The sequence below is a fragment of the Pectobacterium sp. S5 genome, assembly GCF_051707265.1.
Classification (GTDB): Bacteria; Pseudomonadota; Gammaproteobacteria; order Enterobacterales; family Enterobacteriaceae; genus Pectobacterium; species Pectobacterium polare.
The window spans coordinates 346,028-402,849 of sequence record NZ_JAULSZ010000002.1; the positions used below are offsets into that span (position 1 = coordinate 346,028).

Sequence of the window (56,822 nt, forward strand, 5' to 3'; positions counted from 1 at the left end):
TCCCGCGCATCATCACTTCGTGGTTACCACGCCGTGAACCGTAAGAGTTGAACTCCGCAGTTTCGACGCCGCGCTCCAGCAAATATTTCCCTGCCGGGCTGTCGCGCTTGATGTTGCCTGCCGGAGAGATATGGTCGGTTGTCACCGAATCGCCCAGCATCGCCAGAATGCGCGCGTTGTGGATATCCTGAACCGGCTCAGGCTCTTTCCCCATCTCCAGGAAGAAAGGCGTCTGGCGGATATAGGTCGATTCTTCCGGCCATTGATAGGTAGGATTGTTGTCGACCTCAATATCTTGCCACTCCTGCGTACCTTCAAACACCGCCGCATACTGTTTGTGGAACATGCCCGCGCTGACATTCAATACCGCATCCGCCACCGCTTTCGTCGACGGCCAGATGTCTTTCAGGTAGACAGCTTTTCCGTCACGATCTTCACCCAGCGGTTCTTGCGTCAGATCGACGTTCATATTCCCCGCCAGCGCGTACGCAACCACCAGCGGCGGCGATGCCAGCCAGTTCGTCTTCACCAGCGGATGGATGCGGCCTTCAAAGTTACGGTTGCCTGACAGCACCGCGCCAACTGTCAGATCCCCTGCTTTTATCGCCGCTTCAATCGCATCCGGCAGCGGGCCGGAGTTACCGATACAAGTGGTACAACCGTAGCCCACCAGATTGAATCCCAGCTCGTCGAGGAACGGTGTCAGTCCTGCTTTAGCATAGTAATCCGTTACAACCCTCGAACCGGGTGCCAGCGAGGTCTTGACCCACGGCTTGGTTTTCAGACCGCGCTCTACGGCATTTTTTGCCAACAGCCCGGCCGTCATCAGCACACTCGGGTTAGAGGTGTTGGTACAGGAGGTGATCGCGGCGATCACGACGGCCCCCTGCTGTAAACGGTGCGTTTCGCCTTCCAGCGTGAATTCTTCATAGTCAGAACGGTTCTTCACCGCGCTGACTTCCAGTTCCCGACTGGCCTTAAAAGCTTCCGGCACGCCCGCTAAAGGCACGCGATCCTGTGGGCGTTTCGGCCCTGCCAGACTGGTTTCCACCGTCGACAAATCCAGCGCGAGCTGGCTCGTAAATACCGGCTCATCACCCGTATTGCGCCACAGCCCCTGCTGCTTACTGTAGGCTTCCACCAGCGCGATCTGTTCTTCCGCACGGTTGGTCAACCGCATGTAATCCAGCGTGATTTGATCGATAGGGAAAAAGCCGCAGGTCGCACCATATTCCGGTGCCATGTTGGCGATGGTCGCGCGATCCGCCAATGGCAGCGAATCCAGTCCATCGCCGTAAAATTCCACAAACTTACCGACCACGCCGTGTTTACGCAGCATCTGTGTGACTGTCAGGACCAGATCGGTTGCCGTGATCCCTTCGCGCATCTTGCCGCTTAGCTTGACGCCGACCACGTCAGGGATCAGCATCGAAACAGGTTGCCCCAGCATCGCTGCCTCGGCCTCTATCCCGCCGACGCCCCAGCCGAGCACACCTAAACCGTTAATCATCGTGGTATGCGAATCGGTTCCCACCAGCGTATCGGGGTAGGCAAACTGTTTGTCGCCCTGCTTTTCGAACCAGATGGCCTTGGCGAGATACTCCAGGTTCACCTGATGGCAAATTCCGGTTCCCGGCGGAACGACGCTGAAGTAACTAAAGGCATTCTGCCCCCAGCGCAAAAACTCATAACGCTCACGGTTACGCGCCATTTCCAACTGCGTGTTATCCGTAAGCGCCTGACGATCGCCGAAGTGGTCAACCGTCACCGAGTGGTCAATAACCAGATCGACCGGCGATAGCGGGTTAACCTTATTCACATCACCGCCCAGCCGTTTCACCGCCGCTCGCATCGCCGCCAGATCGACCACGGCGGGCACGCCGGTAAAATCCTGCATCAGTACGCGTGCGGGACGATAGGCAATTTCCCGGTCAACATGGCCGGTCTTCAGCCAGTCTACGACCGCCTGAAGATCGGCCTGCTCTACCGTATCGCCATCCTGATGACGCAATAAGTTCTCCAACAGCACTTTGAGCGACTTCGGTAATTTATCAATGTTGCCAAGCGTTTTCGCCGCCTTTGGCAGGCTGTAGTAATGGTAAATCTGCTTCTGTACCGTCAGTGTGTCCAGACAAGTGTCGCGAAGGTGTGATGACATGCTTCCTCCCAAATGAACTTGCTATTCGTTATTCTGCATCGGGCGATTAATCAATAACCAGCCTGAGCTTGCGGTCTTATTTAAAGATAACACAAACAAAAAATAACGTTTTTGCAACAATACGATATGAACGCAGCGATAGCCGTTAGCTATTGAAAAGAAGCAAATCAGAATAAACGCCAATGGGAACGTGAAGGGGATGAAAAACAGTCACGGCAGCGTACGGAGGCGAGTGAAGAAAAAAGAGAAAAACGGCCCGAAGGCCGTCTGTCTCAGTGCATTAACCTGACGTTAATTTAGACATTTCCCGTTGCCATCACGGGTGCTTCTTCGTCGGCATGGTCTTGCTCTTCCAGGTCATGGTTTCGTTCCAGTTTGGCAACAACCGCGGTCGCCATACCGTTACCAATCACATTGGTCGCCGTGCGGCCCATGTCCAGGAACTGATCGATACCAATAATCAGCAAAATGCCCGCTTCGGGTAAGCTGAACATCGGTAAGGTAGCGGCTACCACCACAACCGCGGCACGCGCCACGCCAGCCATACCTTTACTGGTGATCATCAGCGTCAGCAGAATCAGGGTCTGCTCCGTCAAGCTTAAGTGGATATTGTAAGCCTGTGCGATAAACAGAATGGCAAAAGCCTGATAGATCATGGAACCGACAAGGTTAAAGGAATACCCCAACGGGAGTACAAAGCTGGTGATTTTTTTGGGAACGCCAAATTCGCTAAGCGCTTCCATCGTTTTTGGATAAGCCGCTTCGCTGCTGGCGGTCGCAAATGCCAGCATACTGGGTTCACGCAGCAGTTTGATTAGGCCCCAGGTTGCTTTCTTACCGAGGAACAGTGCACCAGCACCAAACATGAGCCCCCATAGCAGCGCCAGACCCAGGTAGAACTCACCAATGACTTTGCCAAAGTCGAGGAGAAGCCCCAGCCCTTCGGTCGTAATAGACGACGCCAGCGAGGAAAATACGGCCAGAGGCGCTAACCGCATGACATAGTCCGTCACCCGGAACATCACTTTCGCCAGTTCCTCTATCATCGACTCCATCGTGACAGCATGTTTATTCTGGCCTTTCACAAAAGCCAGCGCGGAACCGAAGAACATGGAAAACACCAGAATCTGCAATATTTCGTTATTCGCCATCGCTTCGACGATGCTGCGTGGAAATATATGGGCAATGAAGCTTTTCAGTGTAAATCCACCGGTATTCACGCCGGTATCTACCGCTATTGGCGTACTTGGAATAGCGAGATTCATTCCAACGCCTGGCTCGAAGATATTTGCTAACATCATGCCAATAAAAAGAGAAACCACGGAAGAACAAATAAACCACACCATCGCCTTCAGCCCTATTCGGCCAACGGAAGAAGAATTCCCCATGCTAGCAAGACCAGAAACCAAGGTGGCGAATACCAATGGCGCAATAATCATTTTTATCAGGCGCAGAAAAACATCGGTCACTAAATTAAAGTAGGATACGACCTCTTTGGCCTCCTGCTCCGTTAATAAAGAATGACAGGCGCCGCCGACAACAATCCCGAGAAGAATAGCCAAGGCTATAAAAAATAATAACCTGTTCTTTTTCATAGTAACCTCATGATAATGAATAGAATCAGACAATACGCACTATTAGCCAACATGAGCCGCCTAACGCCTAGGCGTAAGCAGCCTACGGCTTATCCGATTTTTATCGGCGTATTCTCTGTGTCTTGATGTGGTGATAATAGTTACTCGGGAAGCGTATTTATTTTTCCATTACTGATAGAAAAAATGTCGACGAGATGTAACGTATAATTGGAAACGTCGCTGCTCATTAATATTGCACGCGCGTTACGAAAACCGTTGGACATAACTACCCCTCTTTTATTACATGCGATAAATAAAGGGGTAATTTAACTAACTTCACTTTGCAATAGTTCCCCTTCATACCTTTTCCTATTGTTATTTTTGAATATCCATTAGACGCTCACCATGGGGAAATAACTTAAATCGACGGTATCATGAAAAATACGAAACTTGTCACTAATGAAATTTTTCTTATCAACAGATTTAGCAATGATTAATTAACCGCTATAAGTCATGCGCCGAAAAACGCCTCCCAGACCTATCCTTTCTCTCCTCTGCCTCTCACGATCTTGCCGACCCAGAAGTCGCCCTCACCATCCGTAATGTTGCGGTTTCTGCCTCAGCCAAAAGCGGCATCTGTCACACACGATATGGCTTTACCGATCGCCGCCGTTAGAACCCATAAGGTCGCCCTGGAATAACGTATGAAAATTTGATTTTGCGCCGCCAAAATCGCCCAAATTTCACGCAAAAATCATACATAAGGAGTATTTTGCAAGAGGCCTCACACTCTCCCGTTACGTTTTGTTGTAAAAAAACGACATGTCGTTATTCAACAATCATCAGCGCATGTGTTGATGGAAAAATAATAATAGGAAGGGGTTTCCATGAAACTGTTTTACAAAGCTGAAAGCAGTTCTCTTTTTACGCACATTGTTTTGATCGAATCCAAATTGGAATTCAAGTTGGAGAAGGTCAATCTGCGCACGAAAAAGACAGAGCGTGGAACCGACTATACGTTCATCAACCCGAAAGGGATGGTGCCAGCGTTAGAGCTGGATGACGGGTCTATCCTGACTGAAGGTGTCGCTATTGCCGAGTACATTGCCGATCTGGTTCCGCACTGTAACCTTATCGCTCCCACCGGGAGTATTGCTCGCTACCATACGGTCGAATGGCTGAATTACATTTCTGCTGAGCTGCACAAAACGTTTACGCCGCTCTTCCGTCCTGGCACGCCGGAAACGTATAAAGAGCTGCTGATGGAGTATTTGCAGGTCAAATTCCGCTATATCAATCTGGTGTTGAGTGAACAGAACTATCTGGTCGCCAACCGCTTTAGTATCGCAGATGCGTACCTGTTTACCGTGATGCGCTGGGCGCAGTCGCTAAAACTGGATATGTTCCGCTACCCTGCACTGGCGGCTTACCTCGACCATATTGCCGAGCGCCCTTCCGTCGTTACCGCGCTTAAGGTTGAAAGGTTGAAAGGTTGAAAGGTTGAAAGGTTAACATGCAATAACGCCCCGGTAGTCGGGGCGTTATACGTTTTACGACAGGCGAATCGCCTGGAAGTGATGACGCGGATTGGCAATCCCATCCTGAGCCGCAACCAGCTGTAGCTCATACTCATTCATCTCTTTCGTCACCAGCATGACTTCATAGACCGCCGCCGTCGTGTGCTCCAGCGCTTTATCCAACGCCACGCCCTTTAGCAAGTTCACCAGCAGTAATCCACTGGTTAAATCGCCCACGCCGACAGGTTGACGTTCAAACTCTACCAGCGGGCGGCTGATGTGCCAGGCATCCGTCGGCGTCACCAGCAGCATTTCAAAGCTGTCTTCACGCGTGGCTGCACGACTCAGGTGTTTTACCAGAACGATTTTGGGCCCTTTTTCACACAGGGCACGCGCGGTCTCTACGGCTTCCGCCACGTTATGCACAGTACGGCCACCCAGCAGCTCCAGTTCAGGCAGATTCGGCGCGATAATGTCGGCTGCGAGCAGCGACTGCTGGCAGTGGAAATCAGACACACCGGGCGCGACGATACAGCCTTTCTCCGGCGTACCCATCACCGGATCGCAGAAGTACAGCGCATCAGGGTTAGCCGCTTTCACCTGGCGAACAATACCCAGAATATGTTCCCCTTGCTCGGCGGATCCGATATAGCCGCTCAACACCGCATTACAGGTCTTCAGTTTATCGATGTTCGCAATTCCCTGCACTACCTCGGTCAGGTGGCTGGCGGGCATCACACACCCCGTCCAGTGACCGTATTGGGTATGGTTAGAGAACTGCACCGTATTCAACGGCCAAACGTTTGCGCCCATCCGACGCATCGGAAACTCTGCCGCGCTGTTACCGGCATGACCAAAAACGACATGTGATTGGATGGAAAGTATATTTTTCATTAGCTATGACTCAGATCCTTGCCAGCGCCTGTGCGCCTCAACTTACAAGAAGAAAGGGAGCTAACGCTCCCTTATCGGTAATGCTTATGCTTTCCAGCAGATCAGGCAGTAATGCTTTTTGCCGCGACGCAGCAAGGTGTAGCGATCAAACAGACGGTCAGCATCGCTGAAGGTGTATTCAGGGTCAGCCTGTTTTTCGCCGTTAATGGTGACCGCATTCGAAGAGATCATCGTACGAGCCTGACCGCGTGACGGCACTAGCTCCGCGCTGACCAACGCCTGTTGCAAATCCGCACCGTTTTCCAGTTCGATAATCGGCATACCATCTTGCGCCAGCTGCGCAAAGTCGTCCTGCGTCATATCCTGCAATGCGCCAGAGAACAGGCTTTGTGTAATGCGACGAGCCGCTTCCAGACCTGCTTCGCCGTGAACCATACGGGTCACGTCTTCCGCCAGCACGTACTGCGCGCGTGGAGCCTTGCCGCTATTTTTATCTTCTTCTTCCAGTGCATCGATATCTTCGAGGCTCATGAACGTGAAGAATTTCAGGAAGCGGTACACATCGGCATCCGCCGTGTTGATCCAGAACTGGTAGAATTTGTAAGGGCTGGTCTTGCTGGCATCCAGCCAGATTGCGCCGCCTTCCGTTTTGCCGAATTTCGTCCCATCAGATTTGGTGATCAGCGGCACAGTCAAACCGTAAACCTGTTTCTGGTTCATGCGGCGCGTCAAATCGATACCGGACGTGATGTTGCCCCACTGGTCAGAACCACCGATTTGCAGCTCGACATCATGCTGCTTGTTCAGCGAGGCAAAGTCGTATCCCTGCAACAGGTTGTAGGAAAACTCGGTGAACGAAATGCCGACGTCATCACGGTTTAAACGCTGTTTGACGGCTTCTTTGCTAATCATCTGATTAACGGAGAAGTGTTTGCCGATATCACGCAGGAAATCCAGCACGTTCATATTGCCGAACCAATCGTAGTTATTCGCCGCGATCGCGCTGTTGTTACCGCAGTCAAAATCCAGGAATGGGGAAACCTGACGACGAATTTTCTCTACCCACTCACCCACGGTTTCAGCCGTGTTCAGCTTACGTTCTGTAGCTTTAAAGCTTGGGTCACCGATCAGCCCCGTGGCACCGCCAACCAGCGCAACCGGCTTGTGGCCAGACAGCTGGAAGCGTTTCAGGCAGAGCAGCGGCACCAGATGCCCCAAATGCAAGCTGTCAGCGGTGGGATCAAAACCGCAATACAGTGCAATTGGCCCTTGCGCCAGCCGCTCTGCTAACGCTTCCTCATCCGTCACCTGGGCAATCAAGCCCCGCTCTTGCAATTGTTTAATCAGGTTACTACTCGCCATCGATAACTCCATTTTTATAAAAATAGGCCGTTACGTTCCCGTTGGGTTTACGCACAACGCCGTGAGAGATGCGCAGCATACCTGTCTGCTGTCGCATGATGATTTCGCTGCTGCATGACTTTATGCAACAGGCTATGAACGCCATATCGCCGCGCAATGCCCAGTCAACGCGAAACTTCATAGGATAAAGTGCTGATGATAGGAGCGCCAGCGTTTAACACGGATATTTCGCGATTAAGGCGCTAAACGATCGATCTGCCAGCCTTCGTCCTGCCGCTGGTAGAAAAAGCGGTCATGCAAGCGGTGTTCTCCGCCCTGCCAAAACTCGACAGAATCGATAACGACGCGGAAGCCCCCCCAAAAACTCGGCAAAGGCACCTCGCCATTCTGGAATTTTTGCTTCAATTCCAAAAATTTGCTTTCCAGCACGCCACGCGCTGAAATCCGGCTGGACTGCTTTGATACCCACGCGCCAATCTGGCTGTCTTTCGGACGGCTGTGGAAATACTTCAGCACCTCAAGCGCTGGCAGCTTCTCTACGCGACCCAGCACCATGACCTGCCGCTCTAACATATGCCAAGGGAACAGCAGGCTGATGCGCGGATTGTTTTCCAGATGATGGGCTTTGCGGCTGCCCATATTGGTATAAAACACCATGCCTTTCTCATCATAGTGTTTCAGCAGAACGATACGCTGGTAAGGCTGCCCGTGCTCATCCACGGTCGCGACAGACATCGCGGTAGGATCGGCCAGTTTTGCATCGCAGGCCTGCTTCAGCCAGCGTTCAAATAAATCCAGCGGGTTCGCGGGAAGATCGCTACGACGAAGCCCGCCACGCGTGTATTCACGGCGAATGTCGGCAATATCGGCGGGTTGAATAAGAGGAGAACCGTCAGAAGGGGAGCGTTCCTGAGTCATAATATCCTGCTGTCGCAATGTCGGGCCAGAAGCGGGCGAAAATCCCATTTTGCTCCCGTACCCGAAAAATCGCAATCAGCAGCGACACCACTAGCGTGCGGCGTCAGTTACATCGGAGCCAACACGCAGTCGTCGATGATAACTCGTTCACCCCGTTGGATAAATGCACGATCGCCTTTGCTCCAGAATGTGTAAGTGTCATTGCTGTATCTGACGCCAGAAGCAGATACTACTTGAGGGAGCGTGAGACGTTCACCGTCCAGCAGGAAACTCACCTGTGGAGTCGCTTCACCGCCCTGCTGTAGCGTCACGGTTAGCGGCATTGTGCCGCATTGATAATGCAGCGTTTCCACCGTCTGTTTATGACCAAAATAGCTGCATCCGCTCAGCAGAATAAGCGCTGTCCCTGTCAGTAATCGTTTCATTTTTTTCCCCTGTCATTCTTGTCGATGGCGGCAACTGGCGCTGCCGCTCATTTAAGTTTAACAAGAGGATAACGATGAACCTCTCGGCAAAATCTGATTAATCCGCGTTGGCCGGATAAATCGCGCCTAACACCGTTTCCTGACTCGCCCCCGTGACGGACGGCAGATTGCCCGGCAGCCCTGATAGCGTGCGAGAGGCCAGCCAGGCAAACGCCAGCGCTTCCATATCATCGCCACTCACGCCGTATTCATCCGTCGTGCTGACTTCGATACCCGGCAGCAGCGCCGAGAGACGCGCCATAATGAGCGGATTACGTGCGCCACCACCGCAAACCAGTAAGCGTTCGCATCCACCGACCAACAGCGCCTGTTCAGCAATGCTCACAACCGTTAACTCAGCCAGCGTCGCCTGAACATCCTGCGGCGCGATCGGCGGCAGGCCAGCCAGCATTCTTTCCAGCCAGCCCAGATTGAAATACTCACGCCCAGTGCTTTTCGGTGCCCGTAACGCAAAATAAGGATCGCTCAGCATGCGACGTAGCAATAGCGGATTCACCTGACCGCTCATCGCCCACACGGCATCTTTATCATACGGCTGCGCGCAGTGTCGCCAGATCCAAGCATCCAGCAGCATATTTCCGGGCCCCGTGTCGTAACCGCGCACGGGCGCACCCGGCACCAGCAGCGACAGATTGGCGATGCCACCGATGTTGAGCACGATACGTCGTTCGACAGGATGCAATAACAACGCATGGTGGAACGATGGCACCAGCGGCGCGCCCTGCCCGCCATAAGCCAAATCTCGGCGGCGAAAATCCCCTACGGTCGTGATGCCAGTTAAGGCAGCAACGCGGTTATTATCGCCGATCTGCAACGTACAAGGCGCATCGCCCGTGGGCTCATGCCAGACCGTCTGCCCGTGGCAGCCAATCGCGGTAATATCCTGAGCCCTCAGTTCCGTTTCTTTAAGCAGCGTCAGCACCGCTTCGGCAAACAAGATGCCCAGACGTGTATCCAACTGCCCCAGCGCCGACAGCGTCACCGCCTGCCCCTGACACATCCCCAGGATGGCCATCTTGATATCCTGCGGGATCGGGTGACAGTAGCTGGCCTGCTGAGCAACCGTATGTTCGTCAATCGCGGCTAGCACAACATCCACACCATCAAGGCTGGTGCCGGACATTACGCCAATATATCTGCCTGATCTCATTATATAGCCTTTGCCCCTGTGGGATAAAAAGAGAACGCCTATAACAACCGTTACGTTGAGAATAAAAGTAGCACGTTAACACGCTGAATTATTAAATTTTTTACGTTTTTGCCACACGGGTTAGGTTTTAACCAAATGTCGGTTTTTGATAATATTTGCTACAAAAAAAGCCCTTTCTCGTACTATTTACTTCTCTGTTTATACGTAATTTAAGCGCACTATTATATTCTGAAAAAAAGAGTAAAAAGAGTGGCATGCTACACTGAGCCAGACCATAATTTATTGGTATAACACTGCGTCGGCCGAGGCTGAGCCAGCCCGACATATTCGCTATTAAGGAGTTTGTATTATGATGAAGCGTTTACTTGTGGTTACCCTTGCTGGTATCACGCTGGCTGGTTGTGCTAATACCAGCACGCTTTCAGGTGATGTTTACAGCGCATCCGAAGCTAAACAAGTGCAGACCGTGACCTACGGTACGATTGTTTCTATGCGTCCGGTTCAAATTCAGGCGGGAGAAGATTCTAACGTGATCGGCGCGCTGGGCGGTGCGGTGCTGGGTGGTTTCCTGGGCAACACTATCGGTGGTGGTTCCGGTCGTAGCCTGGCGACAGCCGCTGGCGCAGTAGCCGGTGGTGTAGCGGGTCAAAGCGCCACAGGTGCGCTGAACCGCACACAGGGCGTAGAATTGGAAATTCGTCGTGATGATGGCAGTACCATTATGGTGGTACAGAAACAAGGCGATACGAAATTCAGCGCAGGTCAACGCGTTGCCATGGCCAGCAATGGCCGCAGTATTACCGTTTCCCCACGCTAATGCTGTGTGACGATCGCCACTCTCTGCGGCGATCGTCACAACGAATAATCAACTCCCGGAATAAATAACCAATAATCAATACTGGTAATATTGCCGGGATTTAATTCTCCCTCTGCGTAACCCAAATTTAGCTACGCTTGATTCTCATGTAATGCCAATATATTTTTCTCAAGACGCGAAACCAGCAACGCTAATTCATCCACCTGTTCCGGCGTAATACCAAATAATACTTCACTACGTGTATGGCTAATTACACCATTGACTGCCTGTATGATTGGCTCTGCTGATTCGGTCAGCATAATACGTTTTGCCCGACGATCGTGCGCACAAACGTGGCGAGTGATTAACCCTTTCTCCTCAAGCTGATCCAATGTTCGGACTAATGAGGGTTGCTCAATACCTATCGCTTTGGCGAGCTGAATCTGCGACTGCCCAGGGGGTAGATGGTATATGTTATGCAACGTGACCCAATGCGTCTGAGTCAGTTCAAGTGGTTTTAATCGATGATCGACCAGCGCACGCCATACGCGCACCAGACGGGCTAAATCAGATCCTAATGGCAATTCCATCACCTCTCCTTATTGTTAGCACGCTAAGTTATATCCCTGGATTGCAATCAACTCTGATTTATAAGAATAAAAAAATGACTTTATTGTTGTAAAAATAGCTCCATCATGAAATGGATTCTATCAAATAAAAGTCTTTTAAAAATGATCTCAGGCTTATTTTATTCAATCGAACGCTCCTGCGTTGCTTAAACAAAATTTCACGTAAATAGATCATCTAAGACAAGATAACTTAGAACAACGATGGCTGACGGGACTCTGCTGGTGTATCGGATTTCTCTGAACGCTGTGAACGTTTCATTCTCTGCCGACACAAACGCAGCACATCCTGTTTCTGCGCATCACTCATTTGGCCCCAACTAAAGCGCTCATTACGACTGCGAAAGCAACCGCGACAATATCCGCCTTCATCCGTCTGACAAATACCACGGCATGGATTAGGGACAACAAAGAGTTCAAGTTGCTCTGGCACAACACCTCCTGCTACAACTCTATTTATTGAAGCCCTGTTCTTTACCGCTGGCAAGCCCAAACGGACAGTCACAATGAAAATAATTAGGTAACCATTGTAATAACTGACGATTTTTTTACACGTCAGGCAGACTAAAATTGCCCCAACGCGCTATTTACCCCTCCTGAGAGTACGTTTTAACACAAACCCCACTATTGTGTCGCATTTTTAGCATCATCCCAACAGCTTGGACTCGGTAGAGCCGCAACGCTATACTTCCCTCTTTGTTGCACTTTTTAACGAGGACACTATGCGCTTACTTCATACCATGCTGCGTGTTGGCGATTTACAACGTTCTATCGATTTCTATACCCAGATCCTGGGTATGCGCGTGCTGCGCACCAGCGAGAATACCGAATACAAATACACGTTGGCTTTCGTCGGTTATACCGAAGAGAGCGAAGGTGCGGTTATCGAACTGACCTACAACTGGGGCATCGACAGTTATGATCTGGGCAATGCCTATGGTCATATCGCGCTGGGCGTTGACGATGTTGCCGCAACCTGTGAGCGTATCCGCAAAGCGGGTGGCAATGTAACGCGCGAAGCGGGCCCGGTCAAAGGCGGCACAACAGTGATCGCGTTCATCGAAGATCCAGACGGTTATAAAATCGAATTGATCGAGAACGCCCACGCCGGTAACGGCATCGGTCACTAATCCCCCGCATTCTACAGGTGCTGCATCGGCACCTGTTCTCTCCCCTTCTTCTGCTATCTCCGTGGTTTGAAACCACAACGGCATGCTGCATCTCCGGCCAAAATTTGCAATAATGCGCGCTGCGTTTTGCTAACAATTAAGAGAAAAATGGCTGATAAAAGTGATCTGAACGCCCTGAGCGGCCGTTTTCGTGGGTTTTACCCGGTAGTGATCGATGTTGAAACCGCCGGATTTAATGCGAAAACCGATGCCTTGCTGGAAGTTGCGGCGGTAACATTAAAAATGGATCAAGACGGTTGGTTACAGCCAGATGAAACGCTACATTTTCATGTCGAGCCATTTGAGGGGGCGATTCTGGAACCCGCCGCACTGGCGTTTAATGGCATTGACCCCACCAACCCACTGCGTGGCGCGGTGAGCGAATATGATGCGCTGCATGAAATTTTCAAAGTCGTGCGTAAAGGGATCAAAGATCAAGGCTGCAACCGTGCGATTATCGTGGCGCATAATGCCACATTCGATCATAGCTTTATGGCCGCGGCAGCCGAGCGCTGTAGCCTGAAACGTAATCCGTTCCATCCTTTCGCCACTTTCGATACCGCAGCACTTAGCGGACTGGTGTTAGGCCAAACGGTTCTTGCTAAAGCTTGTATTACCGCAGGAATAGCGTTTGATTCCAGCCAGGCGCACTCTGCGCTGTATGACACCAACCAGACCGCATTGCTGTTCTGTGAGTTGGTTAACCGCTGGAAACGTCTGGGCGGATGGCCGATTGCACTGGAAGAAAATTCGCTGGAAGACGCGTCAGCCGAAGACTGAAAAGGCTGAGATCAAAAAACGGGTGCCATAGAGGCACCCGTTGGAAGAATTTACGCTCGCCTCGTAACAACATTTGACATCGTCATTACGCCAGACGAAAGCATTACTCTTGATCGGCCTGCTGCGCTTTATATTTGTCTGCCGTTTCTTTGATCAGCGGTTGCAGTTCACCGCGCTGAAACATTTCTACCACGATATCACAACCGCCAACCAGCTCACCGTCAACCCACAGCTGCGGGAATGTCGGCCAGTTCGCGTATTTCGGCAGTTCAGCACGAATGTCTGGGTTCTGCAAAATATCAACATACGCAAAACGTTCGCCACAGGCAGATAACGCCTGAACAGTCTGTGCGGAAAAGCCGCAGCTTGGCAATTTCGGGGAGCCTTTCATGTACAGCAGAATCGGGTTTTCAGCAATTTGGCGCTGAATTTTTTCAATTGTCGGTGTCGTCATCTTCTTGCTTCCTTAATTCTATAGGATGGCTAACGTCCAAAACGCTAGCCATGAGCCGCCGTCAGAGGTGCTACGACAGCGACATTGACTCAGTGATATTGTACCGATGCCACTAGCCACAAAAAAACGCCATTTTTTGTAGGGTTATTTTTTCCTGAAGACCTTCGTCATTGATGAAATCAACGCCAGAAAACGCTGATAAATCAATCGAAAAAATAACTATTAACGTTTTTTCACTATTCTGTATGAATAAAGCGACCGTGCCCACTTTTTTATGACGCCGTTTTCAGGAATACTGTGAGGATTGAGCGAGTTAAGGATTATGTTCGGTCACTGTTATTATGCGCTTATTTATTACTCTTTTTATATTATTTTTCAGTAATCTATCCCTGAACATGGTTCAGGCTGCGCCGCATACCCCGCATTCTGCGCCGAAGAAAAGCGCCGTGGCAGAAACGAATAAGAAAAGCCGCCAAACAAAGGGTAATGCTAAATCCCCGACGCCGATCAAAAGCAAAAAACCAGAGCCTACCGCCGTCAGCAATAAAACCCAATCCCGCACCGCGAGCAAAGTGACAGAGAAAAAGCCGTCACGAACGCAAAGCAGCACGCCCGCGCTAGTGAAAAAAAACCTTAAAAAGCTGAAGTCTGAAGAAGAGAAACAAACAACCGCCCAAGCCAGAGTCAAAACCGGACTGAAGAAGACCGCACTCAAGGGGAAAGCGGATAAAAATCCAGCGCCGACAGAAAAAGGAATGGCGCTAAGCGCCGCACATAAAAAACGCTATCAGCATGCCAAAACGACCGCAATGAATAAGTTGATGAGTCAGATAGGCAAACCTTACCACTGGGGCGGTTCCTCTCCTTTTACTGGATTCGACTGTAGCGGACTGGTTTATTACGCCTACAAAGATGTCGTTAAGATCCAAATTCCACGCACCGCAAACGAAATGTATCACCTGCGTGATGCTGCTCCGATTAAAAAGAGCGAGCTGGAAAGTGGCGATCTGGTCTTCTTCCGTATCAATAATCGTGGTGCAGCCGATCACGTCGGGGTTTATCTGGGTGAAGGGAAATTTATCCAGTCGCCGCGTACAGGCTCAGATATACGTATCAGCAAGCTGAGTGAAGATTATTGGCAGGAGCACTACGTTGGCGCACGTCGCGTAGTCACACCGCAGACGATTCGTTAAGAGACAGGTTGTACGTAGTAAAGAAAGGCGATGTGAAGAGAAGCGATTCAGACACGTTTATGGCATCATCAACGTGTCTGAATACCTAACGCCGTTCGGTTAGTTCATCACCGCAATAAAACTAAACGCGATGATCACAGCCAACGAGCCAACGGTTGTCAGCAAAGACATCTTCAGATCTGTATCCATAAATTACTCCTTATTAACGAACAAATTTTATCTGAAAGCTTCATCTGAAAAGACACCACCATTCACAGCCGAACCCGTTTAGGTAGTTAAAGCTACAAATAATAGGGTTATTACGATTCTTTCATAATTGTAGCGAAAAATCTCGGACGAATGCATCACTAATAGTATAAATTAGCCCTTTCACTTTCATGATAAATCGGACACAATCCGCTGTTTATGAAAGCGCTGCGTATCAGTCGAAAAACGTCAACCCAGATCCCTTCGGTATAACATTCGGCATTCTCCTTCTGAAATCCTGTTTTTTAGCTTAGAAGAAGAACATTAAACGTAGGCAAACGATTAACAATATACTTACGTCTGTAACAGGTAAGTTCAGGAGTCATTTTTAGATGGCAACGATTAAAGATGTGGCAAAACGTGCTGGCGTTTCCACCACAACCGTATCGCACGTGATCAATAAAACACGTTTCGTCGCCGAAGAGACTAAGGCAGCCGTCAGGGCAGCAATCAAAGAATTGCACTATTCACCCAGCGCCGTCGCCCGCAGCCTCAAAGTTAATCACACTAAATCTATCGGCTTGCTGGCCACTTCCAGCGAAGCCCCCTATTTCGCCGAGATCATTGAAGCCGTTGAAAACAGCTGCTACGCCAAAGGCTACACGCTGGTGCTGTGTAATTCGCATAACGACATCGGCAAGCAGCGCGCTTATCTTTCCATGCTGGCGCAAAAACGCGTCGACGGCCTGTTGGTGATGTGTGCCGAATACCCGCCCGAGTTATTAGGTATGCTAGAAGATTATCGCAGCATTCCGATGGTCGTGATGGACTGGGGACAGATGCACAGCGATTTTACCGATACCATTATCGATAACGCCTTTGAAGGCGGTTATATGGCAGGTCGCTACCTGATTGAACGCGGCCATCGGGATATCGGTGCCATCCCCGGTACTCAAGAACGCAATACCGGCAGCGGACGCTACCTCGGCTTTTTGAAAGCATTGAAGGAAGCCGACATCACCGTGCGTGACGAATGGGTGGTTCGCGGCGATTTCGAACCGGAATCCGGCTATAAAGCCATGCATCAGATCCTCGCACAGAAACAGCGACCTACAGCCGTATTCTGCGGTGGCGATATCATGGCGATGGGTGCCATCTGTGCGGCAGACGAACTGGGTTTGCGTGTACCGCAGGATATTTCGGTGATCGGTTATGACAACGTGCGCCACGCGCGTTTCTTTACGCCTGCGCTGACCACTATCCACCAGCCAAAGGAGCGTCTGGGTCAATCCGCGTTCTCTATGCTATTGGATCGCATTACCAGTAAGCGGGAAGATGCGCACGTCATTGAAGTGCACCCGACGCTGATTGAACGCCGCTCGGTTGCAGACGGCCCCTACCTCGACTATCGCCGCTAGCCGTAGCCATTCTGTACAGACGATTTTCTTATTCCTGCTGCTTCCCCTCTCTGCTTCAGCCAATTCTCTTGTATGCTGGCTGAAGCAGTTCTAAATTTAATACCGTGTTTCATTTTCTCTGGTGACAGCCGATACCTCGGCTGCGATAAGTGTTGTCCTGGTGTGTTTTACGATACTTTTGCATGTGAAAAGTTAAGGAGACATGATGGGTTTACCTTATACAGAAGAATGGGATCCTGATACCGCGCCCTGGTTCCACATCGTGCAGGACATGCTGGCCGCCGCGGATATCACCATCAACGGCACTCGCCCTTTTGACATCCGCGTGACCAACCCCAATTTCTTTAAGCGTATCCTGCGTGAGGGATCGCTGGGGCTGGGAGAAAGCTACATGGACGAATGGTGGGAGTGTGAACGGCTGGATATGTTTTCCCATCGCGTTCTGCGCGCAGGGCTGGATACCCAACTGCCCCGCCGCCTCCACGACCTGACGCGCGTTGCCCTCTCCCGCATCACGAATTTACAATCCCGCCGACGCGCTCAGGTTGTCGGTAAAGCGCATTACGATTTAGGTAATGACCTCTTTACCCTGATGCTGGATCCTTACATGCAATACTCCTGCGCTTATTGGAAACAGGCACAGACACTGGAACAGGCGCAGGAAGATAAACTCACCATGATCTGCGAAAAGCTCCAGCTAACATCAGGAATGACGCTGTTGGATATCGGCTGCGGCTGGGGCGGACTTGCCGAGTTCGCGGCACGCCACTACGGTGTTTCAGTTTATGGCGTCACCATTTCCAGAGAGCAACAGGTGCTGGCACAGCAGCGTTGTCAGGATCTGAACGTCACCATTGAATTACAGGATTATCGCGATCTCGATCGGCAATTTGATCGTGTGGTGTCGGTAGGCATGTTTGAACACGTCGGGCCGCGCAACTATGACAATTATTTCCGCGTCGTACGGCGTAATCTCAAACCTGATGGACTGTTTCTGCTACATACCATCGGGGCCAATAAGACCAATCCGCACATCGATCCCTGGATTCATAAATACATCTTCCCCAATGGCTGTATTCCCTCGATACAGCATATTGCGCAGGCGAGTGAGCCTTACATGGTGATGGAAGACTGGCACAATTTCGGTGCTGATTACGATCGTACATTAATGGCCTGGCACGCTCGCTTTCAGCAGAGCTGGCCACCGCTTTCCACACGCTATACGGCCCGCTTCCGCCGGATGTTCAGCTACTATCTTAACTTTTGTGCAGGGGCTTTCAGAGCAAGAAACCTTCAGCTCTGGCAGGTCGTGTTCAGCACGGATGGGATCGAAGGTGGATTGCGCGTTGCGCGCTGACAGCATTGTGTGTTGACAGAAAGTCGTGTGCTGACAGAAAAGAGAAGCCGGACGGTAGAAACGCCGTCCGGTTTACCAGAATGTGCAACGTAGGAATTACTCTTCCTTGCCGAGCTCGCTCGCCTGCTTGCTAGCCAACACGCGCTCGACCGTATCGACCACGGCCTGTGTCTGCGGGTCGATTTCGATATTAATGCGGTTTCCCAGACGCTTCTGTCCCAGCGTGGTGCGGTTCAGCGTTTCTGGAATTAAATGCACGCAGAAACGTCCACGGGTTACTTCTCCCACCGTCAGGCTGATGCCATCAATTCCAACGAAGCCTTTATGTAGCACGTATTTCATCAGCGCTTCATCTGCAAGGCGGAACCAAATCTGATGGTTATTCTCTGAAACCTGAATCTTAACCACTTCCGCCGTACACATGATGTGGCCTGACATGACGTGCCCACCGATCTCGTCACCGAATTTCGCGGCTCGCTCAATATTGACGACATCGCCTTCATGAATATCGCCCAGATTAGTAAGTCGCAACGTTTCCTTCATGAGATCGAAGCTGACACGATCGCCGTCAACAGCGGTGACCGTCAGGCAACAGCCATTATGCGCCACCGATGCGCCGGGCACGAGACCTGGCAGCAACTCAGGCGGGAGCTGGACAATGTGCGTGCGAAAGTTGGATTTTTCTTCAATCGACACCACCGACGCGGTGCCCTGAACAATACCGGTAAACATGCGGTTTGCCTCTTAAAAACAAAGAAATGACTCTGTGCAGTGTGCCCGATATTTCGCGGAAAACCAAACCGGAATGCCGTATACCGCATAGCTATCGAAACCGTAGCGTAACAAAAGGAATATATTCTCTTCCATGCTGGTTTACTTTCGTTAAGTCGTTACAATAATGCTCGCTTTACCCCGATCTGTTTTTCATATCTGAGTCATTTACCCTGCTATTACGTTAGTCATTCAAGGAAGGTATCCGTGCAACAGTATCTGACAGAAGCGCGTAAATTATCGGCGCTTGCTGTTCCTGTCATTATTGCGCAAGTGTCCCAAACGTCGATGGGTGTGGTTGACACCATCATGGCCGGTGCTTATAGCGCCACCGATATGGCCGCCGTCGCCGTGGGAACCTCTATCTGGCTACCCGCCATTCTTTTTGGCCATGGCCTGCTACTGGCGTTAACGCCCGTTGTCGCACAGCTCAATGGTTCCGGCCGTCGCGATCGTATTTCTCATCAGGTGCGACAGTCTTTTTTCCTCGCCGCCATCATTTCTGTGCTTACGATGCTGGTGCTGTATCAGGGGGAATACGCCATCAACCTGATGAGTGACGATTCGCCTGAACTGGCTGCGAAAGCCATCGGCTATCTGCATGCGCTGCTGTGGGGCGTTCCCGGCTATCTGTTCTATCAGGTTTTACGCTGCCAGTGTGAAGGGCTATCAAAAACCTACCCCGGCATGATGATTGGATTCATCGGGCTGTTAATCAACATCCCGATCAACTATATCTTTATCCACGGTAAATTTGGCATGCCCGAACTGGGCGGCGTCGGCTGCGGCGTGGCTACCGCCTCGGTTTACTGGATCATGATGTTGTTGATGATGCTTTATACCCGACGCGCCTCCTGGCTACGCGATATCCGCTCGCACCGTCCCGCATTCCGCCCAGACGTTGCTGTGCTGAAGCGCCTCTTTGGCCTCGGTTTACCTATCGCGCTGGCATTACTTTTTGAAGTGACACTGTTTGCCGTGGTAGCGCTGTTGGTGTTGCCGCTGGGCGTCGTCGATGTGGCCGGTCACCAGATTGCCCTGAATTTCAGCTCGCTGATGTTCGTTCTTCCGCTCTCGGTTGGCGTCGCTACGACCATTCGCGTCGGGCATCGCTTAGGAGAAGGCTCGGTTGAGAACGCCCGTATTGCCGCGCACACGGGTATCATGGCGGGTGTGGCTTTAGCCTGCTGCACAGCCATTTTCACCACGCTGCTGCGTGAGCCTATCGCCCTGCTCTACAATCAGGATCCGCTGGTTGTCGCGATGGCTTCTCAGCTCATGCTGCTGGCTGCCGTTTATCAAATTTCCGATGCCGTTCAGGTGATCGGCACTGGCGTTTTGCGCGGCTATAAAGATACCCGTTCAATTTTCTATATTACCTTTGTCGCCTATTGGGTATTGGGATTACCGAGCGGTTACCTGCTGGCGTTGACGGATAGCATCGTGCCGCGCATGGGGCCTGCGGGCTTTTGGTGTGGTTTCATCATTGGCCTGACGGCAGCGGCAGTGATGATGGTGACGCGGATTCGTTTTCTCCAGCGCCAACCCGCCGCACGGATTTTAGCGCGGGCCGCCCGCTAGATAACGTTTCATCCAATTTGAGTCGAAAAAAACGACACAATGGATACAACCCCAGCAATCGCACTGGCAAGAGCACAAAATTGCATTTTTCCTCTTGCCAGCTTTCCCCTTGCTCGCTACTATTCGCCTCGCTGTCAGACAGGCAGCACGGTATCTCAATGCGTTCATAGCTCAGTTGGTTAGAGCACCACCTTGACATGGTGGGGGTCGTTGGTTCGAGTCCAATTGAACGCACCATTCTTTTTTTTCAAAATGCTTTACTCCCACTATTTCCTACTGAAAAATAATCGATCCACCCTTTGTTGAATCTGCATTGATTATCTTCCCTTAATATCAATTTCATTCCGTCTATCTACGTTCGCTACGTCTGTTTGATCTGACTCAAAAGCAACACACTGAACTTCCACAGGTTTGTATAGGCACCTAGGCGGTTATGCTAGAATTCTTCCGCGAAAATAATATCGAAAGAGTTAATTGCAATGGATTGGTTAAAAGATTACATACCACTACTCCTTATTGGCGGTGGGATATGGGAAATTTTTCACGTCTATAACGGACTCAAATCTGGCGTGTTAGTCGAGAGAATTAATAGAAAAGACGTGACATTTCATCGTGGCGAATTTTGGTTTAGTTTTTGGATCGGTTTTCATATTATTTTTTCAATAGGAACGTTCGTCGTTAGCGTCTTCCTCATCAAAAAATATTTGCTCCTCCCTGACTGGCTGCACGTGTATTTCTCTCACTTTTATTCACTCTGACAGCATCAGCAACGTCTCAATGTGACTTTACATGGTGTCCAAACTTGCCACAGGTCATGTCACGCCAGAGCGTTACTCCGGCGTAAAAGCATGCGCTCCGCCGTTATTCCTGTGACTCGATCACCACCACGCACTGCCCGGCGCGCACGGATGCGCCGGGCTGGCAGCGGATCTCCCGCACCGTGCCGCGCTGCGGCGAGACAATCGGGATTTCCATTTTCATCGATTCAAGAATCATCAACGTTTCCCCTTCGGCTACCGTTTTGCCGCTCTCCGTCGTCACCTGCCAGAGATTGCCAGAAATCGGGCTCTCTACGCCGACCTGTCCCGGCAGGATCGGGGCTTCGCTCGCTTCTTCAATCACCACGTCCACGCTATCCGTTACCGATTGACCGGCAATACGCCAGCGCTCGCGCTCTGCCTCAAATGCAGCCCGCTGGCGCACGCGAAATGTTTCTATCTCCTCAGCTTCCCGCGACAGGAAATCCTGATAGGCGTTTAACGCCAGTTCGCTTTGCTCGATCCGTAGCGGATAGCGCCCCAGCGGGAAATCCCGTCGAATAGATAACAATTCGTCAGCCGACACCGGATAGAAGCGGATTTGATCAAAGAAGCGCAGCAGCCACGGCTTACCGTCAAATGCGTCAACGCCGCGATAGCGATCCCACATTTGCAGCGTACGTCCGACAAACTGGTAGCCGCCCGGCCCTTCCATGCCGTAAACGCACAGATACGCGCCGCCGATGCCCACCGAATTTTCCGCTGTCCAGGTGCGCGCCGGATTATATTTGGTGGTGACCAAACGGTGGCGTGGATCCAGCGGCGTTGCCACCGGTGCACCGAGGTAAACATCGCCCAGTCCCATCACCAGATAGCTGGCCTCAAAGACCGTACGGTAAACCTCATCGATATTATCCAGCTCGTTAATACGGCGAATAAATTCAAGGTTGCTCGGGCACCAGGGCGCATCGCTGCGTACCGTGGTCATGTACTTTTGAATCGCCAGTTGGCAAGCGGGATCGTCCCAGGACAGCGGCAGATAAACCACTCGTGATGGCACGGTCAAATTCTGCTGGGTGCAAACGTCCTGCCACAGCGAGGAAAGCACATCCAACAGGTGCTGTAACGAAAGCACTTCAGGGCGATAGTGCACCTGTAACGAGCGAATGCCCGGCGTCACGTCAATGATGCCATCGAGTGCCTGTTGCTCCAACGCCAGCATCAGCGCATGGACGCGGAAACGCAGCGCCACATCCAGCTCCGCCGCGCCCACTTCCAGCAGCAAATGGGTATCGCCGGACAGCCGTGCAACCAGCCGTTTATCCGCCTCACCGGTATCCAACACCACCGGAGAAATGAGCGCAGCAGGTGACCAGTCGACAGCGATCGGAGCAAGCTGTTCCACCTCCGCATTACGCGCCAGTGCCAGCTCGCGCGCCGTCGGGAGATCGACAGGAATAAAGCGCACACGGTCACCCGCATTAAGCTGTCCCATCGCCCACAGATCGGCTTCGATTATCGTCACCGGACAGACGAAACCACCCAAGCTCGGGCCATCCGGTCCCAGAATAACCGGCATATCACCGGTGAAATCCACCGCGCCGATGGCATACGGGTTATCGTGAATATTCGAAGGATGCAGCCCAGCCTCTCCGCCGCTGTCGCGAACCCACTCCGGTTTCGGCCCAATCAGGCGGACGCCCGTGCGGCTGGAGTTAAAATGCACTTCCCACTCGGTGGTAAGAAAGGTTTCCATATAGGCCGGCGTGAAATAGTCCGGTGCTGCATGCGGGCCGTAAATCACACGCAGTTCACGCACCGTAGACAATGTGGTGCGCAAGGTGTCCGGTAGGCAATCGCCGGTGCGTCGGTCCGTCAGCGGCGCAAGGTGCAAGACGTCACCCGCCCGCAGCGCCCTGCCCGCGTGGCCGCCAAATTGCCCCAGCGTGAAGGTGCTTTTACTGCCGAGATAGTCCGGTACATCAATACCGCCACGCAGGCAGAGATAGCTGCGTACCCCCTGCGCATTTGTCGCGCCTAACCGCAGCGTGGCACCCGCCGGTATCGAAAATACGCGATCCATCGGTACGGGTTGACCGTCCAGCTCGATGGCGATAGCCGCACCGGTGACTGCCGCCACGGCATCCGTATTAAAACGTAGTGTCGGCCCGTTCATCGTGATTTCCAGCGCCGCCATCCCCGCCGGATTCCCCACCAGACGGTTGCCTAAACGCAGCGCGCGATCGTCCATCGGCCCCGACGGCGGCACGCCGACCGCCCAGTAGCCGAGACGGCCGGGATAATCCTGTACGGTGGTTTGCGTGCCAGCGCTCACCACTTCGCAGGTTGTCGCCTGGTAAACCAACGTATCCAGACAGCGCGTCCACGGCTGGCCGCTGGCAAATGGATCTGCCGCCAGAATCTGACGCAAATAGTCACGGTTGTGTTCCACGCCGTAGAGTCGCGTGTCCGCCAGCGCCCGATCCAGCTCGGCCATCGCCTGCTCGCGGGTGGGCGCACTGGCGATGATCTTAGCCAGCATCGGATCGAAAAACGGTGGAATTTCGCACCCCGCCGTCACCCACGTATCGATGCGCAGGCTCTGTCCTTCTGCGGCAGGAAACGCAACTTCCGTCAACAATCCCGGCGACGGCTGGAACTGTTTACCCGGATCTTCTGCGTACAACCGCGCCTGAATCGCATGCCCCTGCGGATTCAATCCGGCAGCTAGCTCGCGCAGCGGCGGCAGATCGCCTGCGGCCAGTGCGACCATCCAGCGCACCAGATCCACACCCCAAACCTGTTCTGTTACGCCGTGCTCGACCTGTAGGCGCGTATTGACTTCAAGAAAGTAAAAACGATCCGTCGCGCTGTCATAAACGAATTCCACCGTTCCGGCGCTGCGGTAATTCACCGCCTGCGCCAGACTGATCGCCGCCGCGCACAGTGCATCGGCGACTCCATCCGGCAAATTGGGCGCGGGCGTTTCTTCAATCACTTTCTGGTTACGACGCTGCACCGAGCAGTCCCGCACTCCCAGCGCCAGCACGTCGCCCTGACCGTCGCCAAAAATCTGCACCTCCAGATGTCGGGCGCGTTCGATATACTTTTCGATGAACACGCCCGCATCGCTGAAGTTGTTCTGGCCCAGACGTTTTACCGTTTCAAACGCATCGGACAGTTCCGTGGCGCTGTAGCAGACGCGCATCCCGATCCCGCCGCCTCCGGCCGTGCTTTTAAGCATGACCGGATAGCCGATCGCTGCCGACGCACCGAGGGCCGCATCAATATTTTCCAGCAGATCGGTGCCTTCCAGCAGCGGCACGTTGTGCTGCTTCGCCAGCGCTCGCGCCGTATGCTTTAAACCAAATACTCGTAGCTGCTGCGGTGTCGGCCCGACAAAGGCGATCTGTGCCGCTTCGCAGGCTTCGGCAAACGCCGCATTCTCGGACAAAAAACCATAGCCGGGATGAATGGCCTGCGCGCCGCTGCGCTGCGCCGCAGAGAGAATTTTTTCTACATCCAGATAGGTGTGAGCCGCCGCGCCTTCGCCCAGGCTAATGGCTTCATCGGCGTCCTGAATATGCAGGCTACTGATATCGGCATCAGAATAGACCGCGACGCCACGGACGTTCATCTCGCGCAGCGAACGCAGAATACGGCACGCAATCGCGCCACGGTTGGCAATCAGAAGTTTGTCGAACATACGCTAGACTCATGCAAGGGCGGGTCGTCCCGCCAAAATGCGATCCGCATGATGGTCGTCCATCGCGGTAACGGTCAGGTACTGAAACGGGCTACAGCGCCGGAATCATGGAGCGTTGTCTGTTCGGGTATTAGCTGGCGGTAGATAATATCGGTTTGCCCGAGCCTCCAGCGCGCTCACCAGCCACGCTTTCACCCGCTGCCAGCGCGTACAGTTTTCATCACCGCGATCCGGCGTTAGTTCCATATCAACACCTCCGCTGGCGTTGGGTTCCAGCCGTTGCACGGGTTATTCAACTGCGGACAGTTAGAAATCAGCACGATGACGTCCGTTTCGGCGCGTAGCTCCACGTATTTCCCCGGCGCAGAAATGCCGTCCTCGAAGGTCAGTCCGCCTTCCGCCGTCACTGGCACGTTCATGAAGAAGTTGATGTTCGCGCCGATATCCTTTTTGTTCAGGCGACCATCGTGCAGGCAGGCGCAGAGAAAGTTATCGCGACAGCTATGCATGTAGCGTCGGTCGAGCGCATAGCGCACGGTGTTGCTCTCCTGTGCACAGGCGCCGCCTAGCGTGTCATGGCGACCGCAGGTGTCAGCGACAATCGTCAGCAGCGGATTGCCAAGATTGGAATACAGCACGCTGCCCGTCGTCAGGTAGACGCTATTCTGACGGCGCAGCGTGCGTTGCGGATCGTAGCGTTCACGCGGGTCATCAACGCGATAGAACAGCGTATCCACCGCCTGATTGCCTTCCAAATCCAGCAGCCGCAGCGTCTGCCCCTGCTTGACCTCAAACAGATAGGGTTCTCCGGCAGGGATCACATGGCGGAATACCGCGTCCTCGGCCGTTTTATTGCTGGCAATTAACGTCATGTCCGGCCTCCTTACAGGCAAAAGCGTTCGGTATTGTGAAACGCGCGTGCATTTTCCTCACGGAACGCACGGCAGTATGCGGCGACATCCTCGCCTTCCGCCCGGCTCCAGGTGAGCGCGATCGGTTGCGGCGCATACGTCGAGTTAGGATCCATCGGGTGTTGCAAGGCGGTCAGCACCACCAGCGTATCCATTGGCGCATACAGCTCGATGTAGTCCCCCGCCTGAGAATGATTGGCGTGAAAATGAAATTGTCCCTGCGCATCTACCGTGACTTTGCTGAACAGGTTGATCGTCATCAGCAAATCTTGCAGATTGAGGTTCCATTTCCCCATCTCGACCAGCAGGTTATCCATGCCGTTACGGAAAAAGCCGTTGCGCCGCTCCTGATAGCGCCCCTGCCCGTATTTCTCCTGCACTTCCTGCGCATTGAGCACGCCGCCAAAGCTGTCGTGCCAGCCGCACGTGTCGGCAATGATGGCTGCCAGCACGCGTCCCATATCGGAATAGAGGCAGTGCCCAACCGTCAGCCTGGCGGTATGTTGCCCTTTCAGGGTATCCGGCAGGTTCAGGCGCTCGCTGGTCTGGTGCGCGTTAAACAGCAGCAGACCCACATTGCCGCCGCCCTCCACATCTTCGATGCGCAGAATCTGTCCGCGTTTGAGAATGAAAGAGGTATGCCCTCCACCCGGCACGATTTCTTCATCAAATGTTGTTCGCCCTGTCGATGTGTTTGTCGATGTCTGTATCGCTGTCATAACCGAAAGCTCCTTAAATAGGGGATGTCGCCACGCTGACCACAGGAGGCACCAGCGTAAGTGCACGCTGGCGCGTGGCGAGACGCGCCTGATTAAGCGGGATGTCATAGGTAATGCGTGCGCCATAGGCTTCCGGCGCATGCGGGTCGATGCGGACTTTGTCGAACACCAGCAAACGCGTGCCGAGGTGAAAACCTTCCGGCAAATCGTGGGTAACCATAAAGACCGTCAAGCGGGTTTCCCGCCACAGCTCCAGCAGCAGCGTGTGCATATCGCCGCGAATACCGGGATCCAGCGCCCCGAACGGTTCATCAAGCAACAGGATGCGCGGCTGGACAATAAATGCCTGAGCAATCGCGAGCCGTTGCTGCATGCCACCGGAAAGCTGGTTGGGGTATTTGTGCATAGAGTGTCCCAGCCCGACGCGCTCCAGCATCCGCGCAGCATCGTCTCGCGCCGCCTGCTTGCGCTGCCCAAACAGCCTGCCGAGCCAAGGGGAACGCGGTATCTCCAGCCCAATCACCACGTTTTCCAGCACGGTTAAATGTGGGAAAACTGAATAGCGTTGAAACACCACGCCGCGGCTAGCATCCGGTTCAGCGGGCAGTCGCTTCCCTTCGAGCCGCACTTCGCCACGGCTGGGCGTTTCCTGCCCCAGCAGCAGACGTAGAAAGGTGGATTTACCGCAGCCGGATGCCCCGACCATCGTGCAAAACTCCCCTTCCTCAACGTTCAGGTTGAGCCGTTCCAGCACGACGTGGTCGCCGTATTCCTGCCAGATGTTATCGATCTCGATAAAACTCATGCTTTGCTTTCCTCTGACCACGGGAACCAACGGCGATGCAGCCAACGCAGCACCATATCCATGAGCCATGCCAGCAGCGTGATCCACACGACGTAAGGCAGAATCACATCCATCGCCAGGTAGCGGCGTACCAGAAAGATGCGGTAACCGAGCCCTGCCGTTGCCGAAATCGCTTCGGCAGAAATCAGGAACAGCCACGACGCGCCCAACAGCAGCCGCAGTGAAATCAACAGCCGCGACAGCAGCTGTGGCAAGATGACGCGCAGCACCACGACCCAGCTGTTCGCCCCCAACGTCTGCGCTTTAATCAGCGTTTCCTGCGGGATATTGCGAGCACGCTGTTCGAGATCGCGCGCCAGCATCGGCGTAACGCCAATGACGATCAGCATCACTTTCGAGAGTTCATCCAGCCCGAAAACGATGAAGAGAATGGGCAAAATCGCCAGTGGCGGGATCATCGACAGCACGGTCATCAGCGGCGAGAGCGATGCGCGAAACAGCGGGAAAGCCCCGGCCGCAATCCCGAACAGCAGGCTCAACAGGCTGGCAATCCCCAGCCCCAGCGCGAGACGCACCAAACTGGCCTGCGTATCCAGCCAGAATAGGTAATCGCCGCTGCGTTTGTCCTCGGTGAATGCCATGCGCTGAATCGCCTCGGCCATTTGCCCAAGACTCGGCAGGAGTTTGTCATTGGGGTTGTCCTCCAGCCGCAGCGCCGACCCGATGAGGTACAGCACCAGCAGCACGACAAACGGCAGCAGGACCAGCAACAGCCGTCCGCCCCGACTGGGGTAGCGATTGATCAAGCGCACGATAGTCTCTCCAGTTTGCGGGTCAGAGTTTGTTCTCTGCGGCCAGACGCACGAAGGTGTCGTCAAAGCGCAATTTCACATTGGCGCTGTCACCCTGTGTAATCTGTCCGGGGAACGTCATGCCGATAAAATCTGCGCTCTGTGCGCCAACGCCGAGCAGCCCTTTATCGAAGGAGAAATCTGCCACTCGCTTCATGGTGTTAGGGAGATCCGGGCTGGTCAGAAACGCCAGATTGTCCTGTGGGGAATAAAACAGATGGGTGGTTTTTAACTGCGCTTGATAGCCCGCTAAATCGGTGCCAGAGGCAGCCGCCATTGACTCCAGCGCAGGTTGATCGCCAGCCTTCATCAGCGCCATCATTTCAAACCAGGCACCGGCCAACGCTTTGCCCAAAGCCGGATTGTCCTGTAGCGTTTGCGTGTTCACGACCATCATGTCGATCAGTTCACCGGGAATCTGACCGGACTGAAAGACTTCCGAGGTGTCCGGCTGGCTTTTGATTGCAGAAAGTTGGGGGTTCCAGGCGACGGCGGCCTGCACGCTGCGGGTGGCGAAAGCCGCGACAATATCGGCATCCGACGTGTTGACGACGGTGACATCTCGCTCCCGCAATCCGGCCGTTTCCAGACCACGTACCAGCAGGTAATGCGAGACAGAGAGTTCAGGCAAGTTAACCTTCATCCCGCGCAAATCGCTCAGCGTTTTCCCTTTGCCTTTGAGCACGATGCCATCGTTGCCTGCGGAGAAACTGCCGAGCAGCAGCGCCGTGGTATCCACACCGCCCGCGGCCGGAATCGTCAGGGCATCCATGTTGGTCATCGTGCAGCCGTCAAATTGCCCGGCGGTGTACTGATTGATCGACTCGACATAGTCGTTAAGCTGGGTGACCTTAATCTTGATGCCGTACTTGTCGGCCCATTTATCGATAATGCCCTGCGTGCCGATGAATCCCCACGGCATCCATCCAGCATAGATCGTCCAGCACACGTTGAATTGCGTTTTAGGCGCAGCCTGAGAAGGGAAGCTCAGCAGTGCTGAGAGACTGAGGACGCAAACGCCCAGTAAACGAGATAGGTTCATGCCAGACCTCCGGTTGAGTAGGAAAAAGCGGGAACAGCGCGACACCATGGGTGTTGCTGTCTCCCGGGCTTTTGTCCCGCCGTGTAACCTCAACTGGAGGTCGCCAGCTCTCGGACCAGACATCCATATGGTATGGATCGGAACCCTAGCCAGCTATTTAGGTTATTCAGCGCCATGCGTGGTGCTGTCCCGAATAGAGAAAAGCAAAATGCGTGCCAGCACCGAAAGTGCCGGTACGGCTGTGGTTTCTAGGGATAATGATGCGGGGAAGCACGCCGCTATCGCGCTATCGCGGTGCAGTAACACAGCGAGTACGCTTCACGGCAGTGCAGCGAGAGTTAGCGAATATCGGGCTTAGTGTGCAGAACGACTGGCTGCTATCTTTTCCAGCAGCGCACTAAACGTAGCTTGTTCTTCAGGGGATAGCGCCTGAAGCATCTGCGCCTCAATCTGCTTTTCCTGATGCAGAAAAACCTGGGTAAACGCGACGCCTTTATCGGACAAACTGAGCCACACGCTGCGGCCGTCATCCGAGTTATCGATCTTGCGGACATAATCGCGTTTGACCAGCTCCGCTACCATGCGGGTGATCTGTGCCTTATCCCGACAGACCCTTTTCGCCAGCGACTGAGGCGTAATGCGCCCTTCCATCGCGATGATCTTACATAAGCGGATATGCACCACATCCAGACTAATGTCGTGCGCCTTCATCTGTTCCTGCATCTGTGCCTTATAGCTTTCTAATAAGGCAAAAAGGGGTTTCATCATGCTTTATTGACTCAGTCAACCAATGATCATATAGTTGATTTTATCAACTATCCGTCACGAGTTCAATTTACCGAGGCCACAATGGGAAACGTCTATCAGATTACGGTGGAAGAAAAAGCCGAGCAGCAGCGCACGCTGTCGTTTGAATGTTCAATTCACGATGATTTGTTCAAGATTCTGGAAAAAGTCGATGGCAAGATGGACATGACGCCGGAACAGACTCAGGCCTTTATTGTGGGTTTGAAACTATTTAGTGAAGTCATGATGCAGAATAGAAAGCACCCGCTGTTTAAGGAATTCGCCGCCCCGTTCAGAGAATTCATGCTTAATCTTAAGAAGCAGTGAGATACAAGGTTGCGCAGCAAAAAATGAGGCTCCCCGCGCCGTGAAAACACCAGCGTGGGGAGCGTGACGTCTTACTCTGCCAGATCGAAGCGATCCGCATTCATCACTTTCACCCAGGCAGCAACAAAGTCATTCACAAACTTCTCTTTGCTGTCGTCCTGTGCGTAAACCTCGGCGTAGGCACGCAGAATGGAATTGGAGCCAAAGACCAGATCCAGACGCGTCGCGGTCCATTTGACTTCACCCGTTTTACGATCGCGGATTTCATACAGGTCTTTACGGTACGGCTTCCACGTGTATTTCATATCGGTCAGGTTGACGAAGAAATCATTCGTCAGCGCCCCTTCACGATTCGTAAATACGCCGTGTTTGGTGCCGCCGTAGTTGGTCCCCAGTACACGCAGGCCGCCAACCAGCACCGTCATCTCTTTCGCCGTCAGCCCCATCAGTTGGGTGCGATCGAGCATCAGCTCCTCCACGCTCACGGCATAGTCTTTCTTCAGCCAGTTACGGTAGCCATCATGGATAGGTTCAAGGACGTCAAAAGACTCTGCATCGGTCAGGGCGTCGGTGGTGTCGCCGCGTCCCGGCGCAAAAGGCACGGAGATATTCACACCTGCCGCTTTAGCCGCTTTCTCAATCCCTACATTACCCGCCAGCACAATGGTATCGGCCACGCTGGCCCCCGTTGCGGCGGCAATACTTTCCAGAACGACTAACACACGTGCCAGACGGTCAGGTTCGTTCCCTACCCAGTCTTTCTGCGGGGCGAGGCGAATACGCGCGCCGTTGGCACCGCCGCGCATATCGGAACCACGGAATGTACGGGCGCTGTCCCAGGCGGTTGCGACCAGTTCACTGATGGAAAGGCTACTTTCTGCAATGCGTGCTTTGACCACATCAACATCATAGTCGGTACGGCCAGCCGGAACCGGATCCTGCCACAGCAAATCTTCCTGCGGCACATCTGGACCCACGTAGCGCGCTTTCGGCCCCATATCGCGGTGCGTCAGCTTGAACCACGCCCGGGCAAAGACTTCGGAGAAGTACGCCTGATCCTGATAGAAACGTTCGGAAATCTTGCGATATTCCGGGTCAACTTTCAGCGCCATGTCGGCATCGGTCATCATCGGGTTATAGCGGATAGATGGATCTTCAACGTCAACCGGCTTGTCTTCTTCTTTAATACTGACGGGCTCCCACTGCGATGCACCGGCCGGGCTCTTTCTCAGTTCCCATTCGTGATTCAGCAGCATGTGGAAGAAGCCGTTATCCCATTGCGTCGGATGCGTTGTCCAGGCACCTTCCAACCCGCTGGTGACGGTATAGCGCCCTTTGCCCGATCCCGTCGGGTTATGCCAGCCGAGACCTTGCTCCTCAACATCCGCACTTTCTGGTGCTGCACCCAGCAGACTGGCATCGCCATTACCGTGGGTTTTACCTACCGTGTGCCCACCCGCCGTCAGGGCAACGGTTTCTTCATCATTCATCGCCATACGGGAGAACGTCACGCGCATATCCTGTGCGGTACGCAGCGGGTCAGGATTGCCATCAACGCCTTCTGGGTTAACGTAAATCAGCCCCATTTGTACGGCCGCCAGCGGGTTTTCCAGCGAGGTACGATCGTCGCTGCCATAGCGCCCGGTGCTCTTCGCCAGCCACTCTTTTTCCGAGCCCCAGTAGGTGTCTTTTTCCGGGTGCCAGATGTCTTCACGACCAAAGGCGAAGCCAAATGTTTTCAGCCCCATGGATTCATACGCGATATTACCCGCCAGAATAATCAGGTCCGCCCAGCTGAGTTTATTGCCATATTTTCTTTTGATGGGCCACAGTAAGCGGCGCGCTTTATCGAGACTGACGTTATCTGGCCAGGAGTTAAGCGGTGCAAAGCGCTGGTTACCGGTACCGCCGCCGCCGCGACCATCGGTCGTACGGTAGGAGCCAGCCGAGTGCCAGGCCATACGAATCATCAGGCCGCCATAGTGACCCCAGTCCGCTGGCCACCACTCCTGACTATCGGTCATCAGTGCATGCAAATCTTTTTTGAGGGCATCGACATCGAGGGTTTTGAGGGCATCGCGGTAGCTGAAATCGCTGCCTAACGGGTTGGTCTTGGTATCATGCTGATGAAGAATGTCGAGATTGAGGGCATTTGGCCACCAGTCGGTGTTTGATGAGCCAGTAGAAGTGTTTCCGCCGTGCATAACCGGACACTTGCCGGCTGGTTTCGTTTTATTCTCGTCCATCGTTATCTCCCAGTATGTTGCATTGCCTTAATCGCTGCGCAAGAAGGTGGGTCGTTCTCCGATAGCCTTGCCTTATGGCAGCGGAGCGCTTCACCAATTCCTTCTTCTTGATGCAAGACAGTGCCAGAGTCTCCCTATAATTTATAATTGTATATGCTAACTTCTGCGATAGCTTAACCTGATGAAAAGCGGCTCAATCGCACATTTTTCCTATCTATACCCGTCATACTTCAAGTTGCATGTGCGTTGGCTGCGTTTAGTCACCCGAATCACTTACTTGAGTAAGCTCATCGGGACTCCCTCACTTGCCGCCTGCCTGAAACTCGAATTATTTAGGGTATGCATAATAATCTCGCCGATAGAACCGCTTGTGATAATGAGCCCGCTTGTCATCGCGGCCTCTTAAAAGAGGTCGCGGATTATTCTGCTACCCCAAAAACTACAGCGACGGTGAACGGAGTATGAACTGAGTAATCTCGGCATGTTTCCCTAAGCGGATCGGGAAACCGTTCCACAGGCCCGCGCCATTGCTCACGTACAGATGCATGCCATCCACGTCATAGCTGCTGGACACATACCCTTCATTCGCCATCTGCGTCACCCAATGCATACCCAACACCTGACCGCCGTGCGTATGGCCGGAGAGCTGTAAATCCGCTCCAGCACGCGCATTCTCTTTCGCTCCCGTTGGCCGATGGCTAAGCAGAACGACGGCGGTATCCGGTGCTATTCCGTTGAGTGCCGCGCCCGTATCTGGCAGCGGCTGTTGAAAATCAGCGGCGGTGCGATCGGTGATCCCTGCCAGCACAAATGCGGCATTATCGCGGCCGATCGATACATTTTCATTAAGTAACATACGTAAGCCCAGCGCATTCAGCCGCTGCACCCATTGCGTATATTCCACGTAATATTCATGGTTACCCACGATGGCAAACACGCCGTGTGGCGCAGTCAGGTTACGCAGCGGTTCCATGTCATCGTGACGGGCATTCACGGTACCGTCAGCCAGATCGCCAGTAATCACCGTCAGATCGGGTTTAAGCGCGTTGGTTTTTGCCACCACCGCTTCCATCCAGGGGCGCTGTAACAGGCGACTGGCATGTAAATCGGTTAGCTGCACCAGCCGGAAACCATCCAGCGCAGGCGGTAGCTGTTTCAACTCGACTTCTACCGTGCGCACTTCAGGAACACGCACCGCTTCCCAGACGCCAATCGCCGCCAGCCCCATCGCCACCACGGCAATTCCGCCACGCAGCGCCATATTGTTCAGCAGAACCTGCCCAACCGAGCGGGATAACAAACGCCCCACAACGCCGAACAGATCGACGGCCAACAGCAGAAATGCGGATATCAGCAGCGCGCCAAACGCCCATCCCAGAAACATTAGGACAAGCGCGGGCACTTCCGGCGACGCCATCGTGCCAAAAAAGGTGCGCGTAATCAGATGATGCTGCGAAGCCAGCAGCACTAACACCGCCAGCATGCGCTTTACAGGCACACCGACACGCAAGCGCCAGACCAGACGCCAGATAACATAGAGGGCGATAAGCCCAGTAATGACATGAAACACGGCTGTTTTTCTCTCTTTATCGATGATGTCGGTATATTGACGCGTAAATTTTACACCATGACTCACGCATTGCAGATCAACGCGGTAGAGGTGTTGTGTTGCCAGAAGGTGCAGATTAACATGGCGCAATTCCATGCTGTACACATCATTGACCCGAATGAAGCCTGCTCGCTGACGGCCGGTTGTGCATCATTTTGATTAACCAAGGACATGTATGTTCGATTACACCGACTTTCCCGAGCAACGGCAATCCAAAATCAGGCAGATCCTCAGCGAGGAAGGCAAAGTCGTCTGCGCCCAGCTCTCACGTGAATTGAACGTATCCGAGCACACCATACGGCGTGACCTGAAAGAACTGGCGCAATCCGGTGCCTGCAAACGCGTCTACGGCGGTGCGGTCAGTATGCCGCCAGAGGTGATTGATTTTGCCAGCCGAGCCACCATCGATGCCGCCCAGAAAGATCGTATCGCTCAGGCCGTCATCCCGCTGATAAAGCCCAACAGCTGCGTCTTCTTTGACACCGGCACCACCAATCTGGCGGTGGCAAAGCAGATCCCGGCTGGCCTGAAATTTACCGCCGTGTGTAATTCGCCCATCATCGCGGCAGAGCTGATGCAGTATCCTGATGTAGAAGTGATTTTTCTTGGCGGAAGGATCCAGAAAGAGGTCGGCGGCGCGATTGGTATCGATACGCTCAGGCAGCTAGAGAAAATGTTTTTCGATCAATGCCTGCTGGGAGGCTGTGCCTTTGATGCCAATGAAGGCCTGACCGTTTTTGAATATGATGATGCCGAATTCAAAAAATGTCTGGTGACCCGCAGCAGCGAAGTGATTGTTGCCCTGACCGCCAATAAAATCTCCGCCCTCACGCGCTATCGTGTGGCTGCATGTGATGAAATCACCACGCTGGTAACCGATGATGAAATCTCTCCTGCCTGCCAGAGCGTCTTAAGCGAAAAAAATCTGGATGTGATTATTGCCCGATAATGCAACGGTAGCCCCAGCGGTTGCCGGTTTGCTTCATGCACTTCAATTCATGAAAGCAGCAGCTTTATCGTTTTCAGTACCCCATCGTCATCATTGCTGCGGGCAATAAAATTCGCCGCAGCTTTGGTTTCCTCAAACGCATTGCGCATCGCAAAGCTGTAAGCCCCGCGGCTCATTAGCTCAATATCATTGAGACCGTCGCCGAACACCATCGTTTCCTCTGGCGTAATCGCCAATTTCTCCTGAAGGATGTCTACGGTGTGTCCTTTGTGTACGCCGACATCAGCAATGTCGATCCAGGCCGCTTCAGAGACGACGATATAGACATGATCGTGAAACGCATCAAGGTACTTCGCCGTCTCGTGGCAGTGTCCTTCTGGGTCATAAACCGTGATTTTCACAAAATCATCGGTCACGGCAGCAAAGCTGGAGATCAACGTCACATTGGTGTACGACTTTTTCACCTTTTCCAGTAAGGCAGGATCGATCGTTTCCTTCACCATCGCACCGTGTGGGGTACAACCGATGACGACGTGCCGATCGTCTACGCTTTCCAGTACGCCAATCAGGCTCAAGGCAAGGCGGTTTTTGATGAGTGACTGGTAAACGTATTCACCCTGATACTTGATGCGCGTCGCGCTGTCTCCCAGAATCCAGATATCTTTCGCATCATCGCCAAAAAGCGCTTCGACCCGCTCGCACTGCTTGCCTGTGCAGACAGCAAACCGCACGCCCTTCTCTTTCATTAATGCATAAACATCGGCAAACAAGGCCCTGTTGTAATCGCCATCGCTGTGAAGAAACGTGCCGTCGAGATCGGTAATTACCAACTTGATCATTCCACTCCCCTTGCAGATTGTACGTACACAGATAGCCGCGAGTCAGGCCGTAATCTGCCTGAACCAAGAGATATCGCTTTTGTGCGGTGTGTTAGATGACTGATGTGATGATTAATCGCCAATGCTCGATTCAGCTCGAAAAAGCAATAAACACACTAAAAAGAGCATACAATGCGCAATTACAATCACTTTACGCGAAATTCATTGAGATATTACGCAGAAATTAGCATAGCACTTATTGATAATAAGCAACAAGAAGCAAAATCAATCAATAGTGAGCATAAAGAGGAGTGAAAACAGTGGCAGAATCGCATGAAAATGGCCCTGCCACACGCCAGATGTTCCCATGAAGACGAACCTGACGTTCAGACGCAATGCGTTATTCAAAAACTATACCCTAAATAATTCGAGTTGCGTGAAGGCGGCAACCGCGCGAGTCCCCAGGAGCTTACTCAGGTAAGTGACTGGGGTGAGTAAGGGCAGCCAACGCACAAGCAGCTTGAAGTATGACGGGTATATACGCTATGAGGACAGCTTCATCAGAACCAAGCCGCTGACGATCAACAGCGCAGCGATAATCCTCATCGCATTTGCGGGTTCATTCAGGAAGACCAATCCCACCACAAACGCGCCTACCGCGCCAATCCCTGTCCAGATGGTGTAGGCCGTACCCAGAGGAAGAGATTTCATTGCCATGGATAACAGCGCAAAGCTGACGATCATGGCGACAATCGTGACAACCGATGCGCCTACTTTCGTGAAGCCATCAGACAGTTTCATGCTGTAAGACCAGACAATTTCAAACAAACCGGCAAGCGCTAATAGAAACCAGGCCATACCCTGTTCTCCTTAAACATCGAATAGGGGGTCGTCCCGTGAATCCTTTTCGCGTCAGGGGTCGTCCCCTGTCAGGATGCTATACCGCGATACGATAGCGTTGCGTTATCAGGGAGTAAAGTCTTTGCGCAACAGGCCGACAGCCGTCTAAATCGCATAAAAATTTCCGGGAAATTTTTTAACGTTACGTCAGCAACGGCTTTATCCGACGAATTCGGCTAAACATTCAACACTTGAAAGAGGATGATAAACAAAGCGCTTGCCACCAACGTCAGAGCCGTTCATAATAGCGCCCATTCCAAACGCTGGAATGAAGAAAAGCATTCTAATCAAAACGTTACTGATTAAGATGTTATCTACTGTACGACCGTAGCTCAGTTGGTTAGAGCACCACCTTGACATGGTGGGGGTCGGTGGTTCGAGTCCACTCGGTCGTACCAATTCATGTTCTGTAAATATTACCCTACGCCTGTAGGCTAATGAATGTGAATTGAAATTTCCCCTACTCGTGTCTTGTTAATTTCATCTAATTCAAACTCAATCCAAATTTTTCATCTGCTTTATCTGCTAATTGTTTTGGATTCAGACTACTGCTATGAATCGCTCTTGATAAGAATCTGCCTTCCTTTAGGCTCGATTCGTGAAAAACCATTCGTCATTTATGATCCGTGTTAGTACTCGAAAGGAAACGAGAATATGGAACGTAGTGAAGCTAAAGATATCGTAACAGCATTGATAAACGGCATTGATCCTGCAACGGGAGAAGTCTTACCAGAGGAAAGTCCATACAACAACCCACAGGTCATTCGAGCCCTATTCACCGTGTTGGACACACTCAACGTCAAGAAACAACCTAAGAAGACACTCGAAGAAAAGCAGCAGGACAATATTAAAGCAGGCCGCCCGAAAAATGCAGGTATTTCATGGGATGATGAATTAAAGGCGTTGTTGGCCTCGACATTCCAAAATGGCGCGTCTATTGACGAACTGGCGACAACTTTTGAGAGAACAAAGGGCGCCATTGTGTCAGAGTTGACGAAGCAAGGGCTAATTGAGCCAAAGGTTGATAATAAAATTAGCTAACAAAGCGAAGCACGCAACACCGCGGCCCAACTGGCCGCGATAATCGATATTACCGCAGCGAACTAAAACCCAGCCTCAGACTATTGCGCCAATGCCCGATCGATATAGCGGGTAAACTGTTGGTAGAGTTTACCGGGTCGCGTCACGCTGAGCACAAGCTGAATCGCTGGAACGCTGGGAGCACCGTCTTCCGGGCCCAGAACATACAGAGCGTCGGACAACGCGCTTTTCGGCAGTAAACCAATCCCCAGCCCTTTTGCCGCCGCGCTGCGGATATTATCGAAAGACCCACTCACATAAGAAAAGTAATACGGGCGTCCGACATGCTCCAGCGCAGAAACCGCACATTTCCGAATCACACAGCCATCAGGGAACGTGACGAGAGGGACTTCATCCATCTCACTGAAATTCACCGCACCGGAACTGACCCAGTGAAGAGATTCAACCCGCAAAATTCTTTCTGTTTCAGAAATCAGCGGCTGTCCCGCCAGTCCTTTGAGGATCACGACATCCAGACGTTGCTGGGCAACCATCGACGACAGCACGGTCGATGACGCCGCCGTGATTTCCACCTTTAGGCCAGGATTCTCCTCAAGACATAGCGAAATGATTTCGTGCAGATTCTTAACCTCGAAATCATCCGGGACACCGAGCGCTACGCGGCCTGTCATTGGCGACTTCTGCAACGCGCCGATGGCCCGATGCGTACGTAGCAGAATGTCACGCGCGGCAGGCAGCAGCTGTCGCCCTTCTTCGGTCAAACCGAGAATGTGTCCCTGGCGCCGTTCGATGAGGCGACAACCGACATCTTCTTCTAAGCGTTTCAGGCCAGCACTCAGCGTTGATTGCGTCCGTCCTAACTCTTCACCCGCACGTCCGAAACCACCGCACTCCGCGATGGAGACAAAGATACGCAGTTGCTCCAGCGTGATACCACGCCCCTCTATCCGCTCGACCTGTGCTCGCACCGTTATCCTGACCTCTTGAGATTATCGCTATTGATTAAATCAATTATGAACACATAATAATTCATTTAGCGGTTTATGAAACACCCCGCAAAATCCACGGGTCGATATCTTCAAAAATATAAAAAAGAGGCCCATCCATGTTCTTGATTGTCGTCCCCTTATTTCTGGTGATTCTCGTTGGTTATTGTTATGGAAGAATAAAGCCCGACAGCGGCCAAGCAGATAAGTTAATCAACGACTATGTCCTGTATATTGCGCTGCCTGCCTTACTGTTTATTGCCGTGGCGCGTGCCGACACCAGCGATCTGAAACAGTGGGGTTTTATGCTGTCAACGCTGATCGGAATCGCAGTGTCCTACATGCTTGCCGCATTGCTGGCGAAGCGCATGAGGATCGGATTGCCCCAGTCCTCCCTTCTTAGCATGGGCGCGTGTTATGGCACCACGGGATATATGGGCGTGCCGATTTTGATTTCAGTCTACGGCGAACAGGCAGCACTACCCGCAGCGATGGCAACCATTCTGCACAATATCCCCGCCATCATGGCCGTGATCGTCAGTTGGGATGTGTTTTCTACACGAGCGACAGACGCTCAGCCGCGATTGATTCACAGTGTGGGAAACTCGGCGCTGACGACCGTGAAGAATCCATTAACGATCTCAGTGCTTGCCGGTCTGGCGTTCGTCCTGCTCGACATTCAGGTCCCCGTCGTCATCGAATCCTTTGTGCGCTTTCTGGGCAATGCTGCGGGCCCCACCGCGCTATTTGCTCTCGGACTGGGCCTTGCCAGACTGAAGGTAAAAGAACACCTGAACGTCACGGTCAGCAAAACGCTACTACCGCTGGTTGTGCTAAAACTCGTGATACAGCCTGCCGTCACGTTCGCGATAGCCGTCTATGTATTCGGGATGGGTCAATCTCAGGGGGTCTGGCTGGCAACCGCCGTGGTGATGGCCGCGCAGCCAATTGGCGCTGGCGTGTATGTGTTTGCCAAGAAGTATAATTATCAACCGGATGTGATCGCACTATCGATCATCGTCTCGCTACTGCTCGCACTCGTCACGATTCCCGCAGTATTGAGCCTTTTTCCGCCTTCGTGAATAACCGTCTGGGCTTCTGGTAATGATGCGGAAGCCCTATTCACACTGTCTATTTCAACGGCCCTACTGGCCGCGCGTCTCCAGATACAGCACCGTGGCGGCGACGCGGGAGCGTACGTTGAGTTTGCGCAGCATGTTGCGGATATGCACTTTTACCGTCTCTTCCGAGATATACAGCACACTCGCAATTTGCTTGTTGGATAGCCCAGAGGCCACTTCCTGCAACACATCCAGTTCGCGCTCTGTTAACACAGTAAAGGGCGAAGGCGTGTCCTGTATGGCGATACGGTGGCGCAGCACGTCCCGCACCTGCTCACTGAAGGCATCACCGTTACGAATCGCATCCAGCAAGTGTTCTGGAGCGCTGTCTTTGAGCAGATAGCCATCGGCACCCGCATCCATCAGCGCATAAATATCGCTCGGCGCATCGGAGACCGTCAGCACAATGACGCGGGCGCAGATCCCATCGCGCCGCAGCGCGTGGAGCGTATCCAACCCGCTCAATCCTTTCATATTGAGATCGAGCAAGATGATATCGGGAGAATCCCGATTCGCGAGACTCAGCGCCTCCATGCCATTGCTGGCTTCCCCGATCACATCAAAAATGGCATCGGTTGCCAGTAACTGACGGATTCCCCGGCGCATAAGTGGATGATCGTCGACGATCAAAACACGATAAGATGGTTTTTCTGACATGCCCAGCCCCAATGTAATATGGATCTTATTATTTTATTTATGGTCTATGATTTATCCCCGTCATACTTCAAGCGGCCTGTTTCCCACTCGACTTATTCAGGGTAGAGATTGTTCGTGTTGTCGCGTTCACGCGCGGTCGTCGGCGTAGAAAAACAGACGCTAACCTGCGTTCCCCCTTCAGGGTGGAGGCCAATAGAGAGCTTTCCCCCTAACCGTTCGGCGCGCTCCTGCATAATATTTAAGCCGTAATGTCCCGCAGGCTCCTCCTGATTGATAATGCCGCAGCCGTCATCACGAATATCCACACAATGACGGCCATCGGGCTGCGTACGGCAGTTGACGGTAATCATCGTCGCCTGCGCGTGTTTAATGGCGTTCAGCACCGCTTCACGGATGATTTGCAGCAAGTGAACCTGCTGTGAGGCATCCAGCGCCTGCGTAGGAATCCGGCAATCAATCGCGATGGTCGCCGGAGTCTGCGCACGCAGTGGCTCAATCATTTCCTGCATCGCCGCTGGCAAATCTGCCTGTTGTAGCGTCAGCCGGAACGTGCCCAGCAGTTCGCGTAGTTGGCGATACGCATCGCTGAGCGCCTGTTCAAAATCTGTGATGATCTGCCGGGCCTGCGCATTTTCTTCCGCTACCGAACGCTTTAATAACGCCATCTGGATATTCAGATAAGAAAGCACCTGAGCCAGTGAGTCATGCAGTTCACGCGCGATAGTGGCGCGTTCTTCCATCAGTAACAGCTGCTGGTAGTGCTTCTGCGCCTGATTAAAATAGAGTCCGCGACCCAGCATAGTGGCGACGCTTTCCATCAGCTGCGCCGACGGCTGTTGCGTTGGTGCCTGCCAGCGCAACTGTCCAAACTCGACTTCTTGCAAACGAATGGGCAAAGCCTGCCATGTAGCCTGCTCGTCCGGCTGGCCTTCACATAACAGCCAGTTTTCCCCGACCCGCATTTCCAGACAGTCGACCGTTTCATAGCGGCGAACAATTTGCAGAATCTGCTGAAAACAATGCCGGTCTATCGTGCTGACGTTCATCGCCTGAGAGCAGTTGTATAGCACCTTCAGCATGCGGTTCACTTCCTGCAAGCGCAGCGTTTTCTGCCGTACCTTATCTTCCAGAGAGCGGTAAAGTTTTTGCAGCTCGTCAGTCATACTACTGAAGGTTTGCGCCAGTAAACCCAGTTCGTTAGGCAGATTGACGTCCAGCCGCGAATGGGTAAAACGCCCCTTTTCAATGGATGCACAGGCCGCCATCAGCTTATTCAACGGCACGACCACCTGACGACGGATGCGACGCAGCGTAAAGAAGATCAGTATATAGATAGTGATCGAGCCAATTATTGATGTCACAACGACTATCATCATCTTGCGTTCGGAATAGTGCTGCAACGCCAGCACAAAGAGATCGATCTGCGTGACATAGCCGACAATATTGCCCTGATACCACACCCGATCCCCCGCGCTCAGGCGCTCATCCATCGTTTTCCAACTCTGCAACAGCGCGGCATAACGATCGCGCACATCGCGCGGCACATACCAGCGATCCAACAGGTGAAAAACCGAGGAATCCAGCGTTTGCGCATAGAGGCGGCGATGCGGTTCTAACGCTGTGCGATCGCCCTGTAGGTCATACCCCATGCGATAGCTTTGCATGCGCATGGAACCGGCCACGTTGATCGCTTCCGCATCACGTAAACCGCTGGCTAACGTCAGCAGCGCAATGCCCGTCGTCAGGAATGAAAGCAGCGCGATATAAAAAAACGCGCGAGCCAGGCTGGTAGAAACAGGACGTTTGACCATCACAACGAGTAATCCTCTTTGGCGCTATACCTACTCTAAGTAAGTAGATCAACATTTCAGCGTACTATCACGATCCCCACACGCTCCCGCAAGCCAATGAGACGCGAATCCCACATAAGCTTGATCCGGCACCCCCATTTACCTCTAAAGGGTGATTATCGCATACAGCCTAAGAGGAATAGTGTAACCCCTACAAAAACAGCGTGTTTTTTATTGGATATTTCATTGAGCACCAGAGCGACAAACTGCCATGACTAACCTCTCCCGGCGTTCCTTACTGACTGGTGGCCTACAGCGGGCAGACAACGCGTTGCGTCCGCCGTGGAGCGGCGCGGAAAGCCAGTTCCTGAGCCAGTGCACGCGCTGTAACGTCTGCATTGATGCCTGCGGTTCCGGGATTATCCAGCGCGGTTCGGGCGGTTTCCCCACCATCGACTTTCAGCGCGGCGAATGCACGTTCTGCTACGACTGCGCTCGCGCGTGTCCACAAGCGCTGTTCGCGGAGAGCCACACTCCGCCGTGGGAATACCACCTGACGATTCAGGATGCCTGTTTATCGCTGCATCAGGTGGAATGCCGCAGCTGTCAAGATGCGTGTGAAACCGGGGCGATACGGTTTCGTCCCGCCCTCGGGCGCGTTGCCGCACCGTCAATCGACAACGACGCCTGTACCACCTGTGGCGCATGCATTTCCGGGTGCCCTGTCGGTGCCATGTCGATGAAAAAAATCACCGCGGGGTATCACACCGCGCCAGCGCGTCTTCCGACGCAACAGGAAAACCGATGAGCACAGTCTGGCATGTTTGCAGTGTAGTGGTTCACGTCAACCCGGCGCAGTTGGCGGCCGTTGCCGAGGCGCTAGCGACGCAGCCCAATGTCGAGGTGGGTGCCAGCGATAGCGATACCGGAAAAATGGTCGTGGTGCTGGAGTCAGATTCAGAAGACACGCTGTTAAAACAAATAGCGTCAATACGCGAACTTACAGGCGTACTGGCGGTTTCGCTGGTTTATCACCAGCTTGATGAACCGTCTTTCGATGAACAACCTCTTGATCAACAAGCTCAGGGTGAGGAAATACCATGAAACTCAGTCGACGACACTTTATGAAGGCGAACGCGGTCGCAGCGGCAGCCGCGGTCGCAGGCATCACCATACCTACTGCGGTTCGCGCCGTGACCGAACAGTCAGAGGCTATCCACTGGGATAAGGCCCCCTGCCGCTTCTGTGGCGTAGGCTGCGGTGTACTGGTCGGGACGCAAAATGGCCGTATCGTCGCCAGTCAGGGCGATCCCGAAGCGCCGGTTAACCGCGGATTAAACTGCATCAAAGGCTATTTCCTGCCAAAAATCATGTACGGACAGGATCGCGTAACCCAGCCTTTGCTAAGGATGCGCGACGGAAAATTCGATAAAGAAGGCGAATTTACTCCGATCTCCTGGGAGCAGGCGTTTGACATCATGGCGGAGAAATTCAAAACCGCTCTGAAGGAGAAAGGTCCGAACGCGATAGGGATGTTTGGCTCTGGGCAATCAACGATTTGGGAAGGCTATGCAGCCGCCAAGCTGTTCAAAGCCGGTTTTCGCTCCAACAACATTGACCCCAACGCGCGCCACTGTATGGCATCGGCGGTCGTCGGCTTTATGCGTACCTTCGGTATGGATGAGCCAATGGGCTGCTACGACGATATCGAGCAGACCGATGCATTTGTGCTGTGGGGCTCCAACATGGCGGAGATGCACCCGATTCTCTGGTCGCGTATCACCGACCGCCGCCTGTCGAACAGCAATGTTACGGTCGCCGTGTTGTCCACCTATCAGCACCGCAGTTTTGAGCTGGCGGATAACGGTATGGTGTTTACGCCGCAAACCGATCTGGCCATTCTCAACTATATCGCCAACTACATTATCCAAAACAATGCGGTGAACGAGGCTTTCTTTACCCGCCACGTGAACCTGCGCAGAGGCGTGACCGATATCGGCTACGGGCTGCGTCCGACTCATCCGCTGGAGAAAGCAGCGAAAAACCCCGGTTCCGATGCGTCTGAACCTATGAGTTTTGAAGAATACAAAGCCTTTGTCGCTGACTATACGCTGGAAAAAACGGTCGCGATTAGCGGCGTTCCCGCCGACCAGTTAGAAGCGCTGGCAAAACTCTACGCCGATCCGAAAAAGAAAGTGATCTCCTACTGGACGATGGGCTTTAACCAGCACACGCGCGGCGTTTGGGCGAACAATCTGGTTTATAACATCCACCTGCTGACGGGCAAGATCTCTCAGCCGGGCTGTGGGCCGTTCTCGTTAACCGGTCAGCCTTCTGCCTGCGGCACCGCACGTGAAGTCGGCACCTTCGCCCACCGCCTGCCTGCGGACATGGTGGTAACCAACGAGAAACACCGCGCGATTGCGGAAAAGCTGTGGCAGTTACCGACAGGCACGATTCCTGAAAAGATCGGTTTGCACGCCGTCGCACAGGATCGGGCGCTGAAAGACGGCACGCTGAATGCTTATTGGGTGATGTGTAACAACAACATGCAGGCCGGCCCGAACATCAATCAGGAGCGTATGCCGGGCTGGCGCGATCCGCGTAACTTCATCGTCGTGTCCGACCCCTACCCGACGATCAGCGCATTGTCCGCTGACCTGATTTTGCCTACCGCGATGTGGGTGGAAAAAGAAGGTGCCTACGGCAACGCCGAGCGCCGGACGCAGTTCTGGCGTCAGCAGGTTAAAGCGCCGGGCGAGTCAAAATCGGATCTGTGGCAGGTGGTGAGCTTTGCCAAGCGCTTCGCCATCGAGGACGTGTGGCCGGAAGAACTCCTGGCGCAGAAACCGGCCTATCGTGGCAAGACGCTCTACGACGTACTGTTTGCGAACGATGTCACCACGCGCTTCCCGCTCAGCGAATTAGCGGAAAACCAGTTGAACGATGAATCTCGCGAGTTCGGTTTTTACCTGCAAAAAGGCCTGTTTGAAGAATACGCCGCGTTTGGTCGTGGGCACGGTCACGACCTGGCACCGTTCGATACCTACCACAAAGTGCGCGGACTGCGCTGGCCAGTGGTTGATGGCAAAGAAACGCAGTGGCGCTACAGCGAAGGGAACGATCCTTACGTCAAAGCGGGAGAAGCCTACCGTTTCTATGGCAAACCGGATGGCAAAGCGGTGATTTTCGCGCTGCCGTACGAGCCTGCCGCCGAAGCGCCGGACGAAGAATATGATCTCTGGCTCTCCACCGGTCGCGTGCTGGAACACTGGCATACCGGCAGCATGACGCGCCGCGTACCGGAACTGCACCGCGCCTTCCCCGAAGCCGTACTGTTTATGCACCCGCAGGATGCCAAAGCACGCGATCTGCGTCGCGGTGAGAAAGTCCGCATTATCTCGCGCCGTGGTGAAGTCGTCTCGATTGTTGAGACGCGTGGCCGCAACAAGCCACCGCGCGGTCTGGTGTATATGCCGTTCTTCGATGCCGCACAGATGACCAACGTCCTGACGCTGGATGCGACCGATCCGCTGTCGAAAGAAGCGGACTTTAAGAAATGTGCCGTCAAGCTGGCTAAGGTGTAACACGCATGGCACGCCCGGAGAATTCATCACCCGCTCGCCGTCGCTTTCTGCGTGACGCCGTCCGCGCCGTTGCTGGCTTATCAGCAGCGGTGACGGTTCTCGGCATTCAGCAGCGACGCGCTCAGGCAGACGAACTCCGGCTGCGGCCGCCGGGTGCGCTGTCTGAGGCGGCGTTTTCCGGTGCCTGCATACGCTGTGGCCAATGTGTTCAGGCCTGCCCGTACGACACGCTGAAGCTGGCAACGCTGGTTTCCGGTTCCGCAGCGGGTAGCCCTTACTTTGTCGCACGCGATATCCCGTGCGAGATGTGTGAGGACATTCCCTGCGTGGTCGCCTGCCCCAGCGGTGCGTTACAGCCGTTAGACACGATTGATGATGCCCGCATGGGATTAGCGGTGCTGTTAGATCAGGAAAACTGCCTGAACTATCAGGGGTTACGCTGCGATGTGTGCTATCGCGTCTGCCCTCTCATCGATAGCGCCATCACACTGGAGCCAGAGCGCAATGCCCGTACCGGAAAACATGCCCGTTTTCTGCCTACGGTGCATAGCGATGTCTGTACCGGCTGCGGCAAATGTGAAAAAGCCTGCGTGCTGGAACAGCCAGCGATCAAGGTCTTACCGCGCGCGTTGGCAAAAGGCGAACTCGGACACCACTACCGTTTCAGTTGGCTGGAGGCACGCGATGGCAAATCGTAAGCAAGACGCCGGGCGAGAAGCTCAGGCGAAAAAAGGCTGGTGGCCCAGCCACCGCTGGCTGGTTTTACGCCGTCTGGCCCAGTCTCTGGTGCTGCTCATGTTCCTCAGTGGTCCGCTCTTCGGATTTTGGATCCTGAGTGGTAACTACAGCGCCAGCCGCTTGCTCGACACCGTGCCACTCAGCGATCCGCTGATGGTGCTGCAAAGCCTGGCTAGCGGCCATCTGCCCGCCACGCTCGCGCTGGTCGGTTCGCTGATTATTGCGCTGAGCTATGCACTGGCAGGTAAGCGCCTGTTCTGTAGCTGGGTCTGCCCGGTTAATCCGCTCACCGATTTAGCCGCCTGGCTGCGTCGTCGTTTCGGCATCACTGCCTCGGCGACGATCCCCCGCAATCTACGCTATCTGCTGCTGATCCTTATTCTGGCAGGGAGTGCGCTGACGGGCGGGCTGCTGTGGGAATGGGTCAACCCGGTTTCACTGATGGGTCGCGGGCTGATTTTCGGGTTTGGTGCGGGTATCTGGCTGCTGCTGGCGCTATTTCTGTTTGATTTGTGGGTCGTGGAACACGGCTGGTGCGGACACCTGTGCCCGACTGGTGCGCTGTACGGCGCGCTTGGCGGCAAAGGCGCACTGGTTGTGGATGCCACTGAGCGTGAACGCTGTACGCGCTGTATGGACTGCTTTCATGTCTGTCCGGAGCCACAGGTGCTGCGCGCCCCCTTGCTCGATAAAGACAGTCCGGCACAGGTGACTGACCGAGACTGCATAACATGCGGACGTTGTATTGATGTCTGCGCTGAAGACGTTTTTAAAATAACCCTTAGATGGAAATCGGGAGCAAAGTCATGAAAAGCCTGAGAATGGGATGGTTTCGCTGGATCACCGCCCTGACAATAATGGGCAGTACAATAATAGGTAGTGCAATCGCTACTGCACAGGTCGATTTAAGCCAATCGCCAGAAGTCGCCGCGACACAGCCGGGAAATAGCCGGATGCCGAAGCAGCAGGAGCGTATGGCACTCAACTATGTCAACCAGCCACCGATGATCCCGCATAGCGTGGATGGCTATCAGGTCACCCCGACCTTTAACCGTTGCCTACAGTGTCACGGCGTAGAGAGCTATCGTTCCACCAGCGCCCCCCGCGTCAGTCCGACCCATTTTGTCGACAGAGACGGCAAAGTGCTGAGCAATGTCGCACCTGCACGCCATTTCTGCCTGCAATGCCACGTGCCGCAAGCGGACAGTTCGCCGATTACCGGTAACACGTTCACCCCTTCTAAAGGCTTTGGTCAGTGAGGTTTGCTATGAAACAACCAGGAAAAGTGGGACGGTTGTTGCGCCAGCTGTGGCAATGGTGGCGCCGCCCAAGTCGGTTGGCGCTGGGAACGTTGCTCATTATCGGTTTCGCGGGCGGTATTTTCTTTCTGGCGACATCCCAGAAAGGCATGGAAATGAGCAACAGCGAGGCGTTCTGCATCAGCTGTCATGAAATGCGCAATACCGTCTATCAGGAATATATGGAAACCGCGCACTACAGTAACCGCAGCGGCGTGCGCGCCACCTGCCCGGATTGCCACGTTCCGCATGAGTTTGTGCCGAAAATGGTGCGTAAGATTCAGGCCAGTAAAGAGCTGTACGGCAAAATAATGGGCACGATTGATACGCCACAAAAATTTGAAGCACACCGGCTGACGATGGCGCAGAGCGAATGGCGGCGCATGAAAAATAACAATTCTCAGGAATGCCGCAACTGCCACAACTTTGACTACATGGACTTCTCAGGGCAAAAAACCGTCGCGGCGGAGAAACACAGCGAAGCGATAAAACTCGGTCAAACCTGTATCGACTGCCACAAAGGCATCGCCCACAAACTGCCGGACATGCACGGCGTCAAAAGCGGGTTATAACCCGCGCCTCGAAGTAACGGGACGGCGTCTGCCGTCCTCATCACAAGCGGAAGCATCCGCCGCTCTCACATCTGGTTATCGTATTTCTGCAATTACAGTGAGGGTTTCGTGCGCAGTAAGTAGTGTGATCTTCTGCAACTCTCGTTGCACGCGCCCGACGCGGGTGTGGCTAAGGCCGCTCTCAGCACAGCCAGAAACAGCCGCCCCAAAATAACAATGTACTCAGTTCAGTCTTTTGATTTTATGGGGTTGGCTCACGTAAAAAAATCGCGCAGAGGTGTACATGACCGCCGGATGAGCGGCATGGACGCCGCGAAAGCCTGCGCCGCGTCGGACAAAAACGTCAACGACGTTTTTGAACAGCACTTGTGCTGGCCCGTAGGGCGAGTCCCATTTATGGGACGAGTATTCGCGTCGCAGGCGGTCCGAACAGCGGGCATGAACACCGAAGGCACCGCGAAGCGGCGCGATTTACCGCGAAAAGCCAGGGGTCACGGGGCGACGGCGATGAGCTGCCCCGTGTCGGGCGCGTGCGACGCGAGTTGCAGAAATTCACGCGGCTTATTGCGCACGAAACCTTCACACTAATGACAGAAACGACTGAGATTCCAAATCTATGCCTGTGATGAACCATAAGCGTTTGAAGGGAGACACTACGTTTGGAAGAGATAAGTTGTCGGATAGCAAAAGGGCGATATATCGCCCTTCCGATATTGATGATGAAGATGAAAGAATTTACTTGCCGGTGGTTGCCTGCACCGACAGTGACGCTTTGGCCTGCGCCACGCTGCGCTCGATGACCGCGCGGCGCGTGTCGTTTTGCGGTAGCAGTTTCAGCATCATTTGCCAGGCATCAATCGCGTCCTGATAGCGCTGGGCTTCATAAGCATTGAAGGCCAGCAGGCTCAGCACGCGCACATTGGTCGAGCCGGAATTCATCAGCTCACGTAGCATGTCACCACCACGCTGGCTATCACGCGGATCGGTAGATCTCGATAGCAGATCGGCATAGTCCAGCGCCAGATCCGTGTTTTTCGGATCGAGCTGGAACGCCTTGGCAAACGCCTGCACGGACATGTCGTAGTTATTCAGCAAGCCCGCAATGCGCCCCAGCATCCACCAGTCTTGTGCATTGTCTGGCTGCGTTTCTAGCTGACTACGTAATCCCAGGCCGAGACGTGCGACCTCTTCGATGGTCAGCGGTTCGGCGTCAGGATCCAGCGCTCGCTTCATCAGATCCGGCGTTAACGCAACAACCTGCTGCAATTCCTGCACGCGATTAACCGCCGAGGTTTTCCAGAATACGCCGAGACTGACGATAACCAGCAGCAACACGCCCGGCAGCAAAACCCAGCGGTTTAGCGGACGCTGTTGTGCCTTCGCACCGCTGGGAATATCCTGCAATAGCGTATGCTGAAGCTCTTCAACCAGTTGAGCACGTTCCTGCTCATTGGCAACATCCCCATTAAGCTCACGCAGACGGTCGTGATACAGCGCCTGATTAATCGCATCGCGATCGTATTCGACCCGTGACGACCACGGCGCAAGCAGGAGCGCAGAAAGCGCAATCAGCGATAGCACAATGGTTGCAATCAGTAGCATCATTCCGATTTCTCCTCACGTCCCAACAGCGTCTGCAAACGCTTTTTATCCTGTTCGCTCATCGGTTCTTTGGCGCTTCTGATACGGTGTGCACGCCGAATAATCATCCACGCGCCCGCTGCCAGAAACAGCGCAGGCAGCAGCCATAGCAGGAGGGTAAACGGCGTGATCGGCGGTTCATACGTCACAAAGTAGCCGTAACGATCCACCATATAATCGACAACCTGCTCTTTCGTTTTCCCCTGCTGCATCAGCTCGTACACTTTCTGCCGCATATCCGAAGCAATCATCGAGTTGGAATCGGCAATGCTGTTGTTCTGGCATTTCGGGCAGCGCAACTGCATGGTTAATTCACGAAACTGTTGCTCCTGCGTGTCGTTGTCAAAACGCAATACCTCGGATGACGCCAGCACGCTGAACGACAGCAGCAATGCACCAAGGAAACTCAGCACTCTCATGCGCCGCCCTCCTTGCTGTATTGCTCCCACAGCGGTTGCAGCGTTTCTTGCCACACCTGCATGTTGAGATCGCCCGCATGGCGATAGCGAATGATGCCCTTCCCGTCGATCAAGAACGTTTCCGGCGCACCGTACACGCCCAAATCTAGCCCCAACATGCCGTCGCCATCAAACAGGCTCATCGCATAGGGATTGCCCAGCGTCTTCAGCCATTCAATCGCTTTGGGGCGTTCATCTTTATAATTCATGCCCACGACGCGAATTCCCTGCGCCGCCAGCGTGTTGAGGAACTGGTGCTCCGCGCGGCACGTCGGGCACCAGGTCGCCCAGACGTTCAGCAGCAGCGGCTTGCCATCGCTCAGCTCAGATTGGTTATAAACTTTCCCCGGCTGATCCAACGATTCAAGACGAAACGCGGGAATCGGTTTACCAATTAGGGCCGACTCCAGCCGCATGGGATCGTCGCCGTCGCTGTTGCGCACCAGCTGCCACAGCAAGGCAACGGCCAGCAGTAAAAACAGGGCGAGCGGGATTAACAAAATCTTACGGCTCATGATGCTGTCTCCCGAACGGCGCGACGCAGGCGATAGCGCGGGTCAAACATGCACAGGATGCCCCCTAATGCCATCAGCCCCCCGCCGTACCAAATCCAGCGGATAAACGGTTTGTAATACAGCCGCACTGCCCAGCTACCGTCATCCAGCTTTTCACCCAAGGCCGCATAGAGATCGCGCGTCACACCCGCATCAATGGCGGCTTCCGTCATGATCGCGCCGCTGGTGTTGTAGAAGCGTTTTTCCGCTTTCAGCGTCGCTTCCGGTTTACCGTTGCGCGTCACTTCAATCGTCCCTTTCGCGCTTTGCCAGTTAGGCCCTACGACATCACGCACGCCTTGAAACGTAAAACGGTAATCGTGGATCGCGATGCTGTCGCCCGCCCGCATCCGCACATCCCGTTCAACACTATAATTCTGGCTGAAGGCGATGCCTACCACCGTAACCGCAAGCCCAATATGACCGCACACCATGCCCCACTGGCTCAGTGAGAGCGTGGTTAAACCGCGCAGAAAACCATGACGACGGGTGGAACTGGTATGCAGTTCGTACACCGTTAAAAAGAACACCCACAGCGCCATCGACAGACCAACTACCGTCATGGCAACAACGGAATCCTGGAACAGCCACGGCAGCAGCAGCGACAACGCAGCGGTCACAGCCAGCGCAATCAGCAGCAGCTTACGTAGCTTTTGCGGCTCATCGCGCCGCCAGCGCACCAGCGGCCCCACGCCCAGCAGTAAGGCAAACGGTGCCATTAACAGGGTGAACATGGTGTTGAAGAACGGTGCACCAATCGAGATGCTGCCTAAGCCCAGTTGCTTATGCACCAGCGGCAGCAGCGTTCCCAACAGCACCACGAGCGTAGCCGCCATCAGGATCAGGTTATTGCCGAGCAGGAAAGTCTCTCGCGACCAGAGCGAGTTCGTGACCCGCGCCCGTACCCGGTTGCCTTTGATGGCAAACAACAGCAAAGAACCGCCGATGACAATGACCAGAAACGCGAGAATGAACATGCCGCGCGCCGGATCGGAAGCAAACGCATGCACCGATACCAATACGCCGGACCGTACCAGAAACGTTCCCAACAGACAGAGTGAGAACGCGCCGATGGCCAGCAACACTGTCCAGGCCTTGAAGCTGCCGCGCTTTTCGGTGACCGACAGCGAGTGCAGCAGCGCCGTGCCCACCAGCCACGGCATCAATGACGCATTCTCTACCGGATCCCAGAACCACCAGCCGCCCCAGCCAAGCTCGTAATACGCCCAGCCCGAACCAAGCACGATACCCAACGTCAGGAACGACCAGGCCGCCTGTGTCCACGGCCGCGACCAGCGTGCCCATGCGCTGTCCAGTCGCTCAGCCAGCAGCGAGGCGACCGCAAACGCAAACGCCACGGAAAACCCGACATAGCCCATGTAGAGCAATGGAGGATGGAAGATTAACCCGACATCCTGCAACAGCGGATTGAGATCGCGCCCGTCAATCGGGTAGTCCGGCAGCGTGCGCGTAAAGGGATTCGACGTCAGGATGATGAACAGCAAGAAGCCGACATTAATCATTCCCATGACGGCCAGTACGCGGGCGACAGCATCCAGCGACATCCCGCGGCTGAATACTGCCACCGCGAAGGTCCAGCCGCTCATCAGCAGCACCCAGAGCAGCAGCGATCCTTCATGTGCGCCCCACGCCGCCGCCACGCGATACCACACCGGCAGCGCTCGATTCGAGTTGTTGGCTACGTAGAGAACGGTGAAATCATTGATCACCAGCGCATGCACCAACACGAGGAAAGACGCCAAAATGCATGCAAACAGCGCCCAGGCAAGCGGACGTGCCAGTGCCATCAGACGAGTATCCTGACGCGATGAGCCCCACAACGGATACACGCTGAGCAACAGCGCGACGCCCAGCGCCAGACAGAGCAGATAATTGCCCACTTCAGGCATCATAACCGTTTACCCTCTGTGCCCGCGGCCGATGCATGACCGTTTTGTCCTTCCATCGCCGCTTTGATTTCCGGTGGCGTGTAGTTTTCATCATGTCGGGCAAGCACTTCTTTCGCCATAATATGGTCGTCGGTATCCAGAATGCCCTGCGCCACAACCCCTTGCCCCTCGCGGAACAGATCCGGCAGCATCCCGTTATAGGTCACATCGACAGAACCCTGCGCATCATAAACGGTGAAGCGGACTTCCAGACTTTGGCTGTCGCGACGTACGCTGCCTGGCATGACCATGCCGCCGACGCGCAGACGCTGTCCAATCGCCGGTTTTTCCTGCGTTTCATTCTTGCCGTAAAGAATTTCACTGGGCGTATAAAAGAGATCGATATTTGAACTCAGCGCATAGAGCGTCAGCGCGATCGTCAACACCGCGCCGCAGACGACAGCCAGAATGGCATAGAGGCGGGTTTTACGCGGTGCACTCATTGCGTCACCTCCATCGTTTTCGACTGACGAGCCGTATTCTTGCGCTGCTCACGCGCCTGCTGGCGACGGATATCACTCAGCAATGCGCGACGGTTCAAGAGGGTATGACTGACCAATGCACTCAGCGGTAACAGCGTGAGCACCACGGCCAGCCAGACATAAAAGGCATAGCCGCCCATCGCAAAGAAATCCTGCCAACTTGTGAAAGCGATGTTCATCGTGCTATCCCTCCTTTATTAAGCAGCGCAGCCACCCAAGGCGCACGGCGCTGCTGCACCAGTATCAAGTTACGCAATCGCATCAGTGACAACGTCACGAATAAGCTCATAAACCCTAACATCATGATTCGCAGCGGGAGACGCATGGCGGGATCGATGGTTTTCTGCATTTTTGTCGATCCCTGATGCAGGGTATTCCACCATTCGACCGAGAAATGGATGATGGGTAAATTCACCACACCCACCAGCACCAGAATGGCCGCCGCGCGACCAGCAAGGCGGCGATCGTCAAACGCGTTGTAGAGTGCGATGATGCCCACATACAGAAACAGCAGAACGAGTTCCGACGTCAGACGCGCATCCCAGACCCACCAGGTTCCCCACATCGGTTTCCCCCAGGTGGCGCCCGTCGTTAACGCAATAAAGGTAAACACCGCGCCAACGGGTGCCATCGCCGCCACGGCAAGCTCCGCCGTTTTTGACTGCCGAATTATCCCGACAAGCGCACATATCGCCATCACGGCATAGACGCCCATCGACCACACGGCCGCCGGCACGTGCACGTACATGATGCGATATCCTTGTCCTTGCTGATAATCCGCGGGCGCAAATCCAAATCCCAGTAGGCAACCGCCGATCAACAGCGCCGCGCTAAGCAGGGCAAACCAGGGGATAAGCCTGCCGCAAAGGCCATAAAGGCGATCCGGCTGCGTAAGCTGATAGTTCTTTTTCAACATAATCGTGTGCTCACTCTGCGTAAAACTCATCCCTGCGGGACGATGAAGGCGATCCTGAGATCGGAAAATTACTGAATGCTCACCCGCAACGCCGCCGCCGTGGCAAACGGGCTCAGGGTGGCGCTGCCCGCCAGAAAGGCACCGAGGATCGCCAGATACCCGCCCACCGGCAGTTGCATCATGGCGGCCTCGACCGCCGCCGTTGCAAAAATCAACAGCGGTATGGTGAGCGGCAAGACCAGCAGGCTTAACAGCACACCGCTGCGGCGCAACCCGACCGTTAATCCCGCACCAATGGCCCCCAGAAAACTGAGCGTTGGCGTGCAGAGCAACAGCGTGAGCGCCATCACCCACCAGCCGTGGCTGTCCAGCCCAAACAGAAGCGCCGCCAGCGGAGAAAGCAGTAACAGCGGCAGCCCGCTGACCATCCAATGCACCACCACTTTCGCCAGCACCACTAACGGCAGCGGCAAAGGCAACAGCGTCAGCTGTTCCAGTGAACCGTCCTGATAGTCATCGCGGAAAAGACGATCCATCCCCAGCAGCGAAGCGAGCAACGCCGCCACCCACACCACGCCGGGAGCCACGCGCATCAACAGCTGCGGCTCTGGTCCAATAGCCAGAGGAAACAAAATGATGACGATCAGGAAGAACCACAGAGGGTTGAGGATTTCCGCGTTATTGCGCAACGCGACGCGCAGTTCTCGGGCAATCAGACGCCGCATGATGGGGTTCCCTCACTCGGTGTCAGTTGGATACAGCGAATGTCCTGAGCGAACGGACGCAGCGGCTGATGGGTGGTTAAAATGATGATGCCGCCGCGTGCAATGTGGTGTTCCATACGCTGCGTCAGCATTTCGACGCCCGCCACGTCAAGCGCGGTCAGCGGTTCATCCAGAATCCACAGCGGAACATCGGTGAGCCACAAACGCGCCAGCGCGACGCGACGCTGTTGCCCCGCAGAAAGACGCGCCACGGGCACGTCTTCATAACCGGCCAATCCGACCGCGGCCAGCGCCTGCCAAAGTGCATCCTGTTGCTGTTGCGGATAGAAAAAGCGCAGGTTCTCTTCACCGGTCAGGACGCTCTTGATGCCTGGCTGATGGCCTAGCCACAGAAGCTGCTGGTTAAACTGCTCGCGCATACGGTTGATACGTTGCCCTTGCCAGCAGATTTCCCCCGATTCAGGCGTCGCCAGGCCGCTTAAAATACGCAACAGCGACGTTTTTCCCACCCCGTTGGCGCCAGCAATCTGCACCATTTCTCCCGCGCTGGCCGTAAACGACAACGCGCTGAACAGCACATGTTCATCGCGTATGCAAACCACATCGCGCGCTTCTAACATCGGGGTGTACTCCTACTTTCTTAGTGGCTATAGAATAACATGGTGCCCGTACTCCCCCTCTCGGGGACCGTAACCATAAAGAGTTAATCTCTTTTATTGAGATCAATAAAATCAGCGATTCTGGTTATCTCTGTCATCGCACCGTATCGAAAACCACGCCGACACGCTTAAACCGGAAATCTATTGGGCATATTTTTATGCAGCCGCCGAGACCGTTTCGTGCGCTACAAGACCTTCATTTCATGCTACCGCTTAGCACGCGCCCGACGCAGGGCGGCTCAATCGCCGTCGCCCTGCGAACCCTGGCTTCCGGCTAAATTATGCCGCTCTGCGGTACCATCGGTGGGCATGAGCACAACCCGAGCCACCAGTGACGCGTTCCCGACGCGGCACTGGCTTTCGCGGCATCCATGCCGCTCACTCGGTGCTCACGCCCACCGCTGCATAATTTCTACGCCGCATAACAGTAAAACCCGTAATAAGCTGTAGCCGTACGGAATGAGAAATAGCTAAAGCAAAACGTATCACGCACTATTTCTGGCTATTCTTCAGCAGCGTTGCCGTGTTGATCGCCTCGATTAACTGGACGCGGTTAACTCGCGGGCTGTACGTATCCAGCAAGCGCTGCCAAATCGTAATCGCGCGCGCATAGTCCGCCTTCAGGAACGCATCAGATGCCAGCAGCATCAGCGCCGTCACTTCATTGGCATCCAGTGCCAGCGCTTTATCGACCATCTCTTGCATCGGGGGCGTGACGGCCTGACCCGCCTGGTAATACAGCACCGTCGCCAGCGCCGAATACAGTTCCGCGCTGTCATCCTTCAATGCAATCGCCTGTCGATAAGCGCGCAGCGCGTTGTCGTAAGCGTTA

The 56,822-nt window shown here is 53.9% G+C and carries 56 protein-coding genes, 2 tRNA genes and 1 riboswitch (2 of these 59 running past the window's edge); of the genes, 21 read left to right on the forward strand and 37 right to left on the reverse strand.

All coding sequences use genetic code 11. The annotated features are described in order from the left end of the window. Both acnA and QWJ20_RS11105 read right to left on the reverse strand, forming a co-directional pair. On the reverse strand, positions 1-2,158 hold the 5' portion of the coding sequence (acnA, locus tag QWJ20_RS11100) for an aconitate hydratase AcnA (protein ID WP_433992553.1). 515 nt of this gene lie to the left of the window's left edge; the window shows 2,158 of its 2,673 coding nt (coding positions 1-2,158); it begins with the start codon at positions 2,156-2,158; its stop codon lies beyond the left edge, outside the window. 296 nt (positions 2,159-2,454) lie between these two features. Beyond that, positions 2,455-3,753, reverse strand: a complete 1,299-nt coding sequence (locus QWJ20_RS11105; protein WP_433992554.1) for a dicarboxylate/amino acid:cation symporter — start codon at positions 3,751-3,753, stop codon at positions 2,455-2,457. Between the two features lie 866 nt (positions 3,754-4,619). Here QWJ20_RS11105 and gstA point away from each other — a divergent pair. Further along, positions 4,620-5,228 carry a glutathione transferase GstA gene (gene gstA / locus QWJ20_RS11110; protein WP_119888616.1) on the forward strand — a complete coding sequence of 203 codons (609 nt, stop codon included), beginning with the start codon at positions 4,620-4,622 and terminating at the stop codon, positions 5,226-5,228. Between the two features lie 54 nt (positions 5,229-5,282). Here the strand turns inward: gstA and pdxY are convergent, their stop codons facing one another. The 5 genes from pdxY to anmK all read right to left on the reverse strand — a co-directional run bounded on the left by pdxY (position 5,283) and on the right by anmK (position 10,058). Beyond that, positions 5,283-6,143 carry a pyridoxal kinase PdxY gene (gene pdxY / locus QWJ20_RS11115; protein WP_109411202.1) on the reverse strand — a complete coding sequence of 287 codons (861 nt, stop codon included), beginning with the start codon at positions 6,141-6,143 and terminating at the stop codon, positions 5,283-5,285. 84 nt (positions 6,144-6,227) lie between these two features. Continuing rightward, complete coding sequence (gene tyrS / locus QWJ20_RS11120; RefSeq protein WP_039481051.1) at positions 6,228-7,505, reverse strand: tyrosine--tRNA ligase; 1,278 nt, start codon at positions 7,503-7,505, stop codon at positions 6,228-6,230. Positions 7,506-7,739: 234 nt separating this feature from the next. Continuing rightward, a complete protein-coding gene (pdxH, locus tag QWJ20_RS11125; RefSeq protein ID WP_095701922.1) occupies positions 7,740-8,423 on the reverse strand; it encodes a pyridoxamine 5'-phosphate oxidase in 684 nt (227 codons plus the stop codon). Between the two features lie 107 nt (positions 8,424-8,530). Beyond that, on the reverse strand, positions 8,531-8,848 hold the full coding sequence (locus QWJ20_RS11130; RefSeq protein ID WP_039467780.1) for an MliC family protein: 318 nt from the start codon (positions 8,846-8,848) through the stop codon (positions 8,531-8,533). Between the two features lie 97 nt (positions 8,849-8,945). Then, positions 8,946-10,058 carry an anhydro-N-acetylmuramic acid kinase gene (anmK, locus tag QWJ20_RS11135; protein ID WP_119888617.1) on the reverse strand — a complete coding sequence of 371 codons (1,113 nt, stop codon included), beginning with the start codon at positions 10,056-10,058 and terminating at the stop codon, positions 8,946-8,948. A gap of 349 nt (positions 10,059-10,407) precedes the next feature. On the opposite strand from anmK, the gene QWJ20_RS11140 reads away from it, so the two are divergent. Continuing rightward, a complete protein-coding gene (locus tag QWJ20_RS11140) occupies positions 10,408-10,875 on the forward strand; it encodes a glycine zipper 2TM domain-containing protein (protein ID WP_005972534.1) in 468 nt (155 codons plus the stop codon). A 131-nt stretch (positions 10,876-11,006) separates the two neighbouring features. On the opposite strand, the gene slyA is transcribed toward QWJ20_RS11140, so the two are convergent. Together slyA and QWJ20_RS11150 are read right to left on the reverse strand one after the other, a co-directional pair. After that, positions 11,007-11,444 (reverse strand): transcriptional regulator SlyA, encoded by a 438-nt coding sequence (gene slyA / locus QWJ20_RS11145; RefSeq protein WP_010276609.1) that lies wholly within the window; start codon positions 11,442-11,444, stop codon positions 11,007-11,009. Positions 11,445-11,673: 229 nt separating this feature from the next. Then, positions 11,674-11,913 (reverse strand): DUF1289 domain-containing protein, encoded by a 240-nt coding sequence (locus QWJ20_RS11150; protein WP_010302285.1) that lies wholly within the window; start codon positions 11,911-11,913, stop codon positions 11,674-11,676. Positions 11,914-12,202: 289 nt separating this feature from the next. Here QWJ20_RS11150 and gloA point away from each other — a divergent pair, with 289 nt between their 5' ends. Continuing rightward, positions 12,203-12,610 (forward strand): lactoylglutathione lyase, encoded by a 408-nt coding sequence (gloA, locus tag QWJ20_RS11155; RefSeq protein ID WP_174872212.1) that lies wholly within the window; start codon positions 12,203-12,205, stop codon positions 12,608-12,610. Positions 12,611-12,757: 147 nt separating this feature from the next. After that, positions 12,758-13,429 carry a ribonuclease T gene (gene rnt / locus QWJ20_RS11160; protein WP_039279581.1) on the forward strand — a complete coding sequence of 224 codons (672 nt, stop codon included), beginning with the start codon at positions 12,758-12,760 and terminating at the stop codon, positions 13,427-13,429. Positions 13,430-13,532: 103 nt separating this feature from the next. Here the strand turns inward: rnt and QWJ20_RS11165 are convergent, their stop codons facing one another. After that, a complete protein-coding gene (locus tag QWJ20_RS11165) occupies positions 13,533-13,883 on the reverse strand; it encodes a Grx4 family monothiol glutaredoxin (RefSeq protein WP_039481070.1) in 351 nt (116 codons plus the stop codon). A 341-nt stretch (positions 13,884-14,224) separates the two neighbouring features. Here QWJ20_RS11165 and QWJ20_RS11170 point away from each other — a divergent pair, with 341 nt between their 5' ends. Then, complete coding sequence (locus QWJ20_RS11170) at positions 14,225-15,076, forward strand: C40 family peptidase (protein WP_433992555.1); 852 nt, start codon at positions 14,225-14,227, stop codon at positions 15,074-15,076. Positions 15,077-15,175: 99 nt separating this feature from the next. On the opposite strand, the gene QWJ20_RS11175 is transcribed toward QWJ20_RS11170, so the two are convergent. Beyond that, entirely contained in the window at positions 15,176-15,265 is a 90-nt protein-coding gene (locus tag QWJ20_RS11175) for a YnhF family membrane protein (RefSeq protein ID WP_095699710.1), read from the reverse strand. A gap of 389 nt (positions 15,266-15,654) precedes the next feature. Here QWJ20_RS11175 and purR point away from each other — a divergent pair, with 389 nt between their 5' ends. Both purR and cfa read left to right on the forward strand, forming a co-directional pair. After that, positions 15,655-16,680 (forward strand): HTH-type transcriptional repressor PurR, encoded by a 1,026-nt coding sequence (gene purR / locus QWJ20_RS11180; protein ID WP_095699711.1) that lies wholly within the window; start codon positions 15,655-15,657, stop codon positions 16,678-16,680. A gap of 205 nt (positions 16,681-16,885) precedes the next feature. Continuing rightward, on the forward strand, positions 16,886-18,037 hold the full coding sequence (gene cfa, locus QWJ20_RS11185; protein ID WP_119888619.1) for a cyclopropane fatty acyl phospholipid synthase: 1,152 nt from the start codon (positions 16,886-16,888) through the stop codon (positions 18,035-18,037). A 96-nt stretch (positions 18,038-18,133) separates the two neighbouring features. Here cfa and QWJ20_RS11190 read toward each other — a convergent pair whose 3' ends face one another. Next, positions 18,134-18,769 (reverse strand): riboflavin synthase subunit alpha, encoded by a 636-nt coding sequence (locus tag QWJ20_RS11190; protein WP_119888620.1) that lies wholly within the window; start codon positions 18,767-18,769, stop codon positions 18,134-18,136. A gap of 246 nt (positions 18,770-19,015) precedes the next feature. Here QWJ20_RS11190 and QWJ20_RS11195 point away from each other — a divergent pair, with 246 nt between their 5' ends. Beyond that, entirely contained in the window at positions 19,016-20,389 is a 1,374-nt protein-coding gene (locus QWJ20_RS11195) for an MATE family efflux transporter (protein ID WP_224073593.1), read from the forward strand. A gap of 160 nt (positions 20,390-20,549) precedes the next feature. Next, a tRNA-Val gene (locus QWJ20_RS11200) sits at positions 20,550-20,626 on the forward strand. 624 nt (positions 20,627-21,250) lie between these two features. On the opposite strand, the gene uca is transcribed toward QWJ20_RS11200, so the two are convergent. From uca to QWJ20_RS11240, 8 genes are all read right to left on the reverse strand, one after another. Continuing rightward, the gene (uca, locus tag QWJ20_RS11205) at positions 21,251-24,853 is read right to left on the reverse strand and encodes an urea carboxylase (RefSeq protein WP_433992556.1); all 3,603 of its coding nucleotides are present in this window, start codon (positions 24,851-24,853) and stop codon (positions 21,251-21,253) included. A 105-nt stretch (positions 24,854-24,958) separates the two neighbouring features. Next, a complete protein-coding gene (locus QWJ20_RS11210; protein ID WP_275243024.1) occupies positions 24,959-25,099 on the reverse strand; it encodes a hypothetical protein in 141 nt (46 codons plus the stop codon). After that, the gene (locus tag QWJ20_RS11215) at positions 25,090-25,725 is read right to left on the reverse strand and encodes an urea amidolyase associated protein UAAP2 (RefSeq protein WP_039467800.1); all 636 of its coding nucleotides are present in this window, start codon (positions 25,723-25,725) and stop codon (positions 25,090-25,092) included. The genes QWJ20_RS11210 and QWJ20_RS11215 overlap by 10 nt, the downstream gene beginning before the upstream one ends. An 11-nt stretch (positions 25,726-25,736) precedes the next feature. After that, positions 25,737-26,483: an urea amidolyase associated protein UAAP1 gene (locus tag QWJ20_RS11220; protein ID WP_275243023.1), complete on the reverse strand. Its 747-nt coding sequence runs from the start codon at positions 26,481-26,483 to the stop codon at positions 25,737-25,739. Positions 26,484-26,496: 13 nt separating this feature from the next. Beyond that, positions 26,497-27,288, reverse strand: a complete 792-nt coding sequence (locus tag QWJ20_RS11225; protein ID WP_433992557.1) for an ABC transporter ATP-binding protein — start codon at positions 27,286-27,288, stop codon at positions 26,497-26,499. After that, the gene (locus tag QWJ20_RS11230; RefSeq protein ID WP_433992558.1) at positions 27,285-28,100 is read right to left on the reverse strand and encodes an ABC transporter permease; all 816 of its coding nucleotides are present in this window, start codon (positions 28,098-28,100) and stop codon (positions 27,285-27,287) included. Before QWJ20_RS11230 ends, QWJ20_RS11225 begins: the two co-directional genes overlap by 4 nt. 22 nt (positions 28,101-28,122) lie before the next feature. Then, positions 28,123-29,181: a putative urea ABC transporter substrate-binding protein gene (locus tag QWJ20_RS11235; protein ID WP_433992559.1), complete on the reverse strand. Its 1,059-nt coding sequence runs from the start codon at positions 29,179-29,181 to the stop codon at positions 28,123-28,125. Positions 29,182-29,239: 58 nt separating this feature from the next. Further along, positions 29,240-29,341: riboswitch (guanidine-I (ykkC/yxkD leader) on the reverse strand. A 194-nt stretch (positions 29,342-29,535) separates the two neighbouring features. Beyond that, on the reverse strand, positions 29,536-29,949 hold the full coding sequence (locus tag QWJ20_RS11240; protein WP_433992560.1) for a MarR family winged helix-turn-helix transcriptional regulator: 414 nt from the start codon (positions 29,947-29,949) through the stop codon (positions 29,536-29,538). Between the two features lie 81 nt (positions 29,950-30,030). Between QWJ20_RS11240 and QWJ20_RS11245 the strand changes: the two genes are divergently transcribed. After that, the gene (locus tag QWJ20_RS11245) at positions 30,031-30,294 is read left to right on the forward strand and encodes a DUF3861 domain-containing protein (RefSeq protein WP_010276554.1); all 264 of its coding nucleotides are present in this window, start codon (positions 30,031-30,033) and stop codon (positions 30,292-30,294) included. 71 nt (positions 30,295-30,365) lie between these two features. On the opposite strand, the gene katG is transcribed toward QWJ20_RS11245, so the two are convergent. After that, positions 30,366-32,540 carry a catalase/peroxidase HPI gene (gene katG / locus QWJ20_RS11250; protein WP_433992561.1) on the reverse strand — a complete coding sequence of 725 codons (2,175 nt, stop codon included), beginning with the start codon at positions 32,538-32,540 and terminating at the stop codon, positions 30,366-30,368. Between the two features lie 439 nt (positions 32,541-32,979). Continuing rightward, the gene (locus QWJ20_RS11255) at positions 32,980-34,245 is read right to left on the reverse strand and encodes a metallophosphoesterase (RefSeq protein ID WP_433992562.1); all 1,266 of its coding nucleotides are present in this window, start codon (positions 34,243-34,245) and stop codon (positions 32,980-32,982) included. A 79-nt stretch (positions 34,246-34,324) separates the two neighbouring features. Between QWJ20_RS11255 and QWJ20_RS11260 the strand changes: the two genes are divergently transcribed. Then, complete coding sequence (locus QWJ20_RS11260; RefSeq protein ID WP_095699726.1) at positions 34,325-35,098, forward strand: DeoR/GlpR family DNA-binding transcription regulator; 774 nt, start codon at positions 34,325-34,327, stop codon at positions 35,096-35,098. 47 nt (positions 35,099-35,145) lie between these two features. On the opposite strand, the gene QWJ20_RS11265 is transcribed toward QWJ20_RS11260, so the two are convergent. After that, positions 35,146-35,937 carry an HAD-IIB family hydrolase gene (locus tag QWJ20_RS11265; protein WP_433992563.1) on the reverse strand — a complete coding sequence of 264 codons (792 nt, stop codon included), beginning with the start codon at positions 35,935-35,937 and terminating at the stop codon, positions 35,146-35,148. A gap of 522 nt (positions 35,938-36,459) precedes the next feature. After that, positions 36,460-36,774 (reverse strand): DMT family transporter, encoded by a 315-nt coding sequence (locus QWJ20_RS11270; protein WP_095699728.1) that lies wholly within the window; start codon positions 36,772-36,774, stop codon positions 36,460-36,462. Positions 36,775-37,137: 363 nt separating this feature from the next. Between QWJ20_RS11270 and QWJ20_RS11275 the strand changes: the two genes are divergently transcribed. Beyond that, positions 37,138-37,214: transfer RNA gene (locus QWJ20_RS11275), tRNA-Val, on the forward strand. Positions 37,215-37,470: 256 nt separating this feature from the next. Next, on the forward strand, positions 37,471-37,857 hold the full coding sequence (locus QWJ20_RS11280) for a hypothetical protein (RefSeq protein ID WP_433992564.1): 387 nt from the start codon (positions 37,471-37,473) through the stop codon (positions 37,855-37,857). Positions 37,858-37,937: 80 nt separating this feature from the next. On the opposite strand, the gene QWJ20_RS11285 is transcribed toward QWJ20_RS11280, so the two are convergent. Further along, positions 37,938-38,825, reverse strand: coding sequence for a LysR family transcriptional regulator (locus QWJ20_RS11285; protein WP_323634520.1), 888 nt, complete (start codon positions 38,823-38,825; stop codon positions 37,938-37,940). Between the two features lie 137 nt (positions 38,826-38,962). Between QWJ20_RS11285 and QWJ20_RS11290 the strand changes: the two genes are divergently transcribed. Next, entirely contained in the window at positions 38,963-39,925 is a 963-nt protein-coding gene (locus tag QWJ20_RS11290; protein ID WP_433992565.1) for an AEC family transporter, read from the forward strand. Positions 39,926-39,988: 63 nt separating this feature from the next. On the opposite strand, the gene narP is transcribed toward QWJ20_RS11290, so the two are convergent. Both narP and narQ read right to left on the reverse strand, forming a co-directional pair. Beyond that, a complete protein-coding gene (gene narP / locus QWJ20_RS11295; protein WP_010307767.1) occupies positions 39,989-40,621 on the reverse strand; it encodes a nitrate/nitrite response regulator protein NarP in 633 nt (210 codons plus the stop codon). A gap of 92 nt (positions 40,622-40,713) precedes the next feature. Continuing rightward, complete coding sequence (narQ, locus tag QWJ20_RS11300; RefSeq protein ID WP_433992664.1) at positions 40,714-42,432, reverse strand: nitrate/nitrite two-component system sensor histidine kinase NarQ; 1,719 nt, start codon at positions 42,430-42,432, stop codon at positions 40,714-40,716. Positions 42,433-42,682: 250 nt separating this feature from the next. On the opposite strand from narQ, the gene napF reads away from it, so the two are divergent. From napF to napC, 7 genes are read left to right on the forward strand one after another with little or no spacing between them, the layout of a single operon-like run. Beyond that, positions 42,683-43,219 (forward strand): ferredoxin-type protein NapF, encoded by a 537-nt coding sequence (gene napF / locus QWJ20_RS11305; RefSeq protein WP_433992566.1) that lies wholly within the window; start codon positions 42,683-42,685, stop codon positions 43,217-43,219. Further along, positions 43,216-43,515 carry a chaperone NapD gene (gene napD / locus QWJ20_RS11310; RefSeq protein ID WP_040032194.1) on the forward strand — a complete coding sequence of 100 codons (300 nt, stop codon included), beginning with the start codon at positions 43,216-43,218 and terminating at the stop codon, positions 43,513-43,515. Before napF ends, napD begins: the two co-directional genes overlap by 4 nt. After that, a complete protein-coding gene (napA, locus tag QWJ20_RS11315; RefSeq protein ID WP_433992567.1) occupies positions 43,512-45,998 on the forward strand; it encodes a nitrate reductase catalytic subunit NapA in 2,487 nt (828 codons plus the stop codon). The genes napD and napA overlap by 4 nt, the downstream gene beginning before the upstream one ends. 5 nt (positions 45,999-46,003) lie before the next feature. Further along, positions 46,004-46,696, forward strand: coding sequence for a ferredoxin-type protein NapG (napG, locus tag QWJ20_RS11320; RefSeq protein WP_174872196.1), 693 nt, complete (start codon positions 46,004-46,006; stop codon positions 46,694-46,696). Continuing rightward, a complete protein-coding gene (gene napH, locus QWJ20_RS11325) occupies positions 46,683-47,546 on the forward strand; it encodes a quinol dehydrogenase ferredoxin subunit NapH (protein WP_433992568.1) in 864 nt (287 codons plus the stop codon). Before napG ends, napH begins: the two co-directional genes overlap by 14 nt. Beyond that, positions 47,543-47,995: a nitrate reductase cytochrome c-type subunit gene (napB, locus tag QWJ20_RS11330; RefSeq protein WP_040032202.1), complete on the forward strand. Its 453-nt coding sequence runs from the start codon at positions 47,543-47,545 to the stop codon at positions 47,993-47,995. Before napH ends, napB begins: the two co-directional genes overlap by 4 nt. Positions 47,996-48,003: 8 nt before the next feature. Next, complete coding sequence (napC, locus tag QWJ20_RS11335) at positions 48,004-48,606, forward strand: cytochrome c-type protein NapC (protein ID WP_010276503.1); 603 nt, start codon at positions 48,004-48,006, stop codon at positions 48,604-48,606. A 735-nt stretch (positions 48,607-49,341) separates the two neighbouring features. Here the strand turns inward: napC and ccmI are convergent. The 10 genes from ccmI to nrfG all read right to left on the reverse strand — a co-directional run. After that, entirely contained in the window at positions 49,342-50,211 is an 870-nt protein-coding gene (gene ccmI, locus QWJ20_RS11340; protein WP_433992569.1) for a c-type cytochrome biogenesis protein CcmI, read from the reverse strand. Next, entirely contained in the window at positions 50,208-50,666 is a 459-nt protein-coding gene (locus tag QWJ20_RS11345; RefSeq protein WP_433992570.1) for a cytochrome c-type biogenesis protein, read from the reverse strand. Before QWJ20_RS11345 ends, ccmI begins: the two co-directional genes overlap by 4 nt. Beyond that, the gene (locus tag QWJ20_RS11350; RefSeq protein ID WP_119888645.1) at positions 50,663-51,220 is read right to left on the reverse strand and encodes a DsbE family thiol:disulfide interchange protein; all 558 of its coding nucleotides are present in this window, start codon (positions 51,218-51,220) and stop codon (positions 50,663-50,665) included. The genes QWJ20_RS11345 and QWJ20_RS11350 overlap by 4 nt, the downstream gene beginning before the upstream one ends. Beyond that, positions 51,217-53,172 (reverse strand): heme lyase CcmF/NrfE family subunit, encoded by a 1,956-nt coding sequence (locus QWJ20_RS11355; protein WP_433992571.1) that lies wholly within the window; start codon positions 53,170-53,172, stop codon positions 51,217-51,219. The genes QWJ20_RS11350 and QWJ20_RS11355 overlap by 4 nt, the downstream gene beginning before the upstream one ends. Then, the gene (gene ccmE / locus QWJ20_RS11360; RefSeq protein WP_433992572.1) at positions 53,169-53,651 is read right to left on the reverse strand and encodes a cytochrome c maturation protein CcmE; all 483 of its coding nucleotides are present in this window, start codon (positions 53,649-53,651) and stop codon (positions 53,169-53,171) included. The genes QWJ20_RS11355 and ccmE overlap by 4 nt, the downstream gene beginning before the upstream one ends. After that, on the reverse strand, positions 53,648-53,869 hold the full coding sequence (gene ccmD / locus QWJ20_RS11365; protein ID WP_039481143.1) for a heme exporter protein CcmD: 222 nt from the start codon (positions 53,867-53,869) through the stop codon (positions 53,648-53,650). Before ccmD ends, ccmE begins: the two co-directional genes overlap by 4 nt. Then, the gene (locus QWJ20_RS11370) at positions 53,866-54,606 is read right to left on the reverse strand and encodes a heme ABC transporter permease (protein WP_095701931.1); all 741 of its coding nucleotides are present in this window, start codon (positions 54,604-54,606) and stop codon (positions 53,866-53,868) included. Before QWJ20_RS11370 ends, ccmD begins: the two co-directional genes overlap by 4 nt. 68 nt (positions 54,607-54,674) lie before the next feature. Further along, entirely contained in the window at positions 54,675-55,331 is a 657-nt protein-coding gene (ccmB, locus tag QWJ20_RS11375) for a heme exporter protein CcmB (RefSeq protein WP_010305762.1), read from the reverse strand. Further along, on the reverse strand, positions 55,319-55,951 hold the full coding sequence (ccmA, locus tag QWJ20_RS11380) for a cytochrome c biogenesis heme-transporting ATPase CcmA (RefSeq protein ID WP_219678915.1): 633 nt from the start codon (positions 55,949-55,951) through the stop codon (positions 55,319-55,321). The genes ccmB and ccmA overlap by 13 nt, the downstream gene beginning before the upstream one ends. A 531-nt stretch (positions 55,952-56,482) precedes the next feature. Continuing rightward, positions 56,483-56,822: the end of a heme lyase NrfEFG subunit NrfG gene (gene nrfG / locus QWJ20_RS11385; RefSeq protein WP_433992573.1), read on the reverse strand. 521 nt of this gene lie beyond the right edge of the window; 340 of the gene's 861 nt are visible here — the last part of the coding sequence; its start codon lies off the right edge, out of view; the stop codon is at positions 56,483-56,485.

Excerpts from the sequence above, each read along its gene's own strand:
- QWJ20_RS11245 (WP_010276554.1), top strand. The coding sequence starts at position 30,031 with ATGGGAAACGTCTATCAGATTACGGTGGAAGAAAAAGCCGAGCAGCAG.
- napG (WP_174872196.1), top strand. The coding sequence starts at position 46,004 with ATGGCACGCCCGGAGAATTCATCACCCGCTCGCCGTCGCTTTCTGCGT.
- gstA (WP_119888616.1), top strand. The coding sequence starts at position 4,620 with ATGAAACTGTTTTACAAAGCTGAAAGCAGTTCTCTTTTTACGCACATT.
- QWJ20_RS11255 (WP_433992562.1), bottom strand. The coding sequence starts at position 34,245 with ATGGAATTGCGCCATGTTAATCTGCACCTTCTGGCAACACAACACCTC.
- napA (WP_433992567.1), top strand. The coding sequence starts at position 43,512 with ATGAAACTCAGTCGACGACACTTTATGAAGGCGAACGCGGTCGCAGCG.
- QWJ20_RS11170 (WP_433992555.1), top strand. The coding sequence starts at position 14,225 with ATGCGCTTATTTATTACTCTTTTTATATTATTTTTCAGTAATCTATCC.
- napF (WP_433992566.1), top strand. The coding sequence starts at position 42,683 with ATGACTAACCTCTCCCGGCGTTCCTTACTGACTGGTGGCCTACAGCGG.
- QWJ20_RS11130 (WP_039467780.1), bottom strand. The coding sequence starts at position 8,848 with ATGAAACGATTACTGACAGGGACAGCGCTTATTCTGCTGAGCGGATGC.
- gloA (WP_174872212.1), top strand. The coding sequence starts at position 12,203 with ATGCGCTTACTTCATACCATGCTGCGTGTTGGCGATTTACAACGTTCT.
- ccmI (WP_433992569.1), bottom strand. The coding sequence starts at position 50,211 with ATGATGCTACTGATTGCAACCATTGTGCTATCGCTGATTGCGCTTTCT.
- QWJ20_RS11165 (WP_039481070.1), bottom strand. The coding sequence starts at position 13,883 with ATGACGACACCGACAATTGAAAAAATTCAGCGCCAAATTGCTGAAAAC.
- narQ (WP_433992664.1), bottom strand. The coding sequence starts at position 42,432 with ATGGTCAAACGTCCTGTTTCTACCAGCCTGGCTCGCGCGTTTTTTTAT.
- QWJ20_RS11210 (WP_275243024.1), bottom strand. The coding sequence starts at position 25,099 with ATGGAACTAACGCCGGATCGCGGTGATGAAAACTGTACGCGCTGGCAG.
- ccmB (WP_010305762.1), bottom strand. The coding sequence starts at position 55,331 with ATGCGGCGTCTGATTGCCCGAGAACTGCGCGTCGCGTTGCGCAATAAC.
- napD (WP_040032194.1), top strand. The coding sequence starts at position 43,216 with ATGAGCACAGTCTGGCATGTTTGCAGTGTAGTGGTTCACGTCAACCCG.
- tyrS (WP_039481051.1), bottom strand. The coding sequence starts at position 7,505 with ATGGCGAGTAGTAACCTGATTAAACAATTGCAAGAGCGGGGCTTGATT.
- QWJ20_RS11370 (WP_095701931.1), bottom strand. The coding sequence starts at position 54,606 with ATGTTGAAAAAGAACTATCAGCTTACGCAGCCGGATCGCCTTTATGGC.
- napB (WP_040032202.1), top strand. The coding sequence starts at position 47,543 with ATGAAAAGCCTGAGAATGGGATGGTTTCGCTGGATCACCGCCCTGACA.
- uca (WP_433992556.1), bottom strand. The coding sequence starts at position 24,853 with ATGTTCGACAAACTTCTGATTGCCAACCGTGGCGCGATTGCGTGCCGT.
- napC (WP_010276503.1), top strand. The coding sequence starts at position 48,004 with ATGAAACAACCAGGAAAAGTGGGACGGTTGTTGCGCCAGCTGTGGCAA.
- rnt (WP_039279581.1), top strand. The coding sequence starts at position 12,758 with ATGGCTGATAAAAGTGATCTGAACGCCCTGAGCGGCCGTTTTCGTGGG.
- QWJ20_RS11240 (WP_433992560.1), bottom strand. The coding sequence starts at position 29,949 with ATGATGAAACCCCTTTTTGCCTTATTAGAAAGCTATAAGGCACAGATG.
- pdxH (WP_095701922.1), bottom strand. The coding sequence starts at position 8,423 with ATGACTCAGGAACGCTCCCCTTCTGACGGTTCTCCTCTTATTCAACCC.
- QWJ20_RS11290 (WP_433992565.1), top strand. The coding sequence starts at position 38,963 with ATGTTCTTGATTGTCGTCCCCTTATTTCTGGTGATTCTCGTTGGTTAT.
- purR (WP_095699711.1), top strand. The coding sequence starts at position 15,655 with ATGGCAACGATTAAAGATGTGGCAAAACGTGCTGGCGTTTCCACCACA.
- ccmE (WP_433992572.1), bottom strand. The coding sequence starts at position 53,651 with ATGAGTGCACCGCGTAAAACCCGCCTCTATGCCATTCTGGCTGTCGTC.
- narP (WP_010307767.1), bottom strand. The coding sequence starts at position 40,621 with ATGTCAGAAAAACCATCTTATCGTGTTTTGATCGTCGACGATCATCCA.
- QWJ20_RS11350 (WP_119888645.1), bottom strand. The coding sequence starts at position 51,220 with ATGAGCCGTAAGATTTTGTTAATCCCGCTCGCCCTGTTTTTACTGCTG.
- ccmD (WP_039481143.1), bottom strand. The coding sequence starts at position 53,869 with ATGAACATCGCTTTCACAAGTTGGCAGGATTTCTTTGCGATGGGCGGC.
- cfa (WP_119888619.1), top strand. The coding sequence starts at position 16,886 with ATGGGTTTACCTTATACAGAAGAATGGGATCCTGATACCGCGCCCTGG.
- QWJ20_RS11105 (WP_433992554.1), bottom strand. The coding sequence starts at position 3,753 with ATGAAAAAGAACAGGTTATTATTTTTTATAGCCTTGGCTATTCTTCTC.
- QWJ20_RS11265 (WP_433992563.1), bottom strand. The coding sequence starts at position 35,937 with ATGATCAAGTTGGTAATTACCGATCTCGACGGCACGTTTCTTCACAGC.
- QWJ20_RS11140 (WP_005972534.1), top strand. The coding sequence starts at position 10,408 with ATGATGAAGCGTTTACTTGTGGTTACCCTTGCTGGTATCACGCTGGCT.
- QWJ20_RS11260 (WP_095699726.1), top strand. The coding sequence starts at position 34,325 with ATGTTCGATTACACCGACTTTCCCGAGCAACGGCAATCCAAAATCAGG.
- QWJ20_RS11345 (WP_433992570.1), bottom strand. The coding sequence starts at position 50,666 with ATGAGAGTGCTGAGTTTCCTTGGTGCATTGCTGCTGTCGTTCAGCGTG.
- QWJ20_RS11175 (WP_095699710.1), bottom strand. The coding sequence starts at position 15,265 with ATGGATACAGATCTGAAGATGTCTTTGCTGACAACCGTTGGCTCGTTG.
- QWJ20_RS11215 (WP_039467800.1), bottom strand. The coding sequence starts at position 25,725 with ATGACGTTAATTGCCAGCAATAAAACGGCCGAGGACGCGGTATTCCGC.
- ccmA (WP_219678915.1), bottom strand. The coding sequence starts at position 55,951 with ATGTTAGAAGCGCGCGATGTGGTTTGCATACGCGATGAACATGTGCTG.
- QWJ20_RS11190 (WP_119888620.1), bottom strand. The coding sequence starts at position 18,769 with ATGTTTACCGGTATTGTTCAGGGCACCGCGTCGGTGGTGTCGATTGAA.
- napH (WP_433992568.1), top strand. The coding sequence starts at position 46,683 with ATGGCAAATCGTAAGCAAGACGCCGGGCGAGAAGCTCAGGCGAAAAAA.
- katG (WP_433992561.1), bottom strand. The coding sequence starts at position 32,540 with ATGGACGAGAATAAAACGAAACCAGCCGGCAAGTGTCCGGTTATGCAC.
- QWJ20_RS11235 (WP_433992559.1), bottom strand. The coding sequence starts at position 29,181 with ATGAACCTATCTCGTTTACTGGGCGTTTGCGTCCTCAGTCTCTCAGCA.
- slyA (WP_010276609.1), bottom strand. The coding sequence starts at position 11,444 with ATGGAATTGCCATTAGGATCTGATTTAGCCCGTCTGGTGCGCGTATGG.
- QWJ20_RS11270 (WP_095699728.1), bottom strand. The coding sequence starts at position 36,774 with ATGGCCTGGTTTCTATTAGCGCTTGCCGGTTTGTTTGAAATTGTCTGG.
- anmK (WP_119888617.1), bottom strand. The coding sequence starts at position 10,058 with ATGAGATCAGGCAGATATATTGGCGTAATGTCCGGCACCAGCCTTGAT.
- QWJ20_RS11280 (WP_433992564.1), top strand. The coding sequence starts at position 37,471 with ATGGAACGTAGTGAAGCTAAAGATATCGTAACAGCATTGATAAACGGC.
- pdxY (WP_109411202.1), bottom strand. The coding sequence starts at position 6,143 with ATGAAAAATATACTTTCCATCCAATCACATGTCGTTTTTGGTCATGCC.
- QWJ20_RS11355 (WP_433992571.1), bottom strand. The coding sequence starts at position 53,172 with ATGATGCCTGAAGTGGGCAATTATCTGCTCTGTCTGGCGCTGGGCGTC.
- QWJ20_RS11220 (WP_275243023.1), bottom strand. The coding sequence starts at position 26,483 with ATGACAGCGATACAGACATCGACAAACACATCGACAGGGCGAACAACA.
- QWJ20_RS11225 (WP_433992557.1), bottom strand. The coding sequence starts at position 27,288 with ATGAGTTTTATCGAGATCGATAACATCTGGCAGGAATACGGCGACCAC.